The 56,466-nt window shown below is 67.9% G+C and carries 53 protein-coding genes, 1 pseudogene and 1 riboswitch (2 of these 55 running past the window's edge); of the genes and pseudogenes, 35 read left to right on the plus strand and 19 right to left on the minus strand.

Going from position 1 to position 56,466, the window contains the following annotated elements:
- Window positions 1-34, minus strand: partial view of an ABC transporter ATP-binding protein gene (locus AC3A3X_RS02070; RefSeq protein ID WP_487581407.1) — the beginning only. It extends 791 nt beyond the left edge of the window; 34 of the gene's 825 nt are visible here — the first part of the coding sequence; it begins with the start codon at window positions 32-34; its stop codon lies beyond the left edge, outside the window.
- Between the two features lie 2 nt (window positions 35-36).
- Window positions 37-1,155 (minus strand): MlaE family lipid ABC transporter permease subunit, encoded by a 1,119-nt coding sequence (locus AC3A3X_RS02075; RefSeq protein ID WP_487581408.1) that lies wholly within the window; start codon window positions 1,153-1,155, stop codon window positions 37-39.
- Between the two features lie 183 nt (window positions 1,156-1,338).
- Here AC3A3X_RS02075 and AC3A3X_RS02080 point away from each other — a divergent pair, with 183 nt between their 5' ends.
- Window positions 1,339-2,589, plus strand: coding sequence for a threonine/serine exporter family protein (locus AC3A3X_RS02080; RefSeq protein WP_487581409.1), 1,251 nt, complete (start codon window positions 1,339-1,341; stop codon window positions 2,587-2,589).
- A 134-nt stretch (window positions 2,590-2,723) separates the two neighbouring features.
- Here the strand turns inward: AC3A3X_RS02080 and AC3A3X_RS02085 are convergent.
- From AC3A3X_RS02085 to AC3A3X_RS02095, 3 genes and pseudogenes are all read right to left on the minus strand, one after another.
- Window positions 2,724-3,086: pseudogene (locus tag AC3A3X_RS02085) on the minus strand (H-NS histone family protein); the annotation flags it as partial.
- Between the two features lie 305 nt (window positions 3,087-3,391).
- Window positions 3,392-5,104: a proline--tRNA ligase gene (locus AC3A3X_RS02090; protein ID WP_487581410.1), complete on the minus strand. Its 1,713-nt coding sequence runs from the start codon at window positions 5,102-5,104 to the stop codon at window positions 3,392-3,394.
- A 157-nt stretch (window positions 5,105-5,261) separates the two neighbouring features.
- Window positions 5,262-5,672: a DUF4124 domain-containing protein gene (locus tag AC3A3X_RS02095; RefSeq protein ID WP_487581411.1), complete on the minus strand. Its 411-nt coding sequence runs from the start codon at window positions 5,670-5,672 to the stop codon at window positions 5,262-5,264.
- An 82-nt stretch (window positions 5,673-5,754) separates the two neighbouring features.
- On the opposite strand from AC3A3X_RS02095, the gene pssA reads away from it, so the two are divergent.
- Genes pssA through rimI form a run of 3 tightly spaced genes read left to right on the plus strand, consistent with a single transcriptional unit; the run spans window position 5,755 to window position 7,405 of the window.
- Entirely contained in the window at window positions 5,755-6,531 is a 777-nt protein-coding gene (gene pssA / locus AC3A3X_RS02100) for a CDP-diacylglycerol--serine O-phosphatidyltransferase (RefSeq protein ID WP_487581412.1), read from the plus strand.
- The gene (locus AC3A3X_RS02105; protein WP_487581413.1) at window positions 6,528-6,917 is read left to right on the plus strand and encodes an alanine acetyltransferase; all 390 of its coding nucleotides are present in this window, start codon (window positions 6,528-6,530) and stop codon (window positions 6,915-6,917) included. Before pssA ends, AC3A3X_RS02105 begins: the two co-directional genes overlap by 4 nt.
- 53 nt (window positions 6,918-6,970) lie before the next feature.
- On the plus strand, window positions 6,971-7,405 hold the full coding sequence (gene rimI, locus AC3A3X_RS02110; protein ID WP_487581616.1) for a ribosomal protein S18-alanine N-acetyltransferase: 435 nt from the start codon (window positions 6,971-6,973) through the stop codon (window positions 7,403-7,405).
- A gap of 59 nt (window positions 7,406-7,464) precedes the next feature.
- Here rimI and AC3A3X_RS02115 read toward each other — a convergent pair whose 3' ends face one another.
- From AC3A3X_RS02115 to AC3A3X_RS02125, 3 genes are all read right to left on the minus strand, one after another.
- Window positions 7,465-10,278 carry a valine--tRNA ligase gene (locus tag AC3A3X_RS02115; RefSeq protein ID WP_487581414.1) on the minus strand — a complete coding sequence of 938 codons (2,814 nt, stop codon included), beginning with the start codon at window positions 10,276-10,278 and terminating at the stop codon, window positions 7,465-7,467.
- A 194-nt stretch (window positions 10,279-10,472) separates the two neighbouring features.
- On the minus strand, window positions 10,473-10,895 hold the full coding sequence (locus AC3A3X_RS02120; RefSeq protein WP_487581415.1) for a DNA polymerase III subunit chi: 423 nt from the start codon (window positions 10,893-10,895) through the stop codon (window positions 10,473-10,475).
- 4 nt (window positions 10,896-10,899) lie between these two features.
- Window positions 10,900-12,375, minus strand: coding sequence for a leucyl aminopeptidase (locus AC3A3X_RS02125; RefSeq protein WP_487581416.1), 1,476 nt, complete (start codon window positions 12,373-12,375; stop codon window positions 10,900-10,902).
- A 226-nt stretch (window positions 12,376-12,601) separates the two neighbouring features.
- Here AC3A3X_RS02125 and lptF point away from each other — a divergent pair, with 226 nt between their 5' ends.
- Entirely contained in the window at window positions 12,602-13,708 is a 1,107-nt protein-coding gene (gene lptF, locus AC3A3X_RS02130) for an LPS export ABC transporter permease LptF (RefSeq protein ID WP_487581417.1), read from the plus strand.
- Window positions 13,636-14,805: an LPS export ABC transporter permease LptG gene (gene lptG / locus AC3A3X_RS02135; RefSeq protein WP_487581617.1), complete on the plus strand. Its 1,170-nt coding sequence runs from the start codon at window positions 13,636-13,638 to the stop codon at window positions 14,803-14,805. The genes lptF and lptG overlap by 73 nt, the downstream gene beginning before the upstream one ends.
- Window positions 14,806-14,964: 159 nt before the next feature.
- Here lptG and AC3A3X_RS02140 read toward each other — a convergent pair whose 3' ends face one another.
- A complete protein-coding gene (locus AC3A3X_RS02140) occupies window positions 14,965-15,435 on the minus strand; it encodes an RDD family protein (protein WP_487581418.1) in 471 nt (156 codons plus the stop codon).
- Window positions 15,436-15,480: 45 nt separating this feature from the next.
- Between AC3A3X_RS02140 and xerD the strand changes: the two genes are divergently transcribed.
- From xerD to AC3A3X_RS02225, 17 genes are all read left to right on the plus strand, one after another.
- A complete protein-coding gene (xerD, locus tag AC3A3X_RS02145; RefSeq protein ID WP_487581419.1) occupies window positions 15,481-16,434 on the plus strand; it encodes a site-specific tyrosine recombinase XerD in 954 nt (317 codons plus the stop codon).
- 151 nt (window positions 16,435-16,585) lie between these two features.
- A complete protein-coding gene (locus tag AC3A3X_RS02150; protein ID WP_487581420.1) occupies window positions 16,586-17,425 on the plus strand; it encodes a DsbC family protein in 840 nt (279 codons plus the stop codon).
- A gap of 67 nt (window positions 17,426-17,492) precedes the next feature.
- Window positions 17,493-21,437, plus strand: a complete 3,945-nt coding sequence (purL, locus tag AC3A3X_RS02155; protein WP_487581421.1) for a phosphoribosylformylglycinamidine synthase — start codon at window positions 17,493-17,495, stop codon at window positions 21,435-21,437.
- Between the two features lie 199 nt (window positions 21,438-21,636).
- On the plus strand, window positions 21,637-23,352 hold the full coding sequence (gene gspE, locus AC3A3X_RS02160) for a type II secretion system ATPase GspE (protein ID WP_487581422.1): 1,716 nt from the start codon (window positions 21,637-21,639) through the stop codon (window positions 23,350-23,352).
- Window positions 23,353-23,451: 99 nt separating this feature from the next.
- Complete coding sequence (locus AC3A3X_RS02165; RefSeq protein WP_487581423.1) at window positions 23,452-23,796, plus strand: GIY-YIG nuclease family protein; 345 nt, start codon at window positions 23,452-23,454, stop codon at window positions 23,794-23,796.
- 8 nt (window positions 23,797-23,804) lie between these two features.
- Window positions 23,805-25,022, plus strand: coding sequence for a type II secretion system protein XpsF (gene xpsF, locus AC3A3X_RS02170; protein ID WP_487581424.1), 1,218 nt, complete (start codon window positions 23,805-23,807; stop codon window positions 25,020-25,022).
- A gap of 99 nt (window positions 25,023-25,121) precedes the next feature.
- On the plus strand, window positions 25,122-25,556 hold the full coding sequence (gene gspG, locus AC3A3X_RS02175; RefSeq protein WP_487581425.1) for a type II secretion system major pseudopilin GspG: 435 nt from the start codon (window positions 25,122-25,124) through the stop codon (window positions 25,554-25,556).
- 45 nt (window positions 25,557-25,601) lie between these two features.
- Window positions 25,602-26,063, plus strand: a complete 462-nt coding sequence (gene xpsH / locus AC3A3X_RS02180; protein ID WP_487581426.1) for a type II secretion system protein XpsH — start codon at window positions 25,602-25,604, stop codon at window positions 26,061-26,063.
- Window positions 26,060-26,482: a type II secretion system protein XpsI gene (gene xpsI, locus AC3A3X_RS02185; RefSeq protein WP_487581427.1), complete on the plus strand. Its 423-nt coding sequence runs from the start codon at window positions 26,060-26,062 to the stop codon at window positions 26,480-26,482. The genes xpsH and xpsI overlap by 4 nt, the downstream gene beginning before the upstream one ends.
- The gene (locus AC3A3X_RS02190; RefSeq protein ID WP_487581618.1) at window positions 26,473-27,126 is read left to right on the plus strand and encodes a type II secretion system protein GspJ; all 654 of its coding nucleotides are present in this window, start codon (window positions 26,473-26,475) and stop codon (window positions 27,124-27,126) included. Before xpsI ends, AC3A3X_RS02190 begins: the two co-directional genes overlap by 10 nt.
- A complete protein-coding gene (locus tag AC3A3X_RS02195) occupies window positions 27,123-28,031 on the plus strand; it encodes a type II secretion system minor pseudopilin (RefSeq protein ID WP_487581428.1) in 909 nt (302 codons plus the stop codon). Before AC3A3X_RS02190 ends, AC3A3X_RS02195 begins: the two co-directional genes overlap by 4 nt.
- Window positions 28,028-29,221 carry a PilN domain-containing protein gene (locus AC3A3X_RS02200; protein WP_487581429.1) on the plus strand — a complete coding sequence of 398 codons (1,194 nt, stop codon included), beginning with the start codon at window positions 28,028-28,030 and terminating at the stop codon, window positions 29,219-29,221. The genes AC3A3X_RS02195 and AC3A3X_RS02200 overlap by 4 nt, the downstream gene beginning before the upstream one ends.
- Complete coding sequence (gene gspM / locus AC3A3X_RS02205; RefSeq protein WP_487581430.1) at window positions 29,211-29,867, plus strand: type II secretion system protein GspM; 657 nt, start codon at window positions 29,211-29,213, stop codon at window positions 29,865-29,867. Before AC3A3X_RS02200 ends, gspM begins: the two co-directional genes overlap by 11 nt.
- Window positions 29,857-30,687: a type II secretion system protein XpsN gene (locus AC3A3X_RS02210; protein WP_487581431.1), complete on the plus strand. Its 831-nt coding sequence runs from the start codon at window positions 29,857-29,859 to the stop codon at window positions 30,685-30,687. Before gspM ends, AC3A3X_RS02210 begins: the two co-directional genes overlap by 11 nt.
- Before the next feature lie 9 nt (window positions 30,688-30,696).
- Entirely contained in the window at window positions 30,697-32,955 is a 2,259-nt protein-coding gene (gene gspD, locus AC3A3X_RS02215; RefSeq protein WP_487581432.1) for a type II secretion system secretin GspD, read from the plus strand.
- A gap of 5 nt (window positions 32,956-32,960) precedes the next feature.
- Window positions 32,961-33,800 (plus strand): glycosyltransferase family 2 protein, encoded by an 840-nt coding sequence (locus AC3A3X_RS02220; protein ID WP_487581619.1) that lies wholly within the window; start codon window positions 32,961-32,963, stop codon window positions 33,798-33,800.
- A complete protein-coding gene (locus AC3A3X_RS02225) occupies window positions 33,787-34,674 on the plus strand; it encodes a glycosyltransferase family 2 protein (RefSeq protein WP_487581620.1) in 888 nt (295 codons plus the stop codon). The genes AC3A3X_RS02220 and AC3A3X_RS02225 overlap by 14 nt, the downstream gene beginning before the upstream one ends.
- A 78-nt stretch (window positions 34,675-34,752) precedes the next feature.
- Here AC3A3X_RS02225 and AC3A3X_RS02230 read toward each other — a convergent pair whose 3' ends face one another.
- The 4 genes from AC3A3X_RS02230 to lpxO form a co-directional block, all read right to left on the minus strand.
- Window positions 34,753-36,087 carry an NCS2 family permease gene (locus AC3A3X_RS02230; protein WP_487581433.1) on the minus strand — a complete coding sequence of 445 codons (1,335 nt, stop codon included), beginning with the start codon at window positions 36,085-36,087 and terminating at the stop codon, window positions 34,753-34,755.
- An 8-nt stretch (window positions 36,088-36,095) separates the two neighbouring features.
- On the minus strand, window positions 36,096-36,911 hold the full coding sequence (gene pyrF / locus AC3A3X_RS02235; protein WP_487581434.1) for an orotidine-5'-phosphate decarboxylase: 816 nt from the start codon (window positions 36,909-36,911) through the stop codon (window positions 36,096-36,098).
- Window positions 36,912-37,290: 379 nt separating this feature from the next.
- A complete protein-coding gene (ettA, locus tag AC3A3X_RS02240; RefSeq protein WP_487581435.1) occupies window positions 37,291-38,955 on the minus strand; it encodes an energy-dependent translational throttle protein EttA in 1,665 nt (554 codons plus the stop codon).
- Between the two features lie 235 nt (window positions 38,956-39,190).
- On the minus strand, window positions 39,191-40,099 hold the full coding sequence (gene lpxO / locus AC3A3X_RS02245) for a lipid A hydroxylase LpxO (protein WP_487581621.1): 909 nt from the start codon (window positions 40,097-40,099) through the stop codon (window positions 39,191-39,193).
- Between the two features lie 156 nt (window positions 40,100-40,255).
- Between lpxO and glyA the strand changes: the two genes are divergently transcribed.
- From glyA to thiL, 10 genes are all read left to right on the plus strand, one after another.
- A complete protein-coding gene (glyA, locus tag AC3A3X_RS02250; protein WP_487581436.1) occupies window positions 40,256-41,509 on the plus strand; it encodes a serine hydroxymethyltransferase in 1,254 nt (417 codons plus the stop codon).
- Entirely contained in the window at window positions 41,502-42,026 is a 525-nt protein-coding gene (locus AC3A3X_RS02255) for a hypothetical protein (protein ID WP_487581437.1), read from the plus strand. The genes glyA and AC3A3X_RS02255 overlap by 8 nt, the downstream gene beginning before the upstream one ends.
- Before the next feature lie 53 nt (window positions 42,027-42,079).
- A complete protein-coding gene (gene nrdR, locus AC3A3X_RS02260; RefSeq protein WP_487581438.1) occupies window positions 42,080-42,601 on the plus strand; it encodes a transcriptional regulator NrdR in 522 nt (173 codons plus the stop codon).
- Window positions 42,601-43,716, plus strand: a complete 1,116-nt coding sequence (gene ribD, locus AC3A3X_RS02265) for a bifunctional diaminohydroxyphosphoribosylaminopyrimidine deaminase/5-amino-6-(5-phosphoribosylamino)uracil reductase RibD (RefSeq protein WP_487581439.1) — start codon at window positions 42,601-42,603, stop codon at window positions 43,714-43,716. Before nrdR ends, ribD begins: the two co-directional genes overlap by 1 nt.
- Before the next feature lie 29 nt (window positions 43,717-43,745).
- On the plus strand, window positions 43,746-44,525 hold the full coding sequence (locus AC3A3X_RS02270; protein ID WP_487581440.1) for a class I SAM-dependent methyltransferase: 780 nt from the start codon (window positions 43,746-43,748) through the stop codon (window positions 44,523-44,525).
- A 284-nt stretch (window positions 44,526-44,809) separates the two neighbouring features.
- Window positions 44,810-44,997, plus strand: a riboswitch (FMN riboswitch).
- 124 nt (window positions 44,998-45,121) lie between these two features.
- The gene (locus AC3A3X_RS02275) at window positions 45,122-45,730 is read left to right on the plus strand and encodes a riboflavin synthase (protein WP_487581441.1); all 609 of its coding nucleotides are present in this window, start codon (window positions 45,122-45,124) and stop codon (window positions 45,728-45,730) included.
- Window positions 45,731-45,885: 155 nt separating this feature from the next.
- Window positions 45,886-47,010, plus strand: a complete 1,125-nt coding sequence (ribB, locus tag AC3A3X_RS02280; RefSeq protein WP_487581442.1) for a 3,4-dihydroxy-2-butanone-4-phosphate synthase — start codon at window positions 45,886-45,888, stop codon at window positions 47,008-47,010.
- Window positions 47,011-47,169: 159 nt separating this feature from the next.
- Window positions 47,170-47,637 (plus strand): 6,7-dimethyl-8-ribityllumazine synthase, encoded by a 468-nt coding sequence (ribH, locus tag AC3A3X_RS02285; protein WP_158733423.1) that lies wholly within the window; start codon window positions 47,170-47,172, stop codon window positions 47,635-47,637.
- Entirely contained in the window at window positions 47,634-48,095 is a 462-nt protein-coding gene (nusB, locus tag AC3A3X_RS02290; RefSeq protein WP_241918476.1) for a transcription antitermination factor NusB, read from the plus strand. The genes ribH and nusB overlap by 4 nt, the downstream gene beginning before the upstream one ends.
- A gap of 100 nt (window positions 48,096-48,195) precedes the next feature.
- Window positions 48,196-49,143: a thiamine-phosphate kinase gene (gene thiL, locus AC3A3X_RS02295; protein WP_487581443.1), complete on the plus strand. Its 948-nt coding sequence runs from the start codon at window positions 48,196-48,198 to the stop codon at window positions 49,141-49,143.
- A 595-nt stretch (window positions 49,144-49,738) separates the two neighbouring features.
- On the opposite strand, the gene AC3A3X_RS02300 is transcribed toward thiL, so the two are convergent.
- The 6 genes from AC3A3X_RS02300 to AC3A3X_RS02325 form a co-directional block, all read right to left on the minus strand.
- Window positions 49,739-50,599 (minus strand): SEL1-like repeat protein, encoded by an 861-nt coding sequence (locus AC3A3X_RS02300; protein ID WP_487581444.1) that lies wholly within the window; start codon window positions 50,597-50,599, stop codon window positions 49,739-49,741.
- Window positions 50,600-50,608: 9 nt separating this feature from the next.
- Entirely contained in the window at window positions 50,609-52,036 is a 1,428-nt protein-coding gene (locus tag AC3A3X_RS02305) for an FAD-binding oxidoreductase (RefSeq protein ID WP_487581445.1), read from the minus strand.
- A 135-nt stretch (window positions 52,037-52,171) separates the two neighbouring features.
- Window positions 52,172-52,615 carry a hypothetical protein gene (locus AC3A3X_RS02310; protein ID WP_487581446.1) on the minus strand — a complete coding sequence of 148 codons (444 nt, stop codon included), beginning with the start codon at window positions 52,613-52,615 and terminating at the stop codon, window positions 52,172-52,174.
- Window positions 52,616-52,653: 38 nt separating this feature from the next.
- Window positions 52,654-53,568: a DUF2950 domain-containing protein gene (locus AC3A3X_RS02315; RefSeq protein ID WP_487581447.1), complete on the minus strand. Its 915-nt coding sequence runs from the start codon at window positions 53,566-53,568 to the stop codon at window positions 52,654-52,656.
- Window positions 53,569-53,580: 12 nt separating this feature from the next.
- Window positions 53,581-54,960: a DUF3300 domain-containing protein gene (locus AC3A3X_RS02320; RefSeq protein WP_487581448.1), complete on the minus strand. Its 1,380-nt coding sequence runs from the start codon at window positions 54,958-54,960 to the stop codon at window positions 53,581-53,583.
- A gap of 140 nt (window positions 54,961-55,100) precedes the next feature.
- On the minus strand, window positions 55,101-55,565 hold the full coding sequence (locus tag AC3A3X_RS02325; RefSeq protein WP_487581449.1) for a hypothetical protein: 465 nt from the start codon (window positions 55,563-55,565) through the stop codon (window positions 55,101-55,103).
- Between the two features lie 280 nt (window positions 55,566-55,845).
- Between AC3A3X_RS02325 and AC3A3X_RS02330 the strand changes: the two genes are divergently transcribed.
- Entirely contained in the window at window positions 55,846-56,286 is a 441-nt protein-coding gene (locus tag AC3A3X_RS02330; RefSeq protein WP_487581450.1) for an Ohr family peroxiredoxin, read from the plus strand.
- A gap of 87 nt (window positions 56,287-56,373) precedes the next feature.
- Window positions 56,374-56,466, plus strand: partial view of a hypothetical protein gene (locus tag AC3A3X_RS02335; protein ID WP_487581451.1) — the beginning only. 180 nt of this gene lie beyond the right edge of the window; only the first 93 of its 273 coding nucleotides appear in the window; it begins with the start codon at window positions 56,374-56,376; its stop codon lies beyond the right edge, outside the window.

Raw genomic sequence — 56,466 nt, forward strand, 5'->3', positions numbered from 1 at the left:
CGTGGTCGGGCAGGCAGTGGATGATCTGCGTCATGCTCAGATGCCCATTTCCATGAACCAGATCGCGAAGAACGCATCGAGCACGATCACCATCGAGATCGACTGCACGACGCTGGAGGTGGTGCGTTCGCCCACCGATTGCGCGGTGCCTTCGACCTGCAGCCCCTCCAGGCAGCCGATCAGGCTGATCAGCAGAGCGAACACCGGTGCCTTGACCAGGCCGACCAGGAAGTGGCGCAACTCCATCGTCTCGTGCATGCGCGCCAGATACTGCGGCGGCGGAATGTCGAGGTTGTAGGCGCCGACCGTCAAACCGCCGATGAGGCCGAAGACCATCGCGATGAAGGTCAGCAGCGGCAGCATCACCAGCAGCGCCAGCATGCGCGGGATCACCAGCAGGTCGATCGGGTCCATGCCGAGCGTGCGGATCGCATCGACTTCCTCGCGACTGACCATCGCGCCGATCTGCGCGGTGAAGGCGCTGGCGGTGCGGCCGGCCAGGACGATCGCGGTCAGCAGCACGCCGAACTCGCGCAGGAACGCGATGCTGACCAGTTCGACGACGTAGATCTGCGCGCCGAAGTCGGCCAGGATGTTGGCGCCGAGGAAGGCGACCACCGCGCCGACCAGGAAGCACAGCAGGGCGATCAACGGCACCGCGTCGAGGCCGACCTGTTCCATGTGGTGCACGGTCGCGGTAGGGCGGAAGCGCGAAGGTTCCTTGAACATGCGCAGCAGCTTCAGCTGGGTCTCGCCGAAGAAGCCGATCAGCGCGCGCGCCTCGCGGTAGTTGTCGCTCACCGCGAAACCCAGGCGTGCCAGCGCTGCGCTGAAGCCGTACTCGCGCTTGCGGCGCGGGCGGTCGTCGGCGACGTCCTCGATCGCCGTCACCAGCGCGCGATGGTCGTCATGGAAGGTGAAGGCATCGAATTCGATGCCGTGGCGCCGGGCGAAGCGCAACAGCTGCAGCACGCCCACCGAGTCCATGCGGTCGACCCCGGTGGCATCGACCGCGGCGATGGAATCGGGCGCACCCAGCAGCGCCTCGCCGATCTGGGTGGCGTAGTCGAGGGTCCAGCTGCCGCTCAGGCGAAGACGCGACGGCGCGTGGCCATCGGCGGCGATCAGCGGCGGGTGCGCGGTCGTATCGGTCATGGAGCCTCGGCGCGAGGATACCTGAGTCGGAGGCCGCGGTTGGCGAAGGGGGATTGCGACTGAATCGCAGGCCAGTTGTAGGAGCCAGCTTGCTGGCGATCCAGCCTGTCGGTGGCGGTAACGCCTGATCGCCAGCAAGCTGGCTCCTACAAGAGCGCCGCTTCGCATGCCATTCTTCGCGCCATGTCGAATCCGTCTCCCCTGAGCGCCGCCAGCTACGCCGCCCGGATCAATTTCGTGATCGAGCTGGCCGAGCGCCTGCATGCCTATGGCACCACCGCGCAGAGGCTCGAGGGTGCGATCAGCGCGGTCGCGCAGCAGCTGCGGCTGGAGTGCGAACCCTGGTCGAATCCGACCGGCATGATCCTGACCTTCAGCGACCCGCAGCGGCCGCCGGGCGACAGCGACACCACGCGCGTGATCCGCCTGCCTCCCGGCGAGAACGATCTGTACCGCCTGGCCGAGACCGACCGCATCGCCGAAGACGTCGTCGCAGGACGCCTCGGCCTGGCCGAGGCGCACGCGCAGATGAGCGCGCTCGACCGCCCACCGACGTGGCGCTCGCGCGCGATGCAGGTGCTTGGCTACTGCCTGGCGGCGACCGCGATCGCCGGCGTGCTGCGCCTGCCGTGGCTGGACATCTGCGTGGCCGGCGCCAACGGCCTGCTGATCGGCCTGTTCGTGCAGGTGTCGGAAGCGCAGCCGCGGTTCAAGGAGCCACTCGAAGCGGTCGCCGCGATGTTCGCCGCCAGCGTGACCTTGCTGGTCGCCACCTACGTGGCGCCGTTGAACCAGAACACCGTCATCATCGCCTCGCTGATCGTGCTGTTGCCCGGTATGGGGCTGACCAACGCCGTCAACGAGCTCACCAGCCAGCACCTGGTGTCGGGCACGGCCCGCTTCGCCGGTGCGTTGACGACCGTGCTCAAGCTCGCCATCGGCACCGTGATCGCGCTGTACCTGGCCGAGATGATCGGGCTCGATGCGCAGGTGCGGGCGTCGCGGCCGCAGCCGGAATGGGTGGAGTGGGCGGCGCTGGCGCTGGCCTCGTTCGCATTCGCGGTGCTGTTCCGGGCGAGCCGTCGCGATTACCCGAAGGTGATGGCGGCCGCGGCCAGCGGTTACCTGATTTCCAGATTCGGCGGACAGGCCTTCGGCAGCCCGGCCGGCATCTTCCTGGCCGCGCTCGTGCTGACCGCCGCCGGAAATGCCTATGCGCGCTGGTGGAACCGGCCCGGCGCGATCCTGCGCGTGCCCGGCATCATCATGCTGGTGCCGGGCAGTGCCAGCCTGCGCGGCTTCCTGACCCTGATCCAGCAGCAGGACGTCGATGCCGGCCAGGCCGCGCTGCTGGCGGTGCTCAATATCCTGCTGGCCCTGGTCGCCGGCCTGCTGTTCGGCAACCTGCTGCTGCCGGCGCGTCGCAATCTGTAAGGCCCGTTGTTGGTAGGAGCGAGCTTGCTCGCGATCAGGCGTCGACGTGGCCGATACGCGATTCGCGAGCAAGCTCGCTCCTACAGATCAGATTCAATCCCGCCGGGCAGGCGGGGTAATCTCAACAGTTACCTGATCAGAAACTCTTCGAGCCTGCGCCCGGCCGCGGTATGCGCGGCCAGCCAGCGCGGCTGCTTGCCGCGACCGGTCCAGGTTTCGGCCGGGTCGGCCGGGTTGCGGTATTTGGGCGCTACCTTGCCCATCGCCTTGCGTGCCTTCTTCGGAGCGGCCTTGCTCGTCGGCTTGGCCGTGCGCGCCGGGGCACCGCCGCCGAACAGCTCGGCGATGCTGTAACCCTCGGCCTTGGCCAGCTGGGTGAGTTTCTTGCGGACCGTGGCAACCGGCTTGCGCCTGTTCAGCGTGGTCTTTCGCTTCTTGGCCTGGTTGATCAGGGCGTCGAGTTCTTTCGCCGACAGCGAGGTGATATCGATCGACATGAAACCTCCGGTAAGGGTGGAATTACGGGCGGAATGTCAGGCGTGAATGGATCCGTTGGAATACCGGGCCGATTACCGGAAGGAACGACCGGGGCGGGGGCCGGCAGCGGCAAAGGCCGCAGGAGACGTTGCGGTTGGAAACATTGCGGTTGGAGACGGCGGCGCCGGTGAGGAGGCAGCCAGAACCGTTCAGGCAGCGCAGGATGATAATCCCGCGGCGCCCGCCACGTAAATCAGGCAAATATCAAGGATTATCCGGCGCGGCCAGCAGGACCGCGCCGGAAGTGGCCGATTTGTTGCCGAGATCACTTGCCGAGTCTGGCCATCAGTGCGCCGCGATCGAGATTCTCCGCCTCGCTGGCGCGACGGTGGCGATACTCGAACGTGCCGGCCGCAAGGCCGCGCTCGGAGACGACGACCCGGTGCGGGATGCCGATCAGTTCCATGTCGGCGAACATCGCGCCCGGGCGCAGGCCACGGTCGTCGAGCGCGGTCTCGATGCCGGCGCCATTGAGTTCGGCGTACAGCGCCTGGGCGGCCTGCGCGACGGCGGCGTCGCCCTTGGGGTTGATCACGCACACCACCGCCAGCCACGGCGCCATCGCCTCGGGCCAGACGATGCCGTTGTCGTCGTTGTTCTGTTCGATCGCGGCCGCCACGATCCGCGACACGCCGATGCCGTAACAGCCCATGGCCGGCGTTGCCGCCTTGCCGTTGGCGTCGAGCACGGTCAGCTTCATCGCTTCGGCGTACGTGCGGCCGAGCTGGAAGACGTGGCCGACCTCGATGCCGCGGGCAAGCCCGATCGTGCCCTGGCCGTCCGGGGCGATGTCGCCCTCGACCACGTTGCGGATGTCGGCAACGACGTCGGGCTCGGGCAGGTCGCGGTCCCAGTTGACGCCCGCCAGGTGATACCCGGCCTCGTTGGCGCCAATGACAAAATCGGCCATGGCGGCGACGCTGCGGTCGGCGATCACGCGGATGGCCTGGCGCGGCGCGACCGGGCCGAGGAAGCCGGGTTCGCTGCCCAGGTGGGCCACGATCTCGGCCTCCGTGGCCAGGCGGTACTCGCCCAACCCGGCCAGCTTCGACAGCTTGATCTCGTTGACCACGTGGTCGCCGCGCACCAGCGCCAGCACGAACTGGTCGTTGCCGTCGGCGTCGGCGCCGATGATCGCCACCGACTTGACCGTGCGCTGCAGCGCGATGCCCATCAGCGCGGCGACGTCCTCGCAGGTCTTCTGCGTCGGTGTGTCGACCTTGCGCATCGCTTCGCTTGCGGCGGCGCGCGGACCGGGCGCGGCGGCCTGCGCCAGTTCGACGTTGGCGGCATAGTCCGAGCCGCTATGGAACGCCAGCGCGTCCTCGCCGGACTCGGCCAGCACGTGGAACTCGTGCGAGACCGCGCCGCCGATGGCGCCGGAGTCGGCCGAGACGGCGCGGAACTTCAGGCCCAGGCGGGTGAAGATGCGGCCGTAGGTGTCGTACATGTTCTTGTACTCGGCCCCCAGGTCCTCGTCGCTGAGGTGGAAGGAGTAGGCGTCCTTCATCAGGAACTCGCGCGCGCGCATCACGCCGAAACGCGGGCGGATCTCGTCGCGGAACTTGGTCTGGATCTGGTAGAAGTTGACCGGCAGCTGCTTGTAGCTCGACAGCTCCTGGCGCGCGAAGTCGGTGATGACTTCCTCATGCGTGGGGCCGTAGCAGTACCAGGCCTCCTTGCGGTCCTGGATCTTCAGCAGCTGGCCGCCGAACTTCTCCCAGCGCCCGGTTTCCTCCCACAGCTCCCTGGGCTGCACCGAAGGCATCAGCACTTCGATCGCACCGCTTGCGTTCATTTCCTCGCGCACGGCGCGCTCCACCTTGCGCAGCACGCGCAGGCCCAGCGGCGACCAGGTGTACAGGCCGGCGGCGAGCTTGCGGATCATGCCGGCCTTGAGCATCAGCTTGTGGCTGACGATCTCGGCCTCGGCGGGCGTTTCCTTGCTGGTGTGGAGGTGGAACTGCGACAGGCGCATCGGCTCGGCTTCGGACGTAGGGAAGCGGCCATTTTGCCATGCGCGGAGCCACTGCCGGGCATGGCAGCAACGGCGGTAGGAGCGAGCTTGCTCGCGATCAGGCCTGACCAGTGGCCGAGCGCCTGTTCGCGAGCAAGCTCGCTCCTGCACAGGTCGGTCAGCCGCCGCTGGCGACCGGACCACCCTCGCAATAGGTCTTGATCTGCGCCTCGGCCAACTGGGTGCGGTTGGCGCGCTCGCTGTCGTTGAGGCTGCGGTCGGGCTTGCCGTCCTTGTCCTCGTCGATGGCGACCGGCTGGTTCCCCTGCAGCACGGCCAGGTTGCTGCGGGCGTTGCTGCAATTGGAATTGACCACCGGTTTTGCGGCAGCGGTCGGCGCCGGCTTGCCGGTGTCCTGATGTTGCCCGCGGTTCTTGTACTCCTGGCCCGGCGGTGGCGCATCGGCGTAGTGGGTGACGCCCTGGGCGTCCTTCCACTGGTACACCTTGGCCGCCGAAGCGGGAAGGGCAACGACCAGGCACAGGCCGGCGATGAGGCCGGGCAGCAGACGGAAGGACTGGCGGGGCATGGTGGCTCCAGGCGGTTGGGAGCGGGAGAAGGTCCGATTGCATCACCGCGCCGGGGCGCAGGCAAGCGCTACACTTCCAAACATGGACGAATTGCAACAAACCCCGCGGCCGCGCGGTCGCGGCATCTACCTGCTGCCGAACCTTTTCACCACCGGCGGCCTGTTTGCCGGCTTCTACGCGATCATCGCCGCGACCCAGGGCCGTTTCGACGACGCCTGCATCGCCGTGTTCGTCGCCGGCATCCTCGACGGCCTCGACGGCCGGGTAGCGCGCCTGACCAACACCCAGAGCGAGTTCGGGGTGCAGTACGACTCGCTGGCCGACCTGGTCAGCTTCGGCCTGGCCCCGGCACTGGTGATGTACCACTGGGCGTTGTCGGCGACCCTGCTCGACGGGCCGACGCCCGGCAAGATCGGCTGGGTCGCGGCCTTCCTCTATGCCGCCTGCGCGGCGCTGCGGCTGGCGCGTTTCAATTCCCAGGTGGGCCAGGTCGACAAGCGCTGGTTCATCGGCCTGGCCAGTCCGGCGGCGGCCGGGCTGGTGGCCAGCTTCGTGTGGACCTGCGACGACATGGGCTACAGCGGCGAGCAATTGAGGTATGTCGCGCTCGCCGTGACCGTGGTCGCCGGCCTGCTGATGGTCAGCCGCCTGCGCTATTTCAGCTTCAAGGGCGGCGGTCCGCGCCACGACCGCGTGCCGTTCCTGGCGATCGTGGTGGTGCTGGCGGTGCTGGTGGCCATCGCCATCGATCCGCCGCGCGTGCTGCTGGTGATCGGTGGCCTGTACGCGTTGTCGGGCCCGGCCTATGCGGCCTGGCGCAAGCTGCGGCGCCCGGCAGCGACGGAGGCCGGCACATGAGCGCGCTGTGGAGTCCGCAGCAGCGCGAATGGCTGCAGGCCATGGGCCATCAGGTGTGGGCGCTGGGAGGCGCGCAGTCGATCGAGTCCGGTTCTCAGGCCGTCGCCGATGCGCAGGACGCTCCCGCCGATGCCCGCCGTGAAGCGGCTGCGCTGCTGAGAGGCGAGGGTGCTCCGCGGGCGCGTCAGGCTGCACCGGTACCGCGCGAACCGGCCAGGGCCGACCGCCTGTTGCTGGCGGTGCTGCGTGCGGCCGGACGCGACAGTGGCGATCCGGACGTAGCCGCACTGGTTGCCGACCTCGCCTCGCTGCGCGGCAATGCCGCGGCCAAGCGCGCGATGTGGCCCCACCTGCGGGCGCTGCGCCGACGGAGCGGATCGGCGTGAGCGCGCTGGCCGTCGATACCGGCCAGGCGTCGCCCGCCGGCGCACTGCGGCCCATGCGCGAGGACGACCTCGACGCGGTGCACGCGGTCGAGATCCGCGCCTACGAATTTCCGTGGACGGTCGGCATCTTCCGCGACTGCCTGCGCGCCGACTACCCGGCCTGGCTGCTGCAGCAGGGCGGCGAGATCATCGGCTACTTCCTGATGAGCATCGCCGCCGGCGAGGCGCACGTGCTCAATATCTGCATCGACCCGGCGCGGCAGGGGCGCGGCCACGGCCGCCACCTGCTGCGGGCGATGATGCACGTCGCGCGCGGTCGCGGCGCCGAGCGCGTGTTCCTGGAAGTGCGGCCCTCCAATGCCGGGGCGATCGCGCTCTACCATTCCGAAGGCTTCAACGAGATCGGCCGCCGGCCGCGCTACTACCCGGCGCGCGATGGCCGCGAGGATGCGCTGGTGATGGCGATCGAGCTGTTGCCGCCGGAATAGCCCGGACAAGCCGACGCCAAGCCGGGGCGTGAGCCCAACTTGGCTTGGCCCAGCCGGGCTCAGCCCAGTTTGGCCCGCTGCGAAGCCAGTGCCTCGCGCTGCAGGTTCCAGTCGGCCAGGCGCTTGCGCTCCTGCTCGACCACGGCCGGCGGTGCATTGGCAACGAAGGTCTCGCTGGCCAGCTTGTTGTGGCACTTGCCGATCTCGCCTTCGACGCGCTTGATCTCCTTGTCCAGGCGCGTGCGCTCGGCACCCAGGTCGACCAGGCCTTCCAGCGGCACCAGCAGCTTGAGTTCGCCGACCAGCGCGGTCGCCGCGGCGGGCGCGGCAGCGGCGTCATCGAGGATGGTGATGGAGTCCAGGCGGGTGAGGAAACGCAGCTGCGAGTCGAAGCGAGTGATGCGGTCGCGATCGGTCGCGGTGCAGCCTGCCAGCAGCAACGGGATCGTCTTCGATGGCGCGACGTTGAGTTCGCTGCGGATCCTGCGCAGCGCGCTGACCATCGCCTTGAGCCATTCGACGTCGGCCTCGGCGGCGGTGTAGTCCTGTCCGGCGAAGTCCGATGCCTGCGGGTACGGACGCAGCATGATCGTGGTGTCGGCCAGGCCGAGCTTCGGACCGACCTGCTGCCACAGTTCCTCGCTCACGAACGGCACCAGCGGGTGCAGCAGCGACAGCAGGCGCTCGAGCACGAACAGCAGGGTGTGGCGCGTGCTCTGCGCCGCAGCCGCGTCGTCGCCCTGCAGCGCCGGCTTGGCCAGTTCGACGAACCAGTCGCAGAACTCGTTCCAGGCGAACTCGTACAGCGCCTGCGCGAGCAGATCGAAACGGTAGCTGGCGAAGTGGGTCTCGGCCTCGGCGGCCGCCTTGGCCAGGCGCGAGAGGATCCAGCGCTCTGCATCAGTGACTGGCTGCGGCTGTTGCGTAAACCCATCTCCTCCCAACCCTCCCCTTGAAGGGGAGGGCTCAAAGCCCTCGGTGTTCATCAACACGAAGCGGGTGGCGTTCCACAGCTTGTTGCAGAAGTTCTTGTAGCCCTCGGCGCGGCCGAGGTCGAACTTGATGTCGCGGCCGTGGGTGGCGAGCGCGGCGATGGTGAAGCGCAGCGCGTCGGCACCGAACGCCGGGATGCCGTCGGGGAATTCCTTGCGCGTGGCCTTCTCGATCTTCGGTGCATCCTGGGGCTTCATCAGCCCGGTCGTGCGCTTGGCCAGCAGATCCTCGAGCGAGATGCCGTCGATCAGGTCCAGCGGGTCGAGGACATTGCCCTTCGACTTCGACATCTTCTGGCCGTGCGAATCGCGAATGAGGCCGGTGATGTAGACGTCCTTGAACGGCACGCGGCCGGTGAAGTGGTCGGTCGCCATGATCATGCGCGCGACCCAGAAGAAGATGATGTCGAAGCCGGTGACCAGAACGCTCGACGGCACGTAGCGGTCGAATCCGCGCTCGGCCATCGCCTGCTCGTTGGGCCAGCCCATCGTGCTGAACGGCCACAGCTGCGAGCTGAACCAGGTTTCCAGGACATCGCTGTCCTGCGAGAGGTTGACGGTATGGTCGAGCGAATGACGCGCGCGGACCTCGTCCTCGTTGCGGCCGACGAAGATGTTGCCCTCGTCGTCGTACCAGGCCGGGATGCGGTGGCCCCACCAGAGCTGGCGGCTGATGCACCAGTCCTGGATGTTTTCCATCCAGTGGCGATAGGTGTTGATCCAGTTGCCGGGGACGAGCTTGACGTCGCCTTGCTCCACGAGTTCGAGGCCGCGTGCGGCCAGGCTGTCCATCTTCACGAACCACTGGTCGGTCAGGTACGGCTCGATCACCTGGCCGGTGCGGTCGCCGCGCGGCACCTGCAGCTTGTGCGGCTTGGTCTCGACCAGGCGGCCGGCGGCTTCGAGGTCGGCGAGCACGACCTTGCGCGCCTCGTAGCGGTCCAGACCACGGTATTTCTCCGGTGCGTTGCCGTTGACCGCCGCGACGTGGGTGAAGATGTTGATCAGCGGCAGGCCGTGGCGCTGGCCGACGGCGTGGTCGTTGAAGTCGTGCGCGGGCGTGACCTTGACCACGCCGGTGCCGAACTCGCGGTCGACATAGTCGTCGGCGATGATCGGGATCTCGCGGTTGCTCAGCGGCAGCGTGACGGTCTTGCCGATCAGGTGGGTGTAACGCTCGTCGAGCGGATGCACCATCACCGCGACGTCGCCGAGCATGGTTTCCGGACGCGTGGTCGCCACGGTCAGTTCACCGCTGCCGTCGCTCAGCGGGTAGCTGATCGACCACAGGAAGCCGTCTTCCTCTTCGTTGACCACTTCCAGGTCGGAGATCGCCGTCTTCAGCACCGGATCCCAGTTGACCAGGCGCTGGCCGCGGTAGATCAGGCCCTCCTCATGCAGGCGCACGAACGCCTCGATCACCGCCTGCGCGGCCATCGGGTCCATCGTGAAGACGCTGCGCGACCAGTCGCCGGACGTGCCCAGGCGGCGCATCTGCCGCTCGATGGTGTCGCCGGAGTGCTGCTTCCACTCCCACACCTTCCCGATGAAGCCGTCGCGGCCGAGGTCGTCGCGGGTCAGGCCGTCGCGGCCGAGGTTGCGCGCGACCACCATCTCGGTGGCGATGCCGGCGTGGTCGGTGCCCATCTGCCACAGCGCATCAAAGCCACGCATGCGGTGGTAGCGGATCAGCGCGTCCTGCAGCGTGTGCTGGAAGGCGTGGCCCATGTGCAGCGTGCCGGTGACGTTCGGCGGCGGCAGCAGGATGGTATAGGGCTCGCCCTTGCCGCTGGGCTTGAATACACCGCTGCGCTCCCACTGCTCGTACAGGCGGGTTTCGAACTGCTTGGGGTCGTAGCTGGAGGCGAGGGTGTCGGTCATGGTCGCTTTGCTTCTTTCTTAGTTTGCCGTCATCCCCGCGAAGGCGGGGACCCAGCGTCTTCAGGTGTTGCCGTCAGGCGGACTCGTTGCCGGGAAGCATCGAAGTCGCTGGGTCCCCGCCTTCGCGGGGATGACGGGGCGAGGGGCGATGACGGGGTGAGGCGCGGTGACGTGGCCTTACATGTCGTGCTTCTTCACATGTCGTGCTTCTTGAGATCCAGCCCACGCGCCTGGTACTGCTTCCAGCGCTCGCGCAGCGGGCCACGCGCCGAGTCGTCGGCGGGCACCACCTCGAGCACGCGCTCGAAGCTGCCGGCCACCGGCGCGTCGCGCAGGTTGATCACCACCGGTCGCATCGGCGTGTCCGAATCGGGCGTGGCGATCAGCACCGGCGCCAGGTCGTCCTCGTCGTCACCGGCGAGCTGGTGCGGAATGTAGGCATTCTCGTCGAATTCCCACAGCAACTCGTCCAGGCGCTGCGCCTGCTCGTCGTCGCGCACCAGCACCAGCGTCCACAGGTTGGCGTCGTGCGCCTTGCGCGCGAGCTCGCACACCAGCAGCAGCGGTTCCTCGCGGAACCGCTCTTTCTGGATCAGGTAAAAGTCCGCGCGCGCCACGCGGTCAGGCTGCCCGGTCCAGCAACCACTGGCTCAGCAGGCCGACCGGGCGACCGGTGGCCATGCCGCGCTTGCCTTCGTCCGAGGCGCTGCCGGCGATGTCCAGGTGCGCCCAGCGCTGGCCTTCGGCGAAGCGGCCGAGGAAGCAGCCGGCGGTGATCGCGCCGGCCCAGCGGCCGCCGATGTTGTAGACGTCGGCGAAGCTGGACTCCAGCAGGGTCTGGTACTCGTCCCACAGCGGCAGGCGCCAGGCGCGGTCGAAGACGTTCTCGCCGGCATCGATCAGCTCGGCGGCGAGGTCGTCGTGCTTGCTCATCAGGCCGGAGGCGAACTTGCCCAGGGCGACCATGCAGGCGCCGGTGAGCGTGGCGACGTCGACCAGCGCCTGCGGTTCGAAACGCTGCGCATAGGTCAGCGCGTCGCACAGGATCAGGCGGCCTTCGGCGTCGGTGTTGCCCACTTCGATGGTCTTGCCGGACATGCTGGTCAGCACGTCGGACGGGCGGTAGGCGTCGGCGTCGGGCATGTTCTCCACCGCCGGCACCACCACGACGAGATTGATCGGCAGCTGCATGCCGACGGCGGCGACGAAGGTACCCATGACGGTGGCGCCACCGCACATGTCGTACTTCATCTCCTCGATGCCGCCCTGGGTCTTGAGGTTGATGCCGCCGGTGTCGAAGGTGATGCCCTTGCCGACCAGCACGTAAGGCTTGGCGTCGCCGCCGTTGCTGTACTTCAGGACGATGAGCTTGGGCGGATTGGCCGAGCCGCGGCCGACCGCGAGCAGCGAGCCCATGCCCAGTTCGGTCATCTGCGCAACGTCGAGCACGTCGCACGAGGTGGTGTCGAAGCGGCCGGCGAATTCCTGCGCCTGCTGGGCGAGGTAAGCCGGGTTGCAGATGTTCGGCGGCAGGTTGCCCAGCTCGCGGGAGAACTGCACGCCGGCGGCGATTGCCTGGCCGTGGGCCAGGGCAACAGCGTCGTCACCGTGGATGGAAAGCTTGCGCAGGCCCGGCTCTTCCTTCTTCTTGCTGGTGCCGAGCGTGGCGGTGTAGCGGTAGCAGGCGTGGTCGGCGGCGATGGCGGCCTGGCGGATCGCCCAGGCGGTGTCGCGGCCGGCCACCGGCACTTCCGACAGGGTGAACAAGGCATTGGTCACCGGGCCGTTGCGCAGCGCACGGGCGGCGTCGCCGACCGCCTTGAGGTACTGCGGCACGCCGAACTTGCCGGCGTCACCCAGGCCGATCACCAGCACGCGCGGCGCGCTGACGCCCGGAACGTCGTGCAGCACGGCGGTCTTGCCGGTCTTGCCGCTGGCGTCGCCGCGCTCGAGCAGGGCCGCCAGGCGGCCGCCGCTGGCTTCGTCCAGGGCCTTGCCCGCAGGCGTGAGGCTGTTGTCGGCAAAGGCGCCGACGACAATGCAATCGGTGAGGGCGGCGGCAGGCGCGTCGCGGTTCAGGTCGAATTCGAGGGCCATCCAACAGATTCCCAGAGCAGTCCAAAAAAGGAGCTGGTCAGGAACGTCTGTCGAAACAGTGGGCAGACGTCCAACCAAACTCCGTACAATCGAGTGGCTGTGAGGGGGATGCAATGTCCCCGGCCGCGCATCGCGCAGCCACCTCACGCCCTCGGACGAATTCCCCTGATTTTAGATCAAGTTCCAGATCAACTTCCCAGATCAAGCCGCCCCGAAGCCTAAATCGATGCCCAAGCTTGACCGTTACCTGCTGAGCGAATTCGCCCAGGCGATCTTCGCCACCCTGGTGGTGCTGCTGATCGTCATGGTCGGCGGCGCCTTCACCGACGTGCTCCAGGACATCGCCCGGGGCCGGGTCCCGGCCGGCCTGATGCTGGCCCAGCTGGGCCTGGTGCTGATCAAGTGGCTGCCGCTGATCCTGCCCCTGGCGCTGATGCTGGGCCTGATGATGGGCGTCGGGCGCCTGTACCGGGACTCGGAGATGCCGGTCATCTCCTCGATAGGCGTGGGGCCCAGGCGCATGCTCAAGCCGCTGATGCTGGTGGTCGGGCCGCTGGTGCTGGTCGTGGCGGCCTGTTCGCTGTGGCTGGGGCCCTGGGCGGACCGCCTGTCCAAGCAGATGATCAACGACGCCAACCGCAACCTGCTGATGGCCGGGCTGGAGCCGGGCGCCTTCGTCGGCATCCCCAACGGCCGCGGCGTCATCTACGTGGCCAACATGTCCAAGGATGGCAGCCAGCTGCAGCGCGTGTTCGTGTACCGCGATGCCGGCGAGGGACGCATCGACGTGACCACGTCCAATACCGGCGAACTGACGGTCGATCCGGCCGGCAACCGCTACCTGACCCTGTCCGGCGGCTTCCAGATCGAAGGCGAGCGGGCCGGCGCCAAGGACTTCCGCCTGCTGCGCTACGCCAGCAACGAGATCCTGTTGCCGGCCAACGAGCTCAAGTTCGACCCCGATGCCCCTGAAATGCAGACGACCCTGACCCTGCTCGGCGACGACCGGCGCGAGGCCAGGGCCCAGCTGCACTACCGCCTGGCGCCGCCGCTGCTGGCGCTGGCGTTCGCCCTGATGGCGGTGCCGCTGGCGCGCAGCATGCCGCGGCAGGCGCGCTATGGCCGGATCCTGGTCGGCTTCCTGGCCTATCTGATCGGCCAGAACCTGATGACCGCCGGGCTGGGCTGGCTGGAAAGCGGCAAGATCGCGATCTGGCTGGGCCTGTGGTGGCTGGTGGTGCCGGTGATGGCGGTGGCCTTCTGGATGTATTTCAGCGATGGCCGCCTGGGACGACCACGGCAGGCGTTCGCGACGGCGAGGCTGAGGTCATGAGACTGCTCCCCAGGATCCACGACATATATGTAGGCAAGACCGTGCTCGCCACGGTGCTGCTGACCTGGGCGGTGCTGGGCGGACTCGACGTGATGCTGGCCCTGGTGAGCGAGTTCGGCGACATCGGCAAGGGCAAGTACGGCCTGGTCGAAGCCTTCGCGTACATCGGGCTGAGTGTGCCGCGGCGCATGTACTACCTGTTTCCGTACGCGGCCGTGATCGGTTCGCTGATGGCGCTGGGGCAGCTGGCGGCGACCTCCGAGCTGACCGCGCTGCGCGCCGTCGGCCTGTCGCGCCGTCGTCTCGGCTTGGCCGTCGCCGGTGCGCTGGCGATCCTCACCGCATTGATGGTGCTCAGCGGCGAGAGCCTGTCGCCATGGACGCAGCAGCGCGCCGACGCCCTCAAGTCGTCGGCGAAGTCCGGCAACGCGGTGGTCGCGCAGTACAGCGGCTTGTGGGCGCGTGAGGGTGAGACCATCCTCAATGCCGCGGGCGGCCAGGAGCGCGAGCTCAACGGCGACCGCTGGCTGGAACTACGTGATGTCACCCTGTACCAGTTCGCCGACGATGGTCGCCTGAAGTCGCTGGCCTACGTGAAGACGGCCGAGCACCGCCCCGGTGGCTGGTTGCTGCACGATGTGACGCGGACCTGGTTCGATGACCGTTCGGTGCGTCGCGAGCAGGTGGCGCAGGAGCGCTGGAACTCGCAGCTCGATTCGGCCGCGCTGTCGGCAGGCACGGAGCGGCCGCGCTATCTGTCGGCCATGGACCTGCGCACCGCGATCCAGTACCGCGAGCGCAATGGTCTGGATGCTTCGGAGTTCGAGGAGCACTACTGGGGACGGTGGTTCTATTCGATCAACGTGCTGGCGTTGTGCCTGGCGGCGGTGCCGTTCGCCTTCGGCACGCTGCGCAGTGGCGGCATGGGCAAGCGTCTGTTCATCGGCATCGTGTTCGCGCTGGGCTTCTGGTTGTTGCAGACCCAGTTCGTGAAGCTGGCGACGGTGTACAAGTTCGACTACCGCATCGCGTATCTGCTGCCGACGTTGATCATGCTGGGCGTGTCGGCGTTCCTGTTCAAGAAGCGCAGCGGCTAACCCCGTCGTCCCGGCGAACGCCGGGACCCAGGCCCTCACGCCTCCAGCCCCGTCACCGTCGTCCCGGCGAAAGCCGGGACCCATTTTGACTTTGCCGTTGCGACGGGCAAGTGCAAAGTCGCTGGGTCCCCGCCTTCGCGGGGATGACGGAATAAGGACCTACTTCGACCGCTTCGGCAACCGCACCATGCGTGTCCCGCTGGCGCGGTCGTGCCACGTCAACCGGTCGCGGTCGAACCAGGCCCACCAGAATCCCAGGCCGGCAAGCAGCAGAGAAACCGTGCCGACGGTGTAGCGCATCAGCAACGCCCGCCATGCCGGTGCGCTGCCATCGGCGCCGATCACCTGCAGTCGCCACGGGCGCATGCCCAGCGTCTGTCCGCCGCGTCGCCAGCTCAGCACCGCATAGACGGCGCCGATCAGCCAGCACACCAGCCACAGCAGCCACTGCAGGAGGCTGAAGGGCGGGATGTTCTCGTGGCTGTCGTGGCCACTGAACGTGTAGGCAAAGGTGAAGACCGCTGAGGCCAGCATCCACAGCGCAACCACTGGCCACAGGTCGTAGAGCAGTGCGAGCAGGCGCCAGCCGATCAGTGCGGCGGGGCGGGGTGTGGGCGAGGTCGATGCCATCGCATCAGGATAGCCGCTGCGCTGCACGGCCGCTAAGCTGCATGCATGAGTGCTCGAACGCCTGCTGATCGCCGTGGCGTGGCGATGGCCTTGCCGCAATTGCGCGACGCCGATGGCGGCGGCATTGTCGCTTTCCTGGATGCGATCTGGGCCGAGAATGGCCTGGCCCAGCCGACGCTCGACAGCTACCGTCGCGACCTGGAACTGCTCGCGCGCTGGCGCGATGGCCGCGGCGGCGGTCTGGCCGGCGCCGATCGCGCCGCCCTGTTCGACTACCTGGCCTGGCGCTCGCAGCACGGTTACTCGCCGCGCAGCAACGCGCGGCTGCTGTCGGCGTTGCGCGCGTTCTATGCCTGGCAGGTGCGGCGCGGCGAGCGCAGTGACGATCCGACCGCATTGCTGGAACCGCCCAAACTGCCGCGGTCCCTGCCCAAGGCCCTGGCCGAAAGCCAGATCGAAGCCCTGCTGAAGGCCCCGGACATCGACGAGGCCAATGGCCTGCGCGATCGCGCCATGCTCGAGCTGATGTACGCGGCCGGCTTGCGCGTGAGCGAACTGGTCAACCTGCCGGCGACGGCGGTCAACCTGCGCCAGGGCGTGCTGCGGGTGATGGGCAAGGGCAGCAAGGAGCGGCTGGTGCCGCTGGGCGAGGAAGCGCAGCACTGGCTGGAGCGGTACCTCGCCACGGCGCGGCCGCAGCTGGCGGGAAAGCGCGCGCTGGCACCGTTGTTCCTCACTTCAGGCGGCGCGGCACCGACACGCCAGCAGTTCTGGGTGCTGGTGAAGCGCTATGCGGGGTTCGCCGGCATCGACCCGGCCCGGATCAGCCCGCACGGCCTGCGCCACAGTTTCGCCACCCACCTGCTCAATCACGGCGCCGACCTGCGCGCGCTGCAGATGCTGCTTGGCCACAGTTCGCTGTCGACCACGCAGATCTACACCCTGGTGGCGCGCGAGCAGCTCAAGCAGCTCCACTCGAAACACCACCCGCGCGGATAGCGGCAATTCCCCGCCGGGGTCCGGTAGCGCAAACAACCACAGGTGAATCGCTCCGGGACCAAGGGCACTGGCCGCAACCGGGTCTCGTGCCACAATCCGGGCATCCCCCCAATATGGGCCGCCGCCCGGTGGCCCCTGTCAGGAATCCCAGATGAAGCGAATCCTCCTCGCCGCGCTCGGCGCCCTCAGCCTTTCCGCCTGTGCGCAAGCGCCCGACAGCGCAGCGCAGGCGCAAGGCAGCGCCAAACCGGCCGTAGCCGCCCTGGCCGCCGCCAAGCCCAAGGCCGGCACCGCCGACGCGCGCGCGGTCGAGGCGGTGCGCCTGCTCAACCCGCAGGTCGAGGTGGACCGGGTCGGGGCGGCGCCGCTTCCGGGCTTCCGCGAGGCGATCGTGGCCGGCCAGGTGGTCTACGTCAGCGACGATGGCCGCTACCTGTTCCTGCCCGGTTCCGGCGGCGCCCTGTTCGACGTCAACGCCAAAAAGAACCTCAGCGAGGATGCGATGGCGGCGGTGCGCAAGCAGCTGATCGACACCATCCCGGTCAGCGAACGCATCGTCTTCGCCCCGGCCAAGCCCAAGTACACGGTCACCGTCTTCACCGACGTCGAGTGCGGCTACTGCCGCAAGCTGCACAGCGAGATCGCCGAGTACAACCGCCAGGGCATCGCGATCGAGTACCTGGCCTTCCCGCGCATGGGCCTGGGCAGCGACGACTACAAGAAGATGGTGGCGGTGTGGTGCGCGCCGGACCGGCGCAAGGCGCTGACCGACGCCAAGAACGACCGCACGCCCAAGTACACGAACTGCAAGACCTCGGTGAACCAGCAGTACGACATCGGCCAGCGCGTCGGCCTGACCGGTACGCCGATGATCCTCAGCGCCGATGGCACCCAGCTCGGCGGCTACATCCCGCCGGCGGCACTGCGCGAGGCGCTGGACAAGCTGGCGGCCGACCATGCCCAGACGGCTGCGGTGAAGCCGGGCGCCTGAGGAGTACGGGCAGGGGTTGCGCGGCTCGGCTACAATGTCGGGCCCGACGTTGCACGGTTCCCCGGACATGATCGTCCTCGAGGGCGCATCCGCCCTGTCGCCGTTCCGCCGCGAGCGGCTCCAAGCCCGCCTGCAAGCCCTCCATCCGTCCGTCCGTGTCCTTGGCGCCTGGCCCGTCTACTGGGTCGAGCCGGAGACTGGTGCGACGCCGGACGCAGAAGCTCTGCGCCGCATCCTCCAGGCCGAGCCGGGTGAGGCTGCGCGCGCGGACGAAGCCACCTCGCGCTACGTCACGCCGCGTCTGGGCACGCTGTCGCCGTGGGCGAGCAAGGCGACCGAACTGCTCCGTGGCGCCGGCCTGCCGATCAAGCGTGTCGAGCGCGGCACCCGTTACGACCTGGCCGGATGGCCGACCGATGCCGCCAGCCAGGGCGCGCTGGCCAAGGTCCTGCACGATCCGATGACGCAGTCGCTGCTGGAAGCGCGCGACGACGCCGCGGCATTGTTCGCCACGCCCGCGCGCGGCCAGCTCGAACGCATTGCGCTGGCCGACCTGGAGAACGCCAATGTCCGCCTCGGCCTGGCCCTGGCCGAGGACGAGATCGCCTACCTGCGCGAGCGCTTCAGCGTGCTCGGCCGCGAGCCGGCCGACGTCGAACTGATGATGTTCGCCCAGGCCAACTCCGAGCATTGCCGGCACAAGATCTTCAACGCCTCGTGGACGCTCGACGGCGCGGAACAGCCGCAGTCGCTGTTCAAGATGATCAAGCACACCCACGCCACCACGCCCGAGCACACACTCTCGGCGTACAGCGACAACGCGGCGGTGGTCGAAGGCTATGCCAGCCGTCGCTTCCGCCCGGACCCGGTGACGCGCGGCTATCGCGCCGAGGCGCAGGTCGATTCGGCGTTCGCGATCAAGGTCGAGACGCACAACCACCCGACTGCGATCGCGCCGTTCCCGGGCGCATCCACCGGCAACGGCGGCGAGATCCGCGACGAAGGCGCGACCGGCCGCGGTGGCCGTCCCAAGGCCGGCCTGTGCGGTTTCAGCGTCTCGCACCTGCGCATCCCGACGTTGCCGCAGCCGTGGGAGCGCGAGCGTTCGCTCAACCCGCGCATGGCCTCGGCTCTGGAAATCATGCTCGACGGCCCGATCGGCGCGGCCGCGTTCAACAACGAATTCGGTCGCCCCAACCTGACAGGCTACTTCCGCAGCTTCGAGCTCGACGAGGGCACGAACGCTAACGGCACGCTCGCGCGCGCCTACGACAAGCCGATCATGCTGGCCGGCGGCCTGGGTGCGATCGATCGCGTGCAGGTCACCAAGCTGGGCATGAAACCCGGCGATGCGGTGATCGTGCTCGGTGGTCCGGCGATGCTGATCGGCCTGGGCGGCGGTGCCGCCAGCTCGGTCGCGTCCGGCGACAGCCACGAAGAACTCGATTTCGCCAGCGTGCAGCGCGACAACCCGGAAATGGAACGTCGCTGCCAGGAAGTGCTCGACCGCTGCATCGCCCGCGGCCTCGACAATCCGATCGCCACCGCGCACGACGTCGGCGCCGGCGGCCTGTCCAACGCCATCCCCGAGTTGCTGCACGACTCCGGCCTGGGCGGCGTCATCGACCTGGCCAAGGTGCCCAGCGACGACCCGTCGCTGTCGCCGATGCAGCTGTGGTGCAACGAGTCGCAGGAGCGCTACGTGCTCGGCCTGCCGGCCGACCGCGTCGAGGAGTTCGCGCAGATCTGCGTGCGTGAGCGTTGCCCGTTCGCGGTGGTCGGCTACGCCACCGCCGAGGAACACCTGGTCGTCGGTTACGGCGCCACGGTCGACAACGCGCGTCAGCCCGGTCACGACTGGCCGATCGACCTGCCGATGGACGTGCTGTTCGGCAAGCCGCCGAAGATGCACCGCGACGCGCGCCGTCCGCCGCCGGCCCCGTGGCCCGCGCTGGAATGGAACGGACTGGACCTGCGCGAGGCCGCGCTGCGCGTGCTGGCGCATCCGTCGGTCGCTTCCAAGAACTTCCTGGTCACCATTGGTGACCGCACTGTCGGCGGCCTGACCGCGCGCGACCAGATGATCGGTCCGTGGCAGCTGCCGATGTCCGATTGCGCGATCACGCTGTCGGGCTTCGACGGTTTCGTCGGCGAGGCGATGTCGCTCGGCGAGCGCACGCCGCTGGCGCTGATCGATGCCGCCGCCGCCGCGCGCATGGCGGTGGGTGAGGCCATCACCAACCTGTGCGCCGCACCGGTCGAGTCGCTCAACCGCATCAAGCTGTCGGCCAACTGGATGGCCGCCGCCGGCCATCCCGGCGAGGACGCGCGACTGTTCGATGCGGTCAAGGCCGTCGGCCTGGAGCTGTGCCCGGAGCTGGAGCTGAGCATCCCGGTCGGCAAGGATTCGCTGTCGATGCAGGCGCAGTGGCACAGCGATGGCGTCGCGTCGAAGTCGGTGTCGCCGGTGTCGCTGATCGTCACCGCCTTCGCGCCGGTGGTCGACGTGCGCCAGCAGCTGACCCCGCTGCTCGATCGCAACGAAGAGTCGGAGCTGTGGCTGATCGGCCTGGGTGCCGGCAAGCAGCGCCTGGGCGGTTCGGTGCTGGCGCAGTGCCATCCCGACGCGGTGTCAAAGCACGCGCTGTCGAACAGCCCGGACTCGCAGCTGCCGGCATTCGCCGGCTCGCTCGGCGTGCCCGACCTGGACAACCCGCAGCGCCTGCGTGATTTCTTCGAACTCATCCGTGATGCGCGCAAGGCCGGCCTGCTGCGCGCCTACCACGACCGCTCCGACGGCGGTGCATTGGCGGCGCTGTGCGAGATGGCGTTCTGCTCGCGACTGGGCCTGGACGTCACCCTCGACGGCTGGGGCCACGACCCGTTCCGCACGCTGTTCAACGAGGAACTCGGCGCGATCGTGCAGGTCGCCGACGAGGACCGCGCCATCTTCGCCGACATGGTCTCGCGCCACGGCCTGATCGACTGCGCGCAACGCATCGCACGACCGACCACGGCGCCGGCGATCCGCGTCCGCGACGAGGGCCAGACCCTGGCGGAATGGCGCTGGGACGAACTCTTCGACGCGTGGTGGTCGACCAGCCACGCCCTGCAGAAGCTGCGCGACAACCCCGAATGCGCCGACCAGGAGCGCGCGCTGGCGCGCGACTTCAACGCGCCGGGCCTGAAGCCGCGCCTGTCGTTCGATCCGTCCGAGGATGTCGCCGCGCCGTTCATCAACACTGGCGTGCGGCCGAAGGTGGCGATCCTGCGCGAGCAGGGCGTCAACGGCCAGATCGAGATGGCGGCGGCGTTCGACCGCGCCGGCTTCGAAGCCTTCGACGTGCACATGAGCGACCTGATCGGCGGCCACGTCTCGCTGGCCGACTTCAAGGGCATCGCCGCCTGCGGTGGCTTCAGCTACGGCGACGTGCTTGGCGCCGGCCGCGGATGGGCGACCTCGGTGCTGGAGCGCAGCGTGCTGCGTGACGCGTTTGCCGCGTTCTTCGCCCGCGAGGACAGCTTCTCGCTGGGCGTGTGCAACGGCTGCCAGATGCTGTCCCAGCTCAAGCCGATCATCCCCGGTGCCGGCCATTGGCCGAAGTTCCTGCGCAACGCCAGCGAGCAGTTCGAAGCGCGCCTGGGACTGCTGGAAGTGGTGGAATCGCCGTCGTTGTTCTTCCGTGGCATGGCCGGCTCGCGCATCCCGGTTGCGGTCGCGCACGGCGAAGGCCGCGCCGAGTTCGACAGCGCGCTCGACCAGAGCGCGGCGCACGTCTCGCTGCGTTATGTCGACGGCAACGGTGCCGTTGCCACGCGCTATCCGCTCAACCCGAACGGCTCGCCCGACGGCATCACCGGCCTGACCAGCGACGACGGCCGCGCCACGATCCTGATGCCGCACCCCGAGCGCACCCTGCGCAGCGTCAACCTGAGCTGGGCACCGGCCGAGTGGGGCGAGGATTCGCCGTGGCTGCGGATGTTCCGTAACGCGCGGGTCTGGGTCGGCTGAGGTCTTAGCCCCTCTCCCGCTTGCGGGAGAGGGGTTGGGGTGAGGGCAAGGGGCGGTTCAGTACCGGCTGCGATGCGGCACCTGGCCGCCTGCCCTCATCCGCCCTCCGGGCACCTTCTCCCGCAGGCGGGAGAAGGGACTCTTCGCGCCTCCTGCGATGTGCCGTAAAGTCCATGGCCTGACAGCCACGGAGGACGGCGTGAACGCAGTCGCCAACGACACCGGCCAAGCCAGTCTCGATGACCGCATCGTCGCGACCCTGCTGGCCAAGGGCCGGCTGAAGGACGCCGACCTGGCGCGCGCGCGCCGCCTGCAGGAGGAAACCGGCGGCGGCCTGCTGGCCCTGCTGGCGCGCCTGGGCCTGGTGTCCGAACGCGACCACGCCGAAACCTGTGCCGAAGTGCTCGGCCTGCCGCTGGTCAACGTCAAGGACGCGCCCGAGCTGCCGCCGGAAGGCGTGGCGATGTCGGCGCGCTTCATGAAGCAGTTCGCGGTTTGCCCAATCGGCGAAAGCGACACCGCGGTCGACGTGCTGATGGCCGACCCGCAGGACCTGTACACCATCGATGCCCTGCGCCTGGCGACCGGCCGCGACATCCGCCCGGCGGTGGGGCTGCGCTCGGAGATCGGCGACCTGGTCGAGCGCTGGTATGGCCAGGGCCGCAGCGCGATGGGCGCAATCGTCGAGACTGCCGAAGGCGAGGGCAGTGGCGACCTCGACGACGTCGAGCACCTGCGCGACCTGGCCTCGGAAGCGCCGGTCATCCGCCTGGTCAACCTGATCATCCAGCGTGCCGTCGAGCTGCGCGCCTCCGACATCCACGTCGAACCGTTCGAGAGCCGCCTCAAGGTGCGCTACCGCGTCGATGGCGTGCTCACCGAAGGCGAGAGCCCGCCGGCCAATCTCACCGCCGCGGTGATCAGCCGCGTCAAGATCATGGCCAAGCTCAACATCGCCGAGCGCCGCCTGCCGCAGGACGGCCGCATCATGCTGCGCGTGCAGGGCAAGGAGCTCGACCTGCGCGTGAGCACGGTGCCGACCGCGCACGGCGAGAGCGTGGTGATGCGACTGCTCGACCGCGAGACGGTGGTGTTCGACTTCAAGCGCCTGGGGTTCACCGACGCCTTCCTGCCGCAGTTCCAGAAGGTGCTCGACCAGCCGCACGGCATCCTGCTGGTGACCGGCCCGACCGGCTCGGGCAAGACCACCACGCTGTACACCGCGCTGAGCAAGCTCAACACCACCGACGTCAAGATCATCACCGTCGAGGACCCGGTCGAGTACCAGATCGAGGGCATCAACCAGATCCAGGCCAAGCCGCAGATCGGCCTGGATTTCGCCCACGCGCTGCGAAGCATCGTCCGCCAGGACCCCGACATCATCATGATCGGCGAAATGCGCGACCTGGAGACCTGCCGCATCGCGATCCAGTCGGCGCTCACGGGCCACCTGGTGCTGTCGACGCTGCACACCAACAACGCGGCCGGCGGCATCACCCGCCTGCTCGACATGGGCGTGGAGGACTACCTGCTGACGTCCACCATCAACGGCATCCTCGGCCAGCGCCTGGTGCGCAAGCTGGAGCTGACGCACGCCGAACGGTACCTGGCGTCACCGGAGGAGATCGAGAAGTTCAACCTGCGCCGCCACCAGCCGTCGGGCGACATCTACCTCTACCATCCGCGCCCGTCTGCGATTGCACCCAACGGCTACCTCGGCCGCACCACGATCATGGAGTTCCTGGTGATGAACGACGAGCTGCGCCGCGCGGTGATGCGCCACGCCGGCATGGGCGAGATCGAGCAGATCGCGCGCCAGTCGGGCATGCGCACGATGTACGAGGACGGCATCATCAAGGCGCTGGCGGGGGAGACGACGATAGAGGAAGTGCTGCGGGTGACGGAGGATGCGTAACTAGCCGACTCCGTCGACGCCGCTACCCCGTCAGCCCCACTCACTCGTCATTCCCGCGAAGGCGGGAATCCATGGACGTAGCCCTCAAGGATGAGGACAGTGAACAAACAACCTTGTGTCTACCTGCTTGCCAGCCACCGCAATGGAACGCTATACCTCGGCGTGACCAGCAATCTCCTTGCGCGCACCTGGCAACACCGTGAACACATCGTCGAAGGCTTCAGCGACCGCTACGATGTCACCCGGCTGGTCTGGTACGAACTGCATGTCACGATGGAGTCGGCAATCCAGAGAGAGAAACGCGTGAAGAAGTGGAATCGCGCGTGGAAATTGCGCCTGATCGACGAGATGAACCCTTCATGGAGGGACCTGTGGCCGGACATTGCGGAACTGAAGCCAACAGCGACGTCCTTGGATTCCCGCCTGCGCGGGAATGACGAGTAGAAACCGTAATGCCCCTCTACCACTACAAAGCCCTCAACCCCCGCGGTGAGCTGCTCGACGGCCAGATGGAGGCCGCCAGCAATGCCGAGGTGGTTGCGCGCCTGCAGGAACAGGGGCACCTGCCGGTCGAGGCCAAGCTGGCCAGCGAGGCCTCCGGGGCGTCGGTCTGGAAGGGGCTGTTCAAGACCCGGCCCTTCGCCGGCGCGCGCCTGGTGCAGTTCACCCAGCAGCTGGCGACGCTGCTCGGCGCCGGCCAGCCGCTCGATCGCGCGCTGACCATCCTGCTGGAACTGCCCGAAGACGAACTCGCGCGCCGCACGATCGGTGACGTGCGCGATGCCGTGCGCGGCGGCAGTTCGCTGTCGTCGGCGCTGGAGCGCCAGCACGGCACGTTCTCGCGCCTGTACGTCAACATGGTCCGCGCCGGCGAGGCCGGCGGCAGCCTGCACGAGACGCTGGCGCGGCTGGCCGACTACATGGAGCGCACGCGCGCGCTGCAGGGTCGCGTCATCAACGCGCTGATCTATCCGGCGATCCTGCTGGTGATGGTCGGCCTGAGCCTGCTGTTCCTGCTCGGCTATGTGGTTCCGCAGTTCGCGGCGATGTACGAAAGCCTGGATGCGCAGCTGCCGCTGTTCACCCAGATCGTGCTCGGCGTGGGCCTGTTCGTTCGCGACTGGTGGATCGTGCTGCTGGTGGTGCCGGCGCTGGCGCTGTGGTGGTTCGATCGCAAGCGCCGCGATCCGGTGTTCCGCGAGGCCTTCGATGCCTGGCTGCTGCGGCGCCGCTTCGCCGGCGCACTGGTGGCCAAGGTCGAGACTGCGCGCCTGGCACGCACGCTTGGCACGCTGGTGCGCAACGGCGTGCCGCTTATGGCCGCACTCGGCATCGGCCGCAACGTGCTCGGCAACCGCGTGCTTGCCGCCGACGTCGCCGCCGCCGCCGAGGAGGTCAAGAACGGCGTCGCGCTGTCGACCGCGCTAGGGCGCGGCAAGCGCTTCCCGCGGCTGGCATTGCAGATGATCCAGGTCGGCGAGGAGTCGGGCACGCTCGACACGATGCTGGTCAAGACCGCCGAGACGTTCGAACAGGACACCGCGCTGGCGCTGGACCGGATGCTGGCGGCGATGGTGCCGCTGGTGACGGTGGTGCTGGCCACGGTAGTGGGCATGGTCGTGCTGGCGGTGCTGACGCCGCTGTATGACCTGACCAATGCGATCGGCTAGCGGCAGGGAACTGAATGCAGCCACGCGCAGTCAGCCCATTGGCCACCAATTTCGGGTAAACATCCCGTCATCGTCACCGCACTCGACAAGGATCCCCCAATGCGTAACCGTCGTTCGTTGAATGGTTCCCCGTCCGCTGCCCGCCAGCGCGGCATGAGCCTGATCGAGATCATCATCGTGATCGTGCTCATCGGCGCGGTGCTGGCCTTCGTCGGCAGCCGCGTGCTCGGCGGCAAGGACCGCGGCGACTACAACATCGCCAAGGCGCAGGTGCAGACCATGGCCGGCAAGGTCGAGGCATTCCAGATGGACACCGGCCGCCTGCCGACCTCGCTGGAGGAGCTCGTCACCCAGCCCACCGACGTCAACGGCTGGCTCGGCCCGTACGCCAAGCCGGCCGAACTGAAGGATCCGTGGGGCCATCCGATCGAGTACCGCGCGCCGGGCGAGGGCGGTCCGTTCGACCTGATCGTGCTGGGCAAGGACGGCAAGGTCGGCGGCACCAGCGTCGACGCCGACATCAAGTACGAGTGACGGGTCGAGTAAGGCCCGCACGGTAGCCATCGGGGACCTGGCCCAATGCAGCATCCTGCCCGCGGCGCATCGTTGCTGGAGATGCTGCTGGTGATCGCGCTGATCGCCGCGATCAGCGTGCTCGCCGCGGCGGCGCTGGGTGGCGGCATCCAGGGCATGCAGTTGCGCTCGGCCGCCAAGTCGGTGGCGGCGCAACTGCGCTACACGCGCACGCAGGCCATCGCCACGGGCAAGCCGCAACGCTTCACCCTCGATCCGGCCGCGCACGCCTGGACCGCGCCCAACGGCCGCAAGGGCGAGATCGCTCCGGCCCTGCGCGTGACCTTCACCGGTGCGCGGGAAGTGCAGCCGCGGCGCGGCGAAGGCGCGATCGTGTTTTTCGCCGACGGCGCCAGCACCGGTGGCCGCGTCCAGCTCAGTGCGCGCAGCGCGGCCTGGAATATCGACGTGGCCTGGCTGACCGGTGAAGTGCGCTTGCGCCGTGCCGCGGGAGCGCCGCCGCCATGAAGCGCCAGCGCGGCTACACCCTGCTCGAGGTCATCGTCGCCTTCGCCTTGCTGGCGCTGGCGCTGACCTTGCTGCTGGGAATTCTTTCGGGCGCGGCGCGGCAGGTGCGCGGCTCCAGCGATGCCGCGCGCGCGGCGCTGTACGCACAGTCGTTGCTGGCCCAGGTCGGCGCCGGCGAGGTGATCGCGCCCGGTCAGCGCGACGGTGAATTCGAGGATGGCCGCTACCGTTGGCAACTGCGCATCGCGCCGTGGCGCGACGCCAGCATCGCGGCTGCCAGGCAGCAGGTCGATCCCAATGCCGCGGGCCTGTTCGAGGTCACCCTGGCGGTGCAGTGGGGCGACGCCGGGCCCGGCCAACGACTGCAACTGCGTTCCCTGCGCACCGCCGTCGCAGGCGGGGAGGCGGCATTGCCATGAGGCAGGCGCGCGGTTTCACCCTGATCGAGGTGCTGCTGGCCACGGTGCTGCTGGTGGCTGGCCTGGCGCTGGCATTCACCACGCTCGGCGCGGCCAACCGCACCGCCATCCGTGGCGAGGCGATGGCCGACCGCAGCGAGCACATGCGCGCCGTCGCCGGCTTCCTGCGCAGTCGCCTGACGGCTGCGCGGCCGGTGGCGTTCGCCTTCGATGAAAGCCAGGGCACGCCGATCCGTTTCGTCGGCGAGCCGGACCGTCTGCGCTTCGTCGCCGACCTGCCGGACTATCTCGGTCGTGGCGGCCCGTACCTGCACGACCTGACGATCGAGGCCGATGGCGACGATGCGCGCATCTCGCTCGCGCTGAGCATGGTGCTGGCCGGCCAGACCATCGAGGAGCCGCAGCCACGTCCGCCGGAACTGCTGGTGGAGGGCCTGCGCGAAGCGCGCTTCCGCTATCGGGCATTGAACGAGGAAGGACGCCTGGGCGACTGGCAGGACAAGTGGGAGGTCAGTGAACGACTGCCGCTGCTGGTCGAGGTGACCCTGGTCGATCGCGACGGACGGGCCTGGCCGCCGCTGGTGGTGTCATTGCCACTGGCCGCGCAGGTCGATGGTGCCGGCTTGACGGTGCAGCAGCTATGACCGCGCTTCGACCGGGCGTGCGCGGTACGGCACTGATCCTCGTGCTGTGGCTGATCGTGCTGCTGACCTCGGTGATCGGTGCCTTCGCCTTGCTGGCACGCATCGAAAGCCTGCAGGGACGCGTGCTGGTTCGTGGCCTGGTCGCCTCCAGTGCGGCCCGCGCCGGGATGGAGTACGCCCTGACCCGCGTCGGCCTCAGCGACCCGCGCCTGAAATGGCGGCCGGACGGACGCGCCTATCGCTGGCGCTACGGCGATGCCGATGTCGAGGTCCAGATGACCGACGAGAGCGGCAAGGTCGACCTCAACCAGGCCGATCCGCAGATGCTGGCCGCGCTGATCCAGCGCGTGGCATCGACCGGAGGCGGCGCACGGATGGACCCATCGCAGGCGGCGCGGCTGGCGGCGGCGATCGTCGACTGGCGCGATCCCGACCCGCTGACGCAGGCCGCCGGCGGCGGTGAAGACGCTGACTACGCATCCGCCGGACTGCCGTATGGCGCCAAGGACGCCGAGTTCGAGAGCGTCGCCGAACTCGAACAGGTGATCGGATTCACCCCGTCGCTGTACGCGCGGCTGGAACCCTACCTGACCGTCTATAGCGGTCGAGCCCGCCCGGATGCGGCTTACGCTGCCGGGGCGGTGCTCGATGCGATGGGGCTGAACGGCACCGACCTGGTCGCGCAGCGGCGTGGCGGCGATGCCAACGGCCTGGCGCAGGGCGTTCCGGGGGAAATCGTCGGCGTGGCCGGAGGCGGCAGCGGCACCTATAGTATCGACAGCCGTGCTCGACTCGCCGATGGTCGCGAGTCGCTGTTGCGGGTCGTTGTCCGCGTCGGGGGTGGGGCTTTGCCCGGCATGGCCTACACTCCGCTGCGCTGGGAGGAGGGAGCTTCACCACGATGAATGCAAGCAGCCAGACACGGCAGGGAGCCGACTGGGCGCAGGACCGGTTGCGGCGAATAGGCGCGCGCCTGGCGCCGGGCGCGGGCGGTTTCCTGGGCTGGTGGGGGCACCACCTCGCCGCCTGGCTGCCGATGCGCGTGCGTCGTGTGCTCGGCTTCGACCGCGGCCGGCTGCTGCTGCAACTGCACGACCAGACCTTGCAGTTGCGCCTGCAGCAGGGTGGTCAACTGCATGACCTGGGGTCGCTACCAGCGCTCGCCCTGGAGTCCGCCTCCGAATCGGCGACTGATCCGCTGGCACCGCTGTTGCCGCCGCGCCTGGCCGATCTGCCGCGCTGGCTGCTGCTGCCGGCGGCGGCCGGACTGCGCCGCCGCCTGGCGCTTCCCGCCGCCGCCGCAGATCGCCTGCGCGATGTGGTCGGTTTCGAGATCGACCGGCAGACCCCGTTCACCGCCGACAGCGTCGCCTTCGACGCGCGCGTGCTCGGCCGCCGCGAAAGCGACGGCATGCTCGATACCGAACTGGTGGTGGTGCCGCGCCAGGGACTGGATCCGCAGCTGGCCGCGCTCGGATCGCTGTCGCACACGCTGGCCGGCATCGATGTCGCCGGCAGCGGCGGCGTACCGCTCGGCGTCAACCTGTTGTCGGCTCAGCAGCGCCGCCACCATGGCGACCCGTTCCGTTACTGGAACCTGGCATTGATCGCCGTTGCCCTGCTGGCCGTGGCCGCGACGATGTGGCAACTGCTCGACAATCGCCGCGCCGCTGCCGCCGACCTCGAACAGACCATCGCCCGCCACGCCGCTGCCGCGCGTGCCGCGGCGACGCAGCGGCAGACGCTGATCGAACTGACCGAGGGCCAGGCATTCCTCGACGGTGCGCGCGCGAAGCGGCCGACCTCGCTGGAAGTGATCGACGAACTGACCCGTCGCCTGCCCGACAACACCTATCTGGAAAAGCTCGCCATCGAGGACACCACGATCACCATGATCGGCCTCAGCCGCGAGGCGCCGTCGCTGATCCAGCGCCTGCAGGGCTCGCCGCTGTGGCGCGCGCCGGCACTGACCGGCGCGCTGATGCCCGATCCATCCAGCGGACGCGACCGCTTCACGCTGACGGCCGAACTGGGGCCGGCGGCGGCGCCACGTCCGGCGGCCGCGCAGCCAGCGGAGTCCGACGATGGCCAATGACGCGAAGGCACCCGCGCGCGCCGGCGCCGCCCGCATCGACCGCGATCGCTGGCTGGCGCTGGGGTTGTTCCTGGCGGCGCTGGCGCTGGCCTACCTGGTGCTGGTGCACCCGTGGTGGACGGTACCGATGATGGAGGCGAGCGAGCGCCTGCAGACGCTGCAGGAGCGCGAGCTGCGCCAGCGCATGCAGTTGCAGCAGGCACCGCTGGTCGCCCAGCGGCTGCAGCAGTTGCGCACCCAGCAAGCGCGCCAGCCGGGCTTCCTGCCCGAGAGCAGCGCCGAACTGGCCACCGCCGGCCTGGTGCAGCGACTGGAAGCCGTCGTCGCCCAGGCCAGCCCGGGCAACCGCAGTTGCGCGATCAGCAATCGCTCGCCGTTGACCGAGCCCAGGCGCGATCGCTATGCGCGCGTGGTGGTGCAGGTGCGCATGCGCTGCGGCAGTCCGGAGCTGGCCGCGGTGCTGCATGCGCTGGAAAGCGGCGCGCCGCGGCTGTTCGTCGGCAATCTCAACATCCTGTCGTCGCGCGGCTATTTCCTGCCCGGCAACACGCAGACCGGCGGCGATGGCGGACTCGATGTCAGCTTCGACCTGTCGGGTTACCTGCGACCGGGTGCCGCAGCCACGGAGGTGACGCGTGCGCCTTGACGACGCCGGCCCGCGCACCTGGTTGCTCGCCACCGTTGCCGGTTGGGCCGTGCTGGCCTGGCTGCTGGCCCTGGCTGGCATGGGTCGGCACGCGCCGGAACTCGACGCCGACCCGAGCCTGTTGCGGCCGCTGCCAACCACGCGCGCACAGGCGGCCGAGCGCCTGGGTCCGCTTGCGCAGTACGCGCAGATGGGTACGCGCCCGTTGTTCTCGACCGATCGACAACCAAAACCATTTTTCCTGCAGGGGCAGGGCGATGGCGAAAGCAAGGACAACGTCTTCGACTACCTGCTGACCAGCGTGCTCATCACGCCCAACCTGCACATGGCGATCCTGCAGCCGGCCGACGGCAGCGAGTCGGTGCGGGTGAAGTTGGGCGACGTGCCCGAATCGCATCCGGCCTGGCGATTGACCGCGCTCAATGCGCGCAGTGCCGTATTCGAAGGCCCCGAAGGGCGGCGCGAGATGACCTTGCGCGTATTCGACGGACAGGGCGGGCAAGCGCCGACCGCACTCAATGCATTGCCGCCGCAGCCGCTGCCGGCGGGCCTGCCGCAACCGGTCGGCACCTCGCTCCAGGCTGCGCCACAACCGGTGCCGAAGGCGACAACGCCGGGGCGCCCGCCCGCCAACACGGCACGCGCGACACCGGGTGCCGCTGCCCCCGGCCAAGCGACGCCGCGACCGGCAGAACAGGACAATGACGATGCGCCGATGACACCAGAGGCGCAGATGGAAGCGATCCGCAAGCGGATCGAAGCGCGACGTGCGCAGATGCGGCAGCAGCAGGCCGCGCAACCCCCGGCCAAGACGCCTTAGAGTGAACGCATGAAGCCCAGCGCCCGGAAGCTCGCCGCTCGCCGATTCGCCACCCAGGCGATCGTAACCACCACCATTGCCAGCCTGCTGGCCGCCTGCGCGACCGCACCCGTGCCCAAGGTCAGGCGCGACGGCCAACCCTCTCCCGCGCAGCAGACTGCCGGCGCCGGCGCACCCGCGGCCGGCACCACGACGCAGGCGCTGCCCGAGTCGACCACCGGCGGCGATGCCCGTCCGCAGATCCGCCGCGGCACCGGCCAGGTCATCAACCAGAGCGCCGGTTCCGCGCCGCCGCCGAACCTGGGCGCGACCAGCGGCTCGGCGACCTTCAACTTCGAAGGCGAATCCCTGCACGCAGTGGTCAAGGCCATCCTCGGCGACATGCTCGGGCAGAACTACGTCATTGCCCCGGGCGTGCAGGGCACCGTCACCCTCGCCACGCCCAAGCCGGTCAGTCCGGCCGAGGCGCTGAACCTGCTGGAGATGGTGCTGGGCTGGAACAACGCGCGCCTGGTCTACAGCGGCGGCCGCTACAACGTGGTTGCGTCCGACCAGGCCCTGGCCGGCAACGTGGCAGCCCGCACCGGCGGCGCCGCCAACGCGCGCGGCTTCGAAGTGCGCACGGTGCCGCTGAAGTACGTCTCGGCCACCGAGATGGAAAAGATCCTCAAGCCGTATGCGCGGCCCAACGCGATAGTGAACGTCGACAACTCGCGCAACGTCATCACCGTCGGCGGCAGCCGCGCAGAGCTCGAGAACTACCTGCGCACCATCCAGGTGTTCGACGTCGACTGGCTGGCCGGCATGTCGGTGGGCGTGTTCCCGCTGCAGTCGGGCAAGGCGACCAAGGTCGTGGCCGACCTGGAGAAAGTGTTCGGCGAGCAGAGCAAGTCGCCGGTGGCAGGCATGTTCCGCTTCATGCCGCTGGAAGGCGCCAACGCGGTGCTGGTGATCACCTCGCAGGCCAATTATCTCGACGACATCCAGCAGTGGCTCGACCGGATCGACAACGCCGGCGGCAGCGTGCAGCTGTATTCGTACGAGCTGAAGTACATCAAGGCCAAGGACCTCGCCGACCGCCTTTCCGATGTGTTCGGCAGCGGTCGCGGCAGCAATGGCGGCGGTGGCAACGGTGCGCCCTCGCTGATGCCGGGACTGGAATCGGTGGAGCTCAAGGACAGCGGATACGGCAGTACCGCGACGCTGGGTGGCGGCGACACCGACAGCTCCGGCAGTAGCGGTGGCGGCGGCCTTGGCGAAGGCTCGCTCTCGCTCAACGCCCGCCAGAATGGCAATGCCGGCCTCACGCTGGAGGTCGACGGCGACCGCGTCGGCGTATCGGCGGTGGAAGAAACCAACTCGCTGATCGTGCGCAGCAGCCCGTCGGCGTGGAAGTCGATCCGCGACGTGATCGACCGGCTCGACGTGATGCCGATGCAGGTGCACATCGAGGCGCAGGTCGTGGAAGTTCAGCTGCAGGGCGAGCTGCGCTACGGCGTGAGCTGGTTCCTCGAAAATGCCGCGCTCGAGAACGGCTTTCCCGACGTGACCTCGCGCGGTACCGGCATTCCGCCGAAGTGGAGCACGCTGGGCGCGAGCATCGGTGGCGTCGGCGGCAACGGCCTGGTCTGGTCGCTGTTCAAGAACGACGCCGCGGCAGTGATCAGCGCGCTCGACAGCATCACCGACCTGCAGCTGCTGCAGACGCCGTCGGTCATGGTGCGCAACAACGCCGAGGCCACGCTCAACGTCGGCAGCCGAATCCCGATCTCGTCGGTCACGGTCAACCCGGGTGTCGGCTCCGACAACACTTACAGCCAGGTGCAGTACCTCGATACCGGCACCATCCTCAAGGTCCGCCCGCGCGTGGCCAAGGACGGCGTCGTCTTCCTCGACATCGTCCAGGAAGTCAGCACGCCGGGCAGTCCAGATACCGCCGACCCGAACGGCAACGTCCGCATCGACACGCGCAAGCTCAAAACCGAAGCCGCGGTGCAGAGCGGCGACACGGTAATGCTGGCCGGCCTGATCAACGATGGCGTCACGCGCGGGGCCTCGGGCCTGCCGGGGCTGAGCCGGATTCCGGTGATCGGTGCGCTGTTTGGCACGCAGAGCTCACGCACGACCCGCAACGAAGTCATCATCCTGCTGACACCGACCATCGTGCAGAACCCGCAGGAAGCCCGCGACCTGACCGACGAGTACGGGCGCCGTTTCCGCGCGATGGAGCCGCTGCAGAGCAAACCCCGCCGGCCTGGACAGCAGTGACATCAGTGTCCTTTGCGCCACCGCCGATCGTCGTTGTGCCGGTCGGCGGCGACGATGAGGCGCTCGATGGCTGTCTGGCCGCGCTCGATGCCGCCACCGCACCCGGCACGCAGGTGTGGCTGGCCGACGACGCCCAGGCCGGTCCCCGCGCCTACGCCATCATCGAACGCTGGGTCGCGCGTACTGCGCTGAAGGCCGACTACACGCGCCGGCAGCGCAGCGTCGGCGAAGTGGCGCACCTGGATGAAGTGCTGGCGGCGTGCGGCGATGCCGATGTCGCCGTCCTCGCCCCCGACGCGGCGCCATCGCCGGGTTGGCTGGCGCGCCTGTCTGCCGGCCTCGCCAGTGATGGCGCCATCGCCACCGCGACGCCGTGGAGCAATGCCGGCGAGGCGGCCGCCTGGCCACGCATCGGCGAGATCGACGACATTCCCCAGGATCTCGCGCGGCTCGCGCGCGCGGCTGCCTGCATGCCGGCCCTGCATCCGGAACTGCCGGCGGCCGTGACCCATGCGGTACTGATCCGCGGCAGCGCCCGTCGTCGTGCCGGCGGCCTCGATGCCAGCAGTTATGGATCGTGGTACGCGGCCTTGATCGACCTGTCGTTGCGCCTGGCCGGACTGGGCTGGCGCAATGTGCTGTGCGATACCGCCTTCGTCGGCCGCCGCGGTGAAGGCGTGCCGTTCGATGGCGACATGGACGCGCTGGCGGCGCGCTGGCCGGATTGGCATCCGCGGCTGGCAAACTTCCTCATGCAGGACCCGCTACGGGCGTCGCGCACGCAACTGGCAGTACTGCTCGACAGCATTGGCCCTCCGGAACCGCAACGTGATCTCTTCGCCTGATTCCTCCGTCGCCGTCACCCGCCAGGACGGCATCGCCGTCGTTGTGGTGACCTACCGCAGCGCGGAGACCATCGACGACTGCCTGCAGCGCCTGCGCGGCACCGACGGCCTGGCGGCCATTCGCGTGGTCGACAACCAGTCCGACGACGACACCCTGGAGATCGTCCAGCGCCATGCCATGGCCGATGCGCGCGTGCGCTTCATCGCCAACCCGGACAATCCAGGGTTCGCCGTCGCCTGCAACCAGGGCGCGCGCGACGCCAATGGCGATGCCGCGTGGCTGGCCTTCGTCAATCCCGATTGCCTGGTCGAACGCGACACACTGTCGCGGCTGCGCGCGCTGGCGCAAGGCCGGGGCGACATCCTGCTCGGCGCCGACCTGATCGACGAGCAGGGTCATCGCGACGGCGCCGCGCGACGACGCGATCCCGATTTCTCGGCGATGCTTGCCGGCGCATTTGGCGGCATGCCGGCGGCAAAACTCGAACTGCCGATCGACGACACGCTGGCGCTGCAGCCGGTCGAGGCGATTTCCGGCGCGCTGATGCTGATGCCGCGTGCGTTGTTCACGCGCATCGGCGGCTTCGACGAAGGGTATCGCCTGCACGCCGAGGACCTGGACCTGTGCCGCCGCGCGCGCGAGGCCGGGGCGACGATCGCGGTAGCCAACCACATCCGCGTGCTGCACGTGCGCGGCGTGTCCAGTCGCTCGCGCCCGCTGTTCGTGGAGTGGCACAAGCACCGCGGCCTGTGGCGCTACTTCCGCAGGTTCGAGGCGCCCGGGCGCAGCCTGTGGGTCACCCTGGGCGTGTTCGCGGCGATCTGGCTGCGCTTCCCGCTCGCATACGCGCGCGCGCGCATGCGCGCCCTGTAGGAGCGAGCTTGCTCGCGACCGGCGTGTCAGTAGCGGACAGGCGTTTCGCGAGCAAGCTCGCTCCTACAACTGCAGCCGTCAGGCCAGTGCAAACCTGAGCACGAACAACACCGCCACCACCCACACAGCCGAGTGCACCTCGCGTGTGCGCCCCGTGAACAACTTCATCACCGCGTAAGCGATGAAACCGAACGCCAGGCCGTTGGCGATGGAGTAGGTGAACGGCATCGCCAGCGTGCACAGCGCTGCCGGGACGGACTCGCTGAGGTCGTCCCAGTGCACGTCGCCCAGCTCTCGCAGCATCAGTCCGGCCACGAACAGCAACGCCGGCGCGGTCGCATAGGGCGGCACGATCGATGCCAGCGGCGAGAACAGCAGCGCCAGCAGGAACAGCGCCGCGATCACCAGCGCGGTCAGGCCGGTGCGCCCGCCGGCCTGCACGCCCGATGCGCTCTCGATATAGGCCGTCGTGCTGCTGGTCCCGAGCAGAGAGCCGGCCAGGATCGCGCTGCTGTCGGCGAACAGGGCGCGACCAAACCGCTTCTGCTGCGCCGGCGTGGCATCGTCGGTCGGCAGCAGCCCGGCACGACGGGCGACACCCATCAGCGTGCCGGTGGCGTCGAACACCTCGACCAGCACGAACACGATCACCACATGCAGCATCGCCGACAGCGACAACCCGGCGCCGCCGCCGAGGGCGCCGCGGATGTCGAGCTGGAGGAACGTCGGTGCCAGGCTCGGCGGCAGGTCGACGAGGCCGTTGTACTGGACCAGGCCGAGCAGCAGCGCCGCGGCGGTGACGGCAAGCACGCCGATCAGGATCGCGCCGCGCACGCGCCAGGCTTCCAGCACCGCGATCAGCAGGAAGCCGGCGACGGCCAGCAGCGGTTCGGGTTCGCGCAGGTCGCCCAGCGACACCAGCGTGTCGGGGTTGCCGACGATCACGCCGGACTTCTGCAGCGCGATGATCGCCAGGAACAGGCCGATGCCGGCGGTGATCGCGCTGCGCAGCGAGTGCGGGATCCCGGCGATCAGCCACGCGCGTGCACCGGTGATGGTGAGCAGCAGGAACACGATGCCGGAGATGAACACCGCGCCCAGCGCCTGTTGCCAGCTGTAGCCCATGGCGCCGACGACGGTGAAGGCGAAGAACGCATTGAGGCCCATGCCCGGCGCCATGCCGACCGGGTAGTTGGCGGCGAAGGCCATGACCAGCGAGCCGATCGCGGCCGCCAGGCAGGTCGCGACGAACACCGCGCCGACGTCCATGCCGGTGTCGCCGAGGATGCTGGGATTGACGAAGACGATGTAGGACATCGTCAGGAACGTGGTCAGGCCCGCGACCAGTTCGGTGCGGACATCGCTGCCGTGCTCGCGCAGCTTGAACAGCGATTCGAGGGCGCGGCTGGGCATGGCGAGGTTCAGCGGTAGCGGTTGATCTCGTCGCGCAACTCACGCGTCGCGTGCGCCGCGGCCTCGGCGAAGTCATCGCCGGACGAGGCATACAGGATCGCGCGCGAACTGCTGACCATCAGGCCGGTGCCGTCGGCGGTCCGGGCGTTGGTCACCACCGCCTCGACATCGCCACCCTGGGCGCCGACACCCGGCACCAGGAACGGCATGTCACCGACGATCGCGCGTACTTCGCGCAGCTGCTGCGGCCAGGTCGCGCCGACGACGAGCGCGCAGTTGCCATGGCTGTTCCACTCGCGCGCGACCTTCTCGGCAACGTGCTGGTAGAGCGGACGGCCGTCGGCGACCACCAGGTCCTGCAGGTCGGCGGCGCCCGGGTTGGAGGTGCGGCACAGGATCACCACGCCGCGGTCGGCGCGGTCGAGAAACGGCTGCAGCGAATCGCGGCCGAGGTACGGATTGGCGGTGACGGCATCGGCGCTGTAGCGGTCGAAGGCTTCGCTGGCGTAATGCTGGGCCGTGCTGCCGATGTCGCCGCGCTTGCTGTCGAGGATCACCGGGATGCCGGGATGTGCGGCGTGGATATGCGCGACCAGCCGCTGCAGTGCGTCTTCGGCGCCCAGCGCGGCGAAGTGGGCGATCTGCGGCTTGAACGCGCAGGCGTACTGCGCGGTGGCGTCGACGATGGCGCGGCAGAAGTTGAACACCGCATCCGGGTCGCCCTTGAAGCGCGCCGGGAACTTCGCCGGCTCCGGATCGAGTCCGACGCAGACGAGGGAGTCGGCCTGGGTCCAGCGTTGCTTCAGGGACGTAATGAAGGTCACGTGTCTCTCCGTTTCAAGCCGTCATTCCCGCGCAGGCGGGAACCCGGCGTCTTCAAGCCGTCATTCCCGCGAAGGCGGGAACGCAGCGCCTTAAAGCCGTCATTCCCGCGCAGGCGGGAACCCAGCGCCTTAAAGCCGTCATTCCCGCGCAGGCGGGAATCCATGGACGTTTGCTCTTCGCTCGGCAAGTCACTGGGTTCCCGCCTGCGCGGGAATGACGAGCTGCTGCGACAGCAACGACAACATCAACTTCAACATGGATCCCGGCATTCACCGGGACGACGGTACAAAGCGACTGCAACAGCAAAATGGCTCCCGGCTTTCGCCGGGATGACGATCTGGCAAAGCCGCGCCCGCAGAGCGGGCGCGGGCCAGATCGTCACTTCAACGCCTTGAACCTCAACCGATGCGGCTGCGCACCCTCGGCACCCAGGCGACGCTTCTTGTCTTCCTCGTACTCGCGGTAGTTGCCCTGGAAGAACTCCACGTGCGAGTCGCCCTCGAAGGCGAGGATGTGCGTGGCGATGCGGTCCAGGAACCAGCGGTCATGCGAAATGACGAAGGTGTTGCCCGGGAACTCCAGCAGCGCATCTTCCAGCGCACGCAGGGTCTCGATGTCGAGGTCGTTGGACGGTTCGTCGAGCAGCAGCACGTTGCCGCCCTGCAGCAGGGTCTTGGCCATGTGCAGGCGGCCGCGTTCACCGCCCGACAGCGTGCCGACCAGCTTCTGCTGGTCCTGGCCCTTGAAGTTGAAGCGGCCGATGTAGGCGCGCGACTGGATCTCGACACCGTTGATGTTGAGGATGTCCAGGCCGCCGGACACTTCCTGGAAGACGTTGTGGTTGCCTTCCAGCTTGTCGCGGCTCTGGTCGACGTAGGCCAGCTTGACCGTCGAGCCCATCGTGATCTCGCCGGAGTCCGGCTTTTCCTGGCCGGTGATCATCTTGAACAGCGTCGATTTGCCGGCGCCGTTCGGGCCGATGATGCCGACGATCGCGCCGCCCGGAACGAGGAAGCTGAGGTTGTCGATCAGCAGGCGGTCGCCGAACTTCTTGCTGACGTTCTTGAACTCGACCACCGAGTTGCCCAGGCGCTCGCCCGGCGGGATGAAGATCTCGTTGGTTTCGTTGCGGCGCTGGTAGTCGACCGACTGCAGTTCGTCGAGGCGGGCAAGACGTGCCTTGCCCTTGGAGCGGCCGCCCTTGGCGTTCTGGCGCGCCCACTCGAGTTCCTTGTGGATCGCCTTCTGGCGCGCCTTCTCCTGGCCTTCTTCCTGCTTGAGACGCTCTTCCTTCTGCATCAGCCAGTCGGTGTAGTTGCCCTTCCACGGAATGCCGCGACCGCGGTCGAGCTCGAGGATCCATTCGGCGGCGTTGTCGAGGAAGTAGCGATCGTGGGTGACGGCCACCACGGTGCCGGTGTAGCGCGCGAGGAACTGCTCCAGCCACTCCACCGACTCGGCGTCGAGGTGGTTGGTCGGTTCGTCGAGCAGCAGCATGTCCGGCTTCTGCAGCAGCAGCTGGCACAGCGCTACGCGGCGCTTTTCACCGCCCGACAGCTTGCCGACCACCGCGTCCCACGGCGGCAGGCGCAGGGCGTCGGCGGCCACTTCGAGCTGCTGCTCAAGCATATGCGCGTCGCCGGTGGCGAGGATCGCCTCCAGGCGCTGCTGCTCGGCGGCCAGCTTGTCGAAATCGGCGCCTTCTTCGGCGTAGGCGGCGTAAACCGCATCGAGCGCGGCCTGCGCGCTGAGCACGTCACCGACGCCGACTTCGACGGCTTGGCGCACGGTGTGGGTCGGGTCGAGCTGCGGCTCCTGGGCGAGGTAGCCGACCTTGATGCCCGGCTGCGGGCGCGCTTCACCGACGAAGTCGGTATCGACGCCGGCCATGATCTTGAGCACCGTCGACTTGCCCGCGCCGTTGAGGCCGAGCAGGCCGATCTTCGCGCCGGGGAAGAAGGACAACGAGATGTCCTTGATGATCTGGCGCTTCGGCGGAACGGTCTTGCTGACACCGTTCATGGTGTAGATGTATTGCGACATGGGCACTCCGGAACGCGGGACGCGCCGAGCCGGGCCGGGAGGCCTGGGGCAGGGCGGGGAAGCGGCGATTATACGTGCTCAAGCCCCACTCCCGCCCGCCCAAGTCCCCCGTCATCCCGGCGAACGCCGGGATCCAGTGGCGAAGCCTCAGGCGTCAAGCCGTCGCGACCGGCCAGGGCGAGGGCCTGGGTCCCGGCGTGCGCCGGGACGACGGGATTCGTCCAGCTCGAGAAGTTCAGATCCAGACGATGAACGCAGCCACCAGCACCACCGCCAGATACTTCAGCCCGTAATACAGGTTCTTGTTGCGCTCCCTCAGCCCCTTGGCCTTGAGCCGCAGCACATAGAAGTACTTGAACAGCCGGTTGATCCCGCCGGTCTTGTCGCCCTCCATGTTCGGCGAGGCGCCGGCGGCGATCAGGTTGCGCGCGATGAAGCGGTTCAGCGCCTGCGCCCAGCGGTACTTCATCGGCCGCTCGACGTCGCAGAACAGGATGATCCGGTTGCTCTGGGTGTCGTTGCGGGCACTGTGGATGAAGGTCTCGTCGAACATCGTCCACTGGCCGTCGCGCCAGCTGTAGCGGCTGCCGTCGACCTCGATGAAGCAGCCGTCGTCGTTGGGCGTCTCCAGCCCCAGGTGCAGGCGCAGCGAGCCGGCGAAGGGGTCGCGGTGCGGGCGCAGCTCGCCGCCCGGCGGCAGTTCGGTGAACATCGCCGCCTTGACGCTCGGGATCTGCCGCAGCAGGGCCGTGGTCTGCGGGCACAGTTCGGCCGCGGACGGGTGGGCGTCGTCGTACCACTTCAGGTAGAAGCGCTTCCAGCCACGGCGGAAGAACGAGTTGAAGCCGACGTCGTTGTAGCCCTCGGCGGCCTTGATGTGCTGCAGCTCGCGCAGGCGGCGGGCCTCCTCGCGGATCGTCTGCCAGTTGGCGCGCAGGGGCTCCAGCTCGGGAAAGTGGTCGCCCGGTTCAGGGATGAAGGCGGTGGTCGGCACACGCGAGAACGCGTACATGAGCACGTTGACCGGCGCCATGAAGGTGGAATGGTCCAGCAGCTGCCGGCCCAGACGGTGCCGTACCTTGCCGCGGAAGTGCACGTAGACCGCGCTGGCGAGGAAAAGGAAGACAAAAAGCCATTTCACGATCGGGTTCCCTGTGGGGTGGGGAAATGGAGGTCAGATCGGGCCGCCTGGGGTCAGGGGGCACATTGCTGGCCGCATTTTAAGCCCTGGGCTACCATCCGGGGTCTGATTGCGCCACCCCTCCCAGGCTCCCTTACCCCACCGTTCGAGGTTTCGCGAATGTTCCCCAGCTCTGCCCGTATCGCCGGCTACGACGATGAACTGGCCCAGGCCATCGCCCATGAGGCCCGCCGCCAGGAGGATCACGTCGAACTGATCGCCTCGGAGAACTACGCCAGCCCGCGCGTGATGGAGGCCCAGGGCAGCGTCCTGACCAACAAGTACGCCGAGGGCTACCCGGGCAAGCGCTACTACGGCGGCTGCGAGTACGTCGACGTGGCCGAGCAGCTCGCCATCGACCGCCTCAAGCAGCTCTTTGGTGCCGACTACGCGAACGTCCAGCCGCATTCGGGCTCGCAGGCCAACCAGGCCGTGTATTTGGCCCTGCTCAACCCGGGCGACACGATCCTGGGCATGTCGCTGGCCCACGGCGGCCACCTCACCCACGGCGCCAAGGTCAATGTCAGCGGCAAGCTGTTCCACGCCGTCCAGTACGGCGTCAACGACCAGGGCATGATCGACTACGACGAAGTCGAGAAGCTCGCCCTGGAGCACAAGCCGAAGATGGTCGTCGCCGGCTTCTCGGCCTACTCGCAGCACATCGACTGGGCGCGCTTCCGCGCCATCGCCGACAAGGTCGGTGCGTTCCTGTTCGTCGACATGGCCCACGTCGCCGGCCTGGTCGCCGCCGGCGTCTACCCGAACCCGCTGCCGCACGCGCACGTGGTCACCTCGACCACGCACAAGACGCTGCGCGGCCCGCGCGGCGGCATCATCGTCGCCAAGGACCCGTCCGAGGACCTGGTCAAGAAGCTGCAGAGCATCGTCTTCCCGGGCATCCAGGGCGGTCCGCTGATGCACGTGATCGCGGCCAAGGCCGTGGCCTTCAAGGAAGCGCTGGAGCCGGAATTCACCACCTACCAGCAACAGGTCGTGAATAACGCCCAGGCGATGGCCGAGACCATCATCAAGCGCGGCTACAAGATCGTCTCCGGCGGCACCCAGAACCACCTGATGCTGATCGACATGATCGGCAAGGGCGTCACCGGCAAGGATGCGGAAGCCGCGCTCGGCAAGGCCCACATCACGGTCAACAAGAACGCTGTGCCCAACGACCCGCAGAAGCCGTTCGTGACCTCGGGCCTGCGCATCGGCACTCCAGCGGTCACCACCCGCGGCTACCAGGAAGCCGACTGCGTCGAACTGGCCAACTGGATCTGCGACGTGCTCGATGCACCGGGCGACGACAAGGTCATCGCCGCAGTGCGCGAGAAGGTCACCCAGCAGTGCCGCAAGTTCCCGGTGTATGGGTGAAGTCGGCGCGAGCATCTGGGCTGCGTTGATCGGCGGCGCATTTGCCCTGCTTGGTGTGCTCGTGGGTAGTTGGCTTGCGTATGCAACTACCAAGCGGACCATCGAGCAGCAGGCAAGCGAAGCGAAGCGCATCCGCAAGATTGCGCAGCTTGAACGATTGAACCGGGTGGTCGAGCGAATCCATGCTCAGGTTTTCTCGTACACACATGCAGCCAAGATGACCGCCAACCATGGCAGCAGAGAGCCCGTCCGGGAAGTGGATGACGCCTCCATTGCTGAACTTGAATTCCTGTCACGAGTATATTTGCCAGAGGCTCGACTCTATTTTGCGGAGGTCAGAGCCATGCAGCGAGATGCGCGCAATCTGCTCGTCGAGGCCTATTCGAGTACCGTTGAGCAGCTGGCGATCAACTCGACCATGACCGAGATCGAAAGGCTCGAAGCAAACTTCACCGACTCTGTGGAGCGTTTGCGGGAAGCCTTGGTGCTATCGGCACAATCCATTGAGAGGGAATGACATGCTGCTCCCTGCTTTCTCGTTCCCGGCCTCTCAGGCGATGACCTAGTCGCATGCATTGCCCCTTCTGCCAGCACAACGACACCCGCGTCATCGATTCGCGCGTGTCCGACGATGGTGCCACCATTCGGCGCCGTCGCGTCTGCGAGGCCTGCGGTGAACGTTTCTCGACTCTGGAAACCATCGAGCTCAAGCTGCCGCTGGTGATCAAGAGCGACGGTCGCCGCGAGGCGTTCGACGCGCGCAAGCTGCGGGCCAGCTTCGACCGCGCCTTGCAGAAGCGGCCAGTGTCGGAAGAACAGATCGAAGCGGCGGTGCGCGCTGTCGTGCACCAGCTGCGCATGACTGCCGAGCGCGAAATCCAGTCGCGTCGCGTCGGCGAATTCGTCATGGCCGAGATGCGCAAGCTCGACCACGTCGCCTACGTGCGATTTGCCTCGGTCTACCGTGCGTTCCAGGACGTGGCGGATTTCCGCGAGGAACTCGACCGTCTCGAAAGCGACAGCTCCGCCGAGGGCCAGTTGCCGTTGCTGGAAGGCGAGCCCGAGCCGGCGCCACGCGGCAGGAAACGCTGATGGCGTTCACCGCGACCGACCACGCGATGATGGCCCAGGCCCTGCGCCTGGCCGAACGCGGCGCCTACACCACCAAGCCCAACCCGATGGTGGGTTGCGTGATCGCGCACGGCGATGAAATCGTCGGCGAAGGCTGGCACCAGCGTGCCGGTGAACCGCATGCCGAAGTTTTTGCCTTGCGTGCAGCGGGCGAACGAGCCCGCGGTGCGACGGCCTACGTAACGCTGGAACCATGCGCGCATACCGGTCGCACCGGTCCGTGTGCCGATGCATTGATTGCCGCCGGCGTCACGCGCGTCGTGGCGGCGATGCGCGATCCGTTTCCGCAGGTCGACGGCGCCGGTTTCGAGCGTTTGCAGGCCGCCGGAATAGCGGTTGAATCGGGCTTGATGGAAACCCAGGCGCGCGCGCTCAACCGCGGCTTCCTGTCGCGGGTGGAACGCGGCCGACCCTGGCTGCGGGTGAAGCTGGCGACCAGCCTCGACGGACGCAGTGCGCTGGCCAGCGGCGAGTCGAAGTGGATCAGCGGCGAAGCCTCGCGCCTGGACGTGCAGCACTGGCGCGCGCGCGCCGGCGCGATCGTGACCGGCGCCGGCACCGTGCTCGCCGACGACCCGTCGCTGACCGTGCGCCTGGAAGACGACACCCCGTTCGTCGCACCGCTGCGCGTCGTGCTCGATCCGGGCCTGGCCACGGTCGCGCGCGGCCGCGTGCGCGAAGGCGATGCGCCGACGCTCTATATCCACGCCCCCGATGCCAAACCGTCGCGCGGCATCCAGGCCCAGTTGGCGGCGGTGACCGTGCGCGAGGGTCGTTTTGACCTCGACGCGGTGCTGCGCCTGCTTGCCGAGCGCGACGTCAACGAGATCCAGCTCGAAGCCGGCGCCACGCTAGCAGGTGCCTTCCTCGCCGCGGGGCTGGTCGACGAAGTGCTGCTGTACGTTGCGCCCGTGCTGCTGGGCGAGCGTGCGCGGCCGCTGTTCGATGGGCTGGCCATCGACACGATGTCGCAGAAGCTCAATCTGGCCATCGTCGAGTCGCGTTACATTGGCCAGGACGTGCGACTGTTGTTGCAGCCGCAACCGGCGGCCGCACCGACGAAAGCAGGCGGCTAGCGAAGCACGCCACACGAAGGGAGGCAGTCATGCCCACGGACCCGGCAACGACGCAATCCACCTTCAAGGACCATTTCTCCGGCATCGCCGACGCCTATGCGCAGGCGCGCCCGGAATACCCCGACGCGTTGTTCGACGCGATAGCCGCGGTGGTTCCCGCCACCGCCCGCGTCTGGGAGCCGGGCTGCGGCAGCGGCCAGGCCACAAGCGGACTGGCGGCCCGCTTCGTCCACGTGCATGCCACCGAACCCAGTGGCAAGCAGCTGGCCCAGCACTGGGCGCAGGGCGGGCAGGGCAATGTCAGCCTCGCGGTCGAACCCGGCGAACGCACCACCCTGGCCGACGGCAGCGTGCAGCTGGTGGCGGTCGCGCAGGCGCTGCACTGGTTCGATCGCGAACCCTTCTTCCGCGAGTGCGAGCGCGTGCTCACGCATGGTGGCGTGCTCGCGGCCTGGGGCTACGGCGACTTCATCGCCCCGGAGGGGATGATCGATGCCGTGGCAGCGTTCCGTTCCCGCATCGAACCCTACTGGCCGCCGGAGCGCGCCCAGATCGATGCCCGCTACGCCGGTTACGACTGGCCGTTCCCGGCGCTGCCGGCACCGGAGTTGTGGCTGGAGGTCGAATGGGGCCTGGGCCAGTTCCTGCGCTACCTGTCGAGCATGTCGGCGGTGGCCCGCTGCGCCGCCGATACCGGCGAGGACCCGGTCGCCCGCCACGGCCCGGCGCTGGCCGCCGCCTGGGGCGAGGAGGGCGACACTCGCCCGATCCAATGGCCCCTGTTCCTGCATCTGCGCCGCAAACCCTAGCCCCGGCGCCGTTGTTGCGTACCCGGGCCTGCAAGGCTGATTGCCGTAGGAGCGAGCTTGCTCGCGATCGGGCGTATCCGAGCCTGCAAGGCCGATTGCCGTAGGAGCGAGCTTGCTCGCGATCGGGCGTATCCGAGCCTGCAAGGCTGATCGCGAGCAAGCTCGCTCCTACCAACCTACCTACCCGCCAGCGCGTGTGGAACAGTGCGTCCGCCAGGCCGCCCGCAGGCCGCCCAGCACCCGGATGCTAGAATCGCCGCGCCAATCCACCGGCAACCACAACACGACGTCTTCAGGGCGGGGTGGAATTCCCCACCGGCGGTAGGTGCAGGCCAGCCCAGGCCAGTCTGCACGAGCCCGCGAGCGCCTCCGGTCACGCCGGAGGGTCAGCAGATCCGGTCAGATGCCGGAGCCGACGGTCCAGCGGAGCCAGCCATGGCGCCGCTCACAGTCCGGATGAAAGAAGACAGCTGCGCACGGCCTCGCGGCCGTGTGCCTGCCTCATGCCTTGGGGCGTTTTTCGCTCACCTTTGCGGGAAACGTTTCATGTCCATCGTCATTACTGCCTGCGTCGCCTCCCTGCCGGAGGTGCGCTGATGTTCACCGGCATCATCGAAGGCGTCGGCCGCCTGGCAAGCACCGAGCGCCGCGGCGGCGACGTTCGCCTGACCGTCGACGTCGGCACGCTCGAGTTCGATTCGGTCAAGCTCGGCGAGAGCATCGCCGTCAATGGCGTGTGCCTGACCGTGGTCGAGTTCGACGCGAACTCGTTCGCTGCCGACGCCTCCAACGAAACCCTGTCGTTGACCACGCTCGGCGCGCTCACGACGGGTGCCGTGCTGAACCTGGAACGGGCGATGCACCCGACCGATCGCCTCGGCGGTCACCTGGTCAGCGGCCACGTCGACGGACTCGGCCGTGTCGCTTCCGTCACCGAAGATGCGCGCGCGCAGCGCTGGCGCTTCAACGCCCCGGCGCCGCTGCTGCGCTATATAGCGAAGAAGGGATCGATCTGCGTCGACGGTGTCAGCCTGACCGTCAACGAAGTCGATGCCGACGGCTTCGAAGTCGCGCTGATCCCGCATACGGTCGCCAACACCGCGTTCGCGCAGACCGGGATCGGTGATGCAGTCAATCTCGAAATCGACCTGGTCGCGCGCTACGTCGAGCGCCTGCTGGCCGGATGCGATCAAACCAACCAGTGACCGTCGTCCCGGCGAAAGCCGGGACCCATCTTGACCTTGCCCTTGCTTCGAACCGAACCAGCAACAGCAAAATGGATCCCGGCTTTCGCTGGGATGACGGTCGAGGTGAACGGTCCCGGCTTTCGCCGGGATGACGTAATTCAAGGAACACCTCCATGCCTTTCAGCCCCATCCCCGAACTGCTCGAAGAGATCCGCAACGGCCGCATGGTCGTCATCGTCGATGACGAAGACCGCGAGAACGAAGGCGACCTGATCATGGCCGCCGAACTGGTGCGCCCCCAGGACATCAACTTCATGGTCACCCACGCGCGCGGCCTGGTCTGCCTGTCGCTCACGCGCGAACGCTGCCGCCAGCTCGGCCTGCCGCCGATGGTCCGCGACAACACCTCGCCGCACCACACCAACTTCACCGTCAGCATCGAAGCGGCCGAGGGCGTCACCACCGGCATTTCCGCCTACGACCGCGCCCACACCATCCGCACCGCGGTGCGTCCGGACGCGGCGCCGAGCGACCTCTCGCAGCCCGGTCACATCTTCCCGCTGCAGGCCCAGCCCGGCGGCGTGCTCAACCGCGCCGGCCACACCGAGGCGGCGGCCGACCTGGCGCTGCTGGCCGGCATGGAGCCGGCCGGGGTGCTGGTGGAGATCCTCAACCCCGACGGCGGCATGGCACGTCGCCCGCAGCTGGAAGCGTTCGCCGCCGAGCACGGTCTGAAGATCGGCTCGATCGAGGAGCTCATCCGCTACCGCCTCGAAACCGAACACACGGTCGAACGCATCGACGAGCGCGAGATCGAGACCGAGCACGGCCCGTTCCAGTTGTTCACCTACCGCGACCGCCTCAGCCACGGCTTGCATTTCGCCCTGCGCCGCGGCGAGCCCGATCCGGCATCGCCGACGCTGGTGCGCGTGCACATGCTCAATCCGCTGGCCGACGCATTGCACTGGCGGCGCGCGGATTTCGGACCCGCGGTCGGCGACGTGCTCAAGGCGATCGCCGGCCAGGGCCGCGGCGCACTGGTGCTGCTGGCCGACGGCGCCGACGCCGACGCACTGCTGGCGCGCGTGCGCGCGCCGTTGCATGCCGACGCCGACGCCACGCCGGCGGCGGCCCCCCCGGGCCATGCCCTGGCCGAGTGGCGTCGCAATGGCGCCGGCGGCCAGATCCTGGCCGACCTCGGCCTGGGCAAGCTACGCGTGCTCGGCACTCCGCGCCGACAGATCGGCCTGGCCGGCTTCGGCCTGGAAGTGGTCGAGTACGTCGAATTGCCGCACTGACGATCTGCTCCTCCCCCTGCTTGCAGGGGGAGGCTGGGAGGGGGTAGCGGCGAGCGCTCGCCGCAGCGGCGAGCACCCCTCCCCAACCCTCCCCTGCAAGCAGGGGAGGGAGTGTCCCCTTAACGCGCTAAAATGCCCGCCCACTCCGGACAATCCCCCATGCCCCATTACGAAGGCGACCTGCGCAGCCCCGAGGGCGCGCGCTTCGCGATCATCGCCAGTCGCTGGAACCCGCGCATCACCGATACGCTGGTGGCCGGCGCGCGCAAGACGTTCACCGACAACGGCGTGGCCGAAACGGCGGTCGACGTGATCCGCGTTCCGGGCGCCTGGGAGATCCCGCTCGTGGCCGCGCGCCTGGGCGCAGCCGGTCAGCATGCCGCCGTGGTCGCACTAGGTTGCGTCGTGCGCGGCGACACCCGTCATTACGAACAGGTCGCCGACGGATGTTCGGATGGCCTGATGCGTGTATCGCTGGACTACGGCCTGCCCGTGGCCAACGGCGTGCTCGCGGTCGAGCGCCACGAAGATGCCGAGGCCCGCGCAGGCGGCAGCCACGGCAACAAGGGCGAAGAGGCGGCACTGGCCGCGTTGGAAATGAGTCACCTGCTGGGACAACTGCCATGAACCGCCGTCGCAACGATGGAATCGATCCCGTAGCCCGCTCGCGCGCGCGTCGTCGCGCCCTGCAGGCCGTGTATGCCTGGCAGATGTCGGGTGCCACCGCGCCGGACGTGATCTCGCAGTTCGCCCACGAGCAGGCGCACGAAGTCGCCGACCTGGAGTATTTCGAGGACCTGGTGCGCGGCGTCGACCAGCATTGCAATGATCTCGACGAAGCGCTGCAGCCGTTCCTCGACCGCGAGATCGACCAGGTCGACGCGATCGAGCGCGCCGCCCTGCGCATCGCTGCCTACGAGCTGCGCCTGCGTCCAGACGTGCCGTATCGCGTGGTGATCAACGAGGCCATCGAGTCGGTCAAGCGCTTCGGCGCCGAACACGGCCACACCTACGTCAACGGCGTGCTCGACCATGCCGCCGCGGCATGGCGCGCGACCGAAGTGCAGGCGCCGCGCGGCAGGTAAGGATCGCTCCCTCCCCCGCCTGCGGGAGAGGGCGGTAGATTTGCTCCCTCTCCCGCTCGCGGGAGAGGGCCGGGGTGAGGGCAGGGACGAGGACAACACCATGGCCGAGTTCGACCTCATCGCCCGCATCCAGTCCCGCGTCGCCCACCGCGACGATGTGATCCTCGGCATCGGCGACGATGCTGCAGTGCTGCAGGTGCCGGCCGGGATGCAGCTGGTCGTTGCCACCGACACGCTCAATGCCGGCGTGCATTTCCCGCCCGAAACCGCGCCCGTCGACATCGGCTGGAAGGCGCTCGCCGTCAATCTCTCCGATCTGGCTGCGATGGGCGCGGAGCCGGCCTGGTGCACGCTGTCGCTGTCGCTACCCGACAACGATGAAACCTGGCTCGATGCCTTCCTCGACGGCTTCCTCGACCTGGCCTCGCAGCACCGCATCACACTCGTCGGCGGCGACACCACGCGTGGCCCGCTGTCGATCAGCGTGACCGTACACGGCTTCGTGGCGCCGGGAAGCGCGCTGCGTCGTGATGCTGCGCGAGTCGGCGACGACGTCTGGGTCAGCGGCACGCTTGGCGATGCCGCAGCGGCACTGGAGCAATGGCGCGCGGGCGAGGCCGCTGATGTGCGACTGCGCACCCGGCTCGACCGGCCGCTGCCGCGCGTCGCGCTTGGCCGGGCACTGGTCGGCATGGCGCATGCCTGCATCGATCTGTCCGACGGCCTGCTTGCCGATCTCGGTCACGTATGCCGCGGTAGCGGCATCGGTGCCGACCTCGACCTGGATTCGCTGCCCGCCTCCGATGCGCTGATGGCTTTCGCCAGCGGCGATGCGCGCAGACAGCTGCAGGTGGCCGGTGGCGACGACTACGAACTGTGCTTCACCGCACCGTCCGATCGCCTCGACGACGTCCAGCGCCTTGCCGACAGCGTCGGCGTGCAGCTCAGCTGGGTCGGTCGCATCACCGCGAAGGAAGGCGTGCGCGCCTTCGACGCGGACGCACTGGAGTGGCAGCCACCGCGCAAGGGCTACGAGCACTTCGGCTGACCGGCAATCTCCGTCGTCCCGGCGAACGCCGGGACCAACGCCCCACCCCAGTGACTCCGCGGTCGTCATTGCTGCGACTGCTGAAATTCACGGACGAAGCTACGAAGACGTGGTCCGCAAACGCGTCGATCGAAAGAAGCTGATCTTGCGCCCAGTAGGTTTTGCCGAATTGCGAAAGGTGCTCTAGAAATCACAGCCACCGGGTGGGACCAGAATTGTTGCATTGCCAAAGGCGCAGCGCTCCCACAGAGATGGGTCTCGCGGCCGCGGCGCAATAGGGGGGGCAGGTCGACCCGGAGATATGCCGCCGCCGCCTGTAATGCGGACTCGCTCGCTTCCTGCGAAGTCGTTAGAGAACGTTAACCGATAGGTTGCGCAATGAGTTGCATTGCACACGATGAACTTGTCGTCGCTTCCGACAAACGGGAAGAGCATATGCGAGGGTGGGCGTTGGAGCTCAAGATATTGGCGCGTCGCAGAGTCTGGAAGTGGTGTTTGAATCTGGCAGGGGAGGCAAACAAATGGGCCTCGTTCAACGGCAAGCAACCAGGCGGATAGGATGAGGGCGATCCCGAGGACCGTGAACAGCAGAATCTTACGGCGTGCAGCACTCTTCATATATGCTCCTTGCATGTAGAGTCGCTCTCTTCAGCTGACTTCCTGTCAGTGTTTTTTCTAGCGCGGCCGTGTTCTCGCTTGAGGCAGCGCCTGGATATGCCCATCTGGCGGCCTGGTAGTATGCGTATGCGCGTTCTGCATCGCGTTTGGTCAGGATCCCTGACCCATACGCGTTACCGAGCTTTGACAACGCATCCACGCTGCCTCGCTTGGCGGCGCCATGCAGAAAGTTCATCGATTTGTGCTTGTAGCGCTCGACGCGCTCCGGGGACCTGATCATGTCCTGTTGGTTGCCAAGAATGAGCTGGGGATCCGTTGTGTATAGCAACTGGGCGCCAAGAAGACCCGCATCAGCCGCTTGTTCAAGCCAACGTCCTGCGCCGCCGTACTGCTCGGCATCCAGTCCCTGACATTCTTCCGTTGCGGTCTCAACTGTCCGCAACATTCCTTGCTCGATTCCGGTTTTGCGGTAAATGGCGATGGCACCGGGGCTCAGGTCGGCCTGAAGCCGCTCTCGGCATTGGTTGATCTTGAGAAAGAGTTGAAACGCAGCCTCCCCGTCTCCCTTCCTTGCCTTCGGTTCGAGAGCGGAAAGTACATCGAGGGCCGAGCCGGTCGGCGGCTCGAAAGTTTCACTGAGGATGAATGCATGGCCTGGCCGAACCTGGCCGGGCAGGCGCGTCCTGTTCGGCCGGCCAGCCTTGTGCGCCTCGATCTGAGCGCTGATCTCCCCCGAACCGTTGACTTTGGCAAAGGGTTTGGTGACCTCCAGGGGCAATAGCAGAGCAGTCAAGCTCAGTGCCGCGACAGCCAAGATTGAGTAAGACTTCCTGTCCATGGTGGAATCTTATGGATGAGAATCATTATCGTCTATAGGCAGGCGGCGGTTGGCCAAGTCCGGCAACAACTTCCCCGGATTCAGTATCCCGTCCGGATCGAACGCCGCCTTCACCGCCCGCATCATTGCCAGCGTCGGCGCATCGATCGCCTGCGGCATGAACTCGCGCTTGGCCAGACCGATGCCGTGCTCACCCGACAAGGTGCCGCCCAGCGAAAGCGTCAGTGCGAACACACGCCCCATCGCCGCGTGCGCGCGTTCGTTCTGCGACGCGTCAGCGGGATCGTAGAGCAGGTTGACGTGCAGGTTGCCGTTTCCGGCATGGCCGAAGCAGACGATAGGCAACGCGAACTCGCGCGACAGCGCCTGCACGCCATCGACCAGCTGCGGAATGCGCGACACCGGCACCACGACATCCTCATTGATCTTGCCCGGCGCAAGCGTGCGCAACGACGGCGAGAGCGCCTTGCGCGCGGCCCACAGCTTCTCGCGCGAGGCCTCGTCGGCGGCATCGTCGATCGCGATCAGCCCATCGCCCTCGGCGGCGCGCATCAGCGCTTCGATGTCGTGCGGCAGTGTCTGCTCATCGCCGTCGGCCTCGACCATCAACAGCGACCCGGCATCGTGCGGCAGGTCGGCGCCGCCGACATCGCGCGCCAGCCGCACCGCATCGGCATCCATGAACTCGAGCATCGAAGGCGTCAGCGGTTGCGCCATCAGCCGTGCCACCGCCTCTGCCGCGCTCGACACGTCGCGGTAGATCGCGCGCAATGCGCGTCGCGCTTTCGGCGCCGGCGTCAGGCGCAGGCTGGCCTCGACGATCAGCGCCAGGGTGCCTTCGCTGCCGACCAGCAGGCGCTGCAGGTCGTAACCGGTCGCGCCCTTGGTGGTGTCCGTGCCGCAGTGGATCAGTTCGCCCGTGCCGGTCACCGCGGTGATTGCCAGCACGTTGTCGCGGCTGGCGCCGTACTTCACCGCGCGCGGACCACCGGCATTGCAGGCGAGGTTGCCGCCGACGGTGCTGTAGCCGGCGCTGGTGGGATCGGGCGGCCAGAACAGGCCATGTGGCTTCAACGCCGCCTGCAGATCGCCGTTGAGGACGCCGGGTTCCACCACCGCGCAGCGATCGCCGGGACGGATATCGACGATGCGGTTCATGCGCTCGAACGAAACCACCACGCCCGCGGCGACCGGCACCGCCGCGCCGGTGGTGTTGGTGCCACGTCCGCGTGCGACCACGGGCACGCCGTGGGCGCGGCACGCACGCACCAGCGCGACGACCTGCTCGCGCGTGGTCGGCAGTGCCACCGCATCGGGCAGCGCTTGCCGTCGCGAGTTGTCGTAGGCGTAGGCCAGCCGCTCGCTGGGATCGGTGCGCCAACCATCGCCGAGCAGGGCGGACATGTCGGCATGAAGGCTGGATCGTAGGGTATTCATCGCTGCGAAGGATAAGGCAATGCTGATCAAGGCTAATACCTGTCATCCCGAGCGCAGCGAGGGATCTGCTTCACGCGGCGAACAGCAGGTCCCTCGCTGCGCGCGGGACGACATTCGCTTTGTTGGTGGTGGCGTTCAATGCTTCGGCTTGCCCCGGCCACCCGCTGCAATCAGGGCCAGTTCGTCCGGCAGTCGCCGTTGCAATTGCCTGAGCAGGTCGCGCGCTGCGGCACTGTTGTTGGGTTTGCCGTCCAGCCAGAGCGTACCGACCTCGGTCGCCAGCCCCTTGCGCTCGCTGCTCGCCAGCAATGCCCGGGTGAGGATGATGAAACGCTCGCCGCGGTAGCGCACGGCGTAGATGCCCAGCATCTGCGCGCGCATCTCGTAGCTGACACCGTCGAGGCGGATCAGGATCTGCCCGACCGCATTCCATGTGTCGTTCATTCCTGCGGCGACGGTGAACTCGCCGCGGCCGGCATCCACGGCCCTGTCCGCTTCCGATTGCGTGGGCGGCGGCGCCACGTTGGATGGCGTGGAGCCGCACCCTGCGACGAGCAACACCGCGGCGGCGAGCGCCATCCTCATCGCGACCCTCCTGGCCGCGGGCTACGTGCCCTTCATCTTGCCGCCGACGGCGGCGCATCCAACGGTTTGTCGGTCGGCACTTCCTTCCAGCTGCTGTCGGGGTCGAAGCGCGTCATCGCCTCGGCCAGCTTCTCGCTGTCGGGCCCCATGTCCTTCTCGAACACTTCACCCTCGTGGCTGATCATGAAGCTCATCACGCCGGTGTCGGCATACCTGGCTGGCCACGCGATCAGGGCGAAGCCGCGACTCATCGCGTCGCCCAGCAGATAGTCGTATTCGCCGCCCGGCGCGGAGGGGCCCTGCGCGGTCAGGATCCGGTACTTGTATCCGTGCCATTCGCCGTCGGGCGTGTCGTCGCCGAACAGCGGCCCGAGCGGACTGTCGTCGATGCCGTTCTCCTCGGGCCAGTACAGACCGTCGTGCAGGCCGTCGCTGCTGAGGAACTTCTGCGCGTAGGCGAGCACGCCGTCGCCATCGCGGTCCACCGAGGCATAGTCCATCTGCGCGTCGTGATAGGCGAGGACGGCCTGGACCGCATCGAGTTCGTTGCGGCCGATCCGGCGCGCGCGGATCTCCGGTTCGCCTGCCTTGACGTTGAACACCCAGCCCGCCGGCTTCTTCTCCAGCGGCACGGGCAGGGTCCAGGTGTCCTTGCCGACGGCAAGGATGGCGCGGCCGGCAGATGGCGTCTGGAACGAATGCTTTTCGCGATAGCGGGTGAGGAAGGCATCCACGTCGCTGCGGTCGACGCTGCCAGTGGGCACGAAGGTTTTCCAGTCGGGGCCGAGGATTGCGCCCAGACGCGGTTCGTCGGCAGTAGTAGTACCAAGTGCGGCCACCAGCGCCTGCGCGGCGGCCTCCTGTGTCGGGAACGCTTCCTGCGCAGCGGCCAGCGGAGCGATCAGGGCCAGGCAGGTCATCGCGAACATGCGAACGGCGGTGATCATCTTCGTCTCCTCTCAACGACGCCGTACACCGCCACCCGAGCGCGGTGGACGCGACGGGCGTTGCATCTGGCGACCGCCACCGCGTGCGCTGGACGGTCGTTGCGATGCGGAATAGCTGCCGTGGCCGCGATTGGCCGATGCGCGCGTATGGCCGGGATTGCCGGCGCCGGCGAAGGCGTTGTCCTGGCCACCGCGGTTGCCCTGGTACTGCTGGCGCGTGCCTTGACGTGCCTGGGCGTTGCGCTGCGAATCGGCGCGGTTCTGCGCGCCCTGACGCGCGGCTGCGGCGTCGCGTCCGCCTGCCTGCTGCCGGTCCATCTGCCGCGAGGCCTGCCCCGCGCGATCGCGCGCCTCGCGGTTGCTCGCGGCGGGTGTGTCGAAGCCGCGCTGCGACATCGACTGGCGTGCGCGTTCGCGGTCGGCGGCGCGCGCGGGATCGTGCCCGCGGAAGTTCTCGCGTTGCCCGGCGCCATCCTTCTGCCGGCCGAACTGCTCACGGCTGGTGCGGTCGCGATAGGGCACGCCGTCGCGATTGGCGGCGTTGTGGCGCCAGGTGTTGTCGCCGCGGTTGATCTGGCGGTTGGTGTTGATGTTGTTGTAGCGGTCGACGTTGATGTCGATGTCGCCATGGCCCCAGTTGAAGTCACCCCACAACGAGGCGGTGATCGCCACGCCGGTGCCGAAGGCGAGGCCTGCCCACAGTGCGCCGCCCGGGTAGTAGTACGGAGAAGGCGGATAGTAGTACGGCGGGTAGGAAGGGTAGGGCCAGGTGCCGTACACCGTCGTCGAGTTGTACGCCGGCACGTACACGATCTGCGGGTCGGCCGGCTCGATGATGATCGTCGAGGAGGCCGGTGCCACCGTGGTGGTCGCGCCGGCGGCCGGTTCGCTGCTGACCTTGAGCTGTTCGGTCGACTTCAGGTTGCCGGCCGACTGCGCCTGCCGCCGAAGTCGCTGCACCGAATCCATCACTGCATCAGGCTGGGCCAGGAACGCGTCGCCCATGCGCTGCACCCAGGCCGGGTCCTTGCCGAGCAGATCCAGAACCTGCGGGAACGCCACAAGCGACTGCACGCTCGGGTCCCAAGGCTGGCTTCCGACCTGGCGGACGGCGTCATCGCCCTTGGCGTCGGGATGCGCCTTCGACCACTTGACCGCATCGGCCACGTCGCCAGGGTAGGTCGATGCCATCAGCACCTGGGCGAGCAGCGAATCCGGATACAGCGCCAACGGCGCCATCATCTGGTCGAGCTGTTCGGCGCTGAAGGCATCGGAGGATGGTGCGGAGGCGGCCTGCAGTGCAGTTGGCGTGACAGCCTGGGGCGTGGCCCCGGCGGCGGCCACGAACAGCAGCAGGGCGGCAATTGGGAAGTGACGTGCGGAGATGCGCATTGGGGTGCTCCAATCGCAAGACGTCGGGGTTCGCCGCCGGCCTTGGCGGTCCGGTGCGGGGTGCTTCGGCCGCCATCATAGGCTTCGCGCAGGCGGCGACGTTCACATTGCCAACACGCGGGAGCCCATGGCTGATGGGACTAGAGAAGCAGCGTCCAGATCATGACGCCGCTGACGGTACCGACCATGGCCGCCACCAGGCCGCGCTGGAACCACCGCGAAACAGGTGTTGCGTCTGCGGTCATGACGGTGTCGTCAGACGCCAGGCCGACGAGCGACAGCAGGTAGAGCAGCGACACGATGATGGGACAGATCAGCGGATTGCTGAGCCAGAAGTTGATCGGCCAGTGACATAGCGCAGCTGCCGCCGTCAGCGTCACCCACAGCCAGCCGTGCCCGGAGACGAGCAGGACCTTTTGCGATCGCACGATGGCAAACGCCATCCATGCCAGGAACGCGGTTGTCGCGATGTACCGCGCCAGATCGAAGGAAGACCAGGAAACCACTGCCGCAATCGCCCGCAGACGCCAAAACAAAAAGTCTGCGCTCGGCGATGTCGGAGACCGGTCGTAATCGCCGCCTTCAGACCCGCCCGCAACCCGCATTCACCTGAACAGGCGCGTGCGAGTAAATCGCATGCGATTAACTAAGTCTGAATCACGCCCCTCTCGCCGGTTGACTCCCCCGGCGCCTTTCCCTAGAGTGCGCTACATCGCATGCGATGCAATCGAATGCGATGCGAATTGACCGGCAGGACTGTTGGCAATGATCCACTTTCCCAAGGCAGTTCACCAGTTCGACGAGACTCCTCTCCAGTTATTTACATCGCATGCGATCTGGACGCATACGGTTGATATCCCCTCATCCAGACGAGAGCAATCCACCATGAGCAAGATCGACAAGGTCCTCTTCACCGGCAAGACCCACACCACCGTCAACGCGGCGCCCGCCGGTGCCGACCACGGCAGCGTCAACCTGGCGCTGACTTCTCCCGGTCACCCCGGCTTCGAGTTCCCCTCCGTGGCTCCGCACCCGACCGCCGAGCAGCTGTTCGCCGGCGCGTGGTCGGCCTGCTACATCACCGCGATCGGCCTGGTTGCCGCGCAGAAGCGCGTGACGCTGCCCGATGACCTGTCGGTCGACATCGAGATCGTGCTCGGACAGACCGGCGCCGCATGGCTGCTGGCCGCCCGCTTCGAGGTCCGGATCCCCGGCCTGGCGCAGGACGTCGCCGAGAAGCTTGCGCACACGGCCCACGAGATCTGCCCGTACTCGAAGGCCACGCACGGCAATATCGAAGTCGCCGTGAACGTCATCACTTCGTGACCCACCTCCCGGCCGGCCGACCCCGCAATGGGTCGGCCGTGCCCGGGATCCGCACCTGGGCTCGAAGCAACCGCCGAGGCATCCGCGATGAGCAACGACCACACCCGCTATCACCCCATCAGCTGCGAGTTCCACGACAGGCTCGAGGACCTCGCGACCCTGCGTAAATCCGTACACATC

Source organism: Lysobacter sp. Soil_N_23 (genome assembly GCF_057656135.1).

Bases quoted from the DNA above. Each gene is read 5' to 3' on its own strand.
- AC3A3X_RS02330 (WP_487581450.1), top strand. From the start codon at position 55,846: ATGAGCAAGATCGACAAGGTCCTCTTCACCGGCAAGACCCACACCACC.
- AC3A3X_RS02105 (WP_487581413.1), top strand. From the start codon at position 6,528: ATGAGCGCGCTGTGGAGTCCGCAGCAGCGCGAATGGCTGCAGGCCATG.
- AC3A3X_RS02090 (WP_487581410.1), bottom strand. From the start codon at position 5,104: ATGCGCCTGTCGCAGTTCCACCTCCACACCAGCAAGGAAACGCCCGCC.
- AC3A3X_RS02200 (WP_487581429.1), top strand. From the start codon at position 28,028: ATGAATGCAAGCAGCCAGACACGGCAGGGAGCCGACTGGGCGCAGGAC.
- AC3A3X_RS02270 (WP_487581440.1), top strand. From the start codon at position 43,746: ATGCCCACGGACCCGGCAACGACGCAATCCACCTTCAAGGACCATTTC.
- rimI (WP_487581616.1), top strand. From the start codon at position 6,971: ATGCGCGAGGACGACCTCGACGCGGTGCACGCGGTCGAGATCCGCGCC.
- AC3A3X_RS02150 (WP_487581420.1), top strand. From the start codon at position 16,586: ATGAAGCGAATCCTCCTCGCCGCGCTCGGCGCCCTCAGCCTTTCCGCC.
- AC3A3X_RS02305 (WP_487581445.1), bottom strand. From the start codon at position 52,036: ATGAATACCCTACGATCCAGCCTTCATGCCGACATGTCCGCCCTGCTC.
- ribH (WP_158733423.1), top strand. From the start codon at position 47,170: ATGCCCCATTACGAAGGCGACCTGCGCAGCCCCGAGGGCGCGCGCTTC.
- AC3A3X_RS02095 (WP_487581411.1), bottom strand. From the start codon at position 5,672: ATGCCCCGCCAGTCCTTCCGTCTGCTGCCCGGCCTCATCGCCGGCCTG.
- gspG (WP_487581425.1), top strand. From the start codon at position 25,122: ATGCGTAACCGTCGTTCGTTGAATGGTTCCCCGTCCGCTGCCCGCCAG.
- ettA (WP_487581435.1), bottom strand. From the start codon at position 38,955: ATGTCGCAATACATCTACACCATGAACGGTGTCAGCAAGACCGTTCCG.
- thiL (WP_487581443.1), top strand. From the start codon at position 48,196: ATGGCCGAGTTCGACCTCATCGCCCGCATCCAGTCCCGCGTCGCCCAC.
- AC3A3X_RS02080 (WP_487581409.1), top strand. From the start codon at position 1,339: ATGTCGAATCCGTCTCCCCTGAGCGCCGCCAGCTACGCCGCCCGGATC.
- AC3A3X_RS02325 (WP_487581449.1), bottom strand. From the start codon at position 55,565: ATGCGGGTTGCGGGCGGGTCTGAAGGCGGCGATTACGACCGGTCTCCG.
- gspM (WP_487581430.1), top strand. From the start codon at position 29,211: ATGGCCAATGACGCGAAGGCACCCGCGCGCGCCGGCGCCGCCCGCATC.
- nusB (WP_241918476.1), top strand. From the start codon at position 47,634: ATGAACCGCCGTCGCAACGATGGAATCGATCCCGTAGCCCGCTCGCGC.
- xpsH (WP_487581426.1), top strand. From the start codon at position 25,602: ATGCAGCATCCTGCCCGCGGCGCATCGTTGCTGGAGATGCTGCTGGTG.
- xerD (WP_487581419.1), top strand. From the start codon at position 15,481: ATGAGTGCTCGAACGCCTGCTGATCGCCGTGGCGTGGCGATGGCCTTG.
- AC3A3X_RS02255 (WP_487581437.1), top strand. From the start codon at position 41,502: ATGGGTGAAGTCGGCGCGAGCATCTGGGCTGCGTTGATCGGCGGCGCA.
- xpsF (WP_487581424.1), top strand. From the start codon at position 23,805: ATGCCCCTCTACCACTACAAAGCCCTCAACCCCCGCGGTGAGCTGCTC.
- AC3A3X_RS02075 (WP_487581408.1), bottom strand. From the start codon at position 1,155: ATGACCGATACGACCGCGCACCCGCCGCTGATCGCCGCCGATGGCCAC.
- ribD (WP_487581439.1), top strand. From the start codon at position 42,601: ATGGCGTTCACCGCGACCGACCACGCGATGATGGCCCAGGCCCTGCGC.
- nrdR (WP_487581438.1), top strand. From the start codon at position 42,080: ATGCATTGCCCCTTCTGCCAGCACAACGACACCCGCGTCATCGATTCG.
- AC3A3X_RS02125 (WP_487581416.1), bottom strand. From the start codon at position 12,375: ATGGCCCTCGAATTCGACCTGAACCGCGACGCGCCTGCCGCCGCCCTC.
- xpsI (WP_487581427.1), top strand. From the start codon at position 26,060: ATGAAGCGCCAGCGCGGCTACACCCTGCTCGAGGTCATCGTCGCCTTC.
- AC3A3X_RS02275 (WP_487581441.1), top strand. From the start codon at position 45,122: ATGTTCACCGGCATCATCGAAGGCGTCGGCCGCCTGGCAAGCACCGAG.
- AC3A3X_RS02140 (WP_487581418.1), bottom strand. From the start codon at position 15,435: ATGGCATCGACCTCGCCCACACCCCGCCCCGCCGCACTGATCGGCTGG.
- AC3A3X_RS02115 (WP_487581414.1), bottom strand. From the start codon at position 10,278: ATGACCGACACCCTCGCCTCCAGCTACGACCCCAAGCAGTTCGAAACC.
- AC3A3X_RS02310 (WP_487581446.1), bottom strand. From the start codon at position 52,615: ATGGCGCTCGCCGCCGCGGTGTTGCTCGTCGCAGGGTGCGGCTCCACG.
- ribB (WP_487581442.1), top strand. From the start codon at position 45,886: ATGCCTTTCAGCCCCATCCCCGAACTGCTCGAAGAGATCCGCAACGGC.
- purL (WP_487581421.1), top strand. From the start codon at position 17,493: ATGATCGTCCTCGAGGGCGCATCCGCCCTGTCGCCGTTCCGCCGCGAG.
- AC3A3X_RS02315 (WP_487581447.1), bottom strand. From the start codon at position 53,568: ATGATCACCGCCGTTCGCATGTTCGCGATGACCTGCCTGGCCCTGATC.
- AC3A3X_RS02320 (WP_487581448.1), bottom strand. From the start codon at position 54,960: ATGCGCATCTCCGCACGTCACTTCCCAATTGCCGCCCTGCTGCTGTTC.
- AC3A3X_RS02195 (WP_487581428.1), top strand. From the start codon at position 27,123: ATGACCGCGCTTCGACCGGGCGTGCGCGGTACGGCACTGATCCTCGTG.
- AC3A3X_RS02230 (WP_487581433.1), bottom strand. From the start codon at position 36,087: ATGCCCAGCCGCGCCCTCGAATCGCTGTTCAAGCTGCGCGAGCACGGC.
- pssA (WP_487581412.1), top strand. From the start codon at position 5,755: ATGGACGAATTGCAACAAACCCCGCGGCCGCGCGGTCGCGGCATCTAC.
- glyA (WP_487581436.1), top strand. From the start codon at position 40,256: ATGTTCCCCAGCTCTGCCCGTATCGCCGGCTACGACGATGAACTGGCC.
- AC3A3X_RS02300 (WP_487581444.1), bottom strand. From the start codon at position 50,599: ATGGACAGGAAGTCTTACTCAATCTTGGCTGTCGCGGCACTGAGCTTG.
- gspD (WP_487581432.1), top strand. From the start codon at position 30,697: ATGAAGCCCAGCGCCCGGAAGCTCGCCGCTCGCCGATTCGCCACCCAG.
- lptF (WP_487581417.1), top strand. From the start codon at position 12,602: ATGCCCAAGCTTGACCGTTACCTGCTGAGCGAATTCGCCCAGGCGATC.